The sequence below is a fragment of the Methylobacillus sp. MM3 genome, from assembly GCF_001645185.1.
Classification (GTDB): domain Bacteria; phylum Pseudomonadota; class Gammaproteobacteria; order Burkholderiales; family Methylophilaceae; genus MM2.
The window spans coordinates 226115-283785 of record NZ_LXTQ01000030.1; the positions used below are offsets into that span (position 1 = coordinate 226115).

The 57671-nt window shown below is 59.5% G+C and carries 52 protein-coding genes and 1 tRNA gene (2 of these 53 running past the window's edge); 20 read left to right on the forward strand and 33 right to left on the reverse strand.

Annotated features, from left to right (window positions below; translation table 11 throughout):
• Window positions 1–83: the 3' portion of a sodium-dependent transporter gene (locus tag A7976_RS09945; RefSeq protein ID WP_067110903.1), read on the forward strand. 1276 nt of this gene lie to the left of the window's left edge; the window shows 83 of its 1359 coding nt (coding positions 1277–1359); its start codon lies off the left edge, out of view; the stop codon is at window positions 81–83.
• 72 nt (window positions 84–155) lie between these two features.
• Here the strand turns inward: A7976_RS09945 and A7976_RS09950 are convergent, their stop codons facing one another.
• The 6 genes from A7976_RS09950 to ilvD form a co-directional block, all read right to left on the reverse strand.
• Complete coding sequence (locus tag A7976_RS09950; RefSeq protein ID WP_067110904.1) at window positions 156–479, reverse strand: c-type cytochrome; 324 nt, start codon at window positions 477–479, stop codon at window positions 156–158.
• 66 nt (window positions 480–545) lie between these two features.
• Window positions 546–2597 (reverse strand): thioredoxin domain-containing protein, encoded by a 2052-nt coding sequence (locus A7976_RS09955; RefSeq protein WP_067110905.1) that lies wholly within the window; start codon window positions 2595–2597, stop codon window positions 546–548.
• Between the two features lie 92 nt (window positions 2598–2689).
• Window positions 2690–3592: a D-hexose-6-phosphate mutarotase gene (locus A7976_RS09960; protein ID WP_067111179.1), complete on the reverse strand. Its 903-nt coding sequence runs from the start codon at window positions 3590–3592 to the stop codon at window positions 2690–2692.
• 11 nt (window positions 3593–3603) lie between these two features.
• A complete protein-coding gene (locus tag A7976_RS09965; RefSeq protein ID WP_067110909.1) occupies window positions 3604–4098 on the reverse strand; it encodes a DUF2269 domain-containing protein in 495 nt (164 codons plus the stop codon).
• A gap of 3 nt (window positions 4099–4101) precedes the next feature.
• On the reverse strand, window positions 4102–5202 hold the full coding sequence (locus A7976_RS09970) for a saccharopine dehydrogenase family protein (protein ID WP_067110912.1): 1101 nt from the start codon (window positions 5200–5202) through the stop codon (window positions 4102–4104).
• 2 nt (window positions 5203–5204) lie between these two features.
• Window positions 5205–7058: a dihydroxy-acid dehydratase gene (gene ilvD, locus A7976_RS09975; protein ID WP_067110915.1), complete on the reverse strand. Its 1854-nt coding sequence runs from the start codon at window positions 7056–7058 to the stop codon at window positions 5205–5207.
• Window positions 7059–7118: 60 nt separating this feature from the next.
• On the opposite strand from ilvD, the gene lgt reads away from it, so the two are divergent.
• From lgt to A7976_RS09995, 4 genes are all read left to right on the forward strand, one after another.
• Window positions 7119–7901 (forward strand): prolipoprotein diacylglyceryl transferase, encoded by a 783-nt coding sequence (gene lgt, locus A7976_RS09980; RefSeq protein ID WP_067110918.1) that lies wholly within the window; start codon window positions 7119–7121, stop codon window positions 7899–7901.
• Window positions 7902–7975: 74 nt separating this feature from the next.
• Window positions 7976–8662, forward strand: a complete 687-nt coding sequence (phoB, locus tag A7976_RS09985) for a phosphate regulon transcriptional regulator PhoB (protein ID WP_067110920.1) — start codon at window positions 7976–7978, stop codon at window positions 8660–8662.
• A 77-nt stretch (window positions 8663–8739) separates the two neighbouring features.
• Entirely contained in the window at window positions 8740–10053 is a 1314-nt protein-coding gene (gene phoR / locus A7976_RS09990; protein ID WP_067110923.1) for a phosphate regulon sensor histidine kinase PhoR, read from the forward strand.
• A gap of 17 nt (window positions 10054–10070) precedes the next feature.
• Window positions 10071–10547: a hypothetical protein gene (locus A7976_RS09995; protein ID WP_067110927.1), complete on the forward strand. Its 477-nt coding sequence runs from the start codon at window positions 10071–10073 to the stop codon at window positions 10545–10547.
• An 8-nt stretch (window positions 10548–10555) separates the two neighbouring features.
• On the opposite strand, the gene msrB is transcribed toward A7976_RS09995, so the two are convergent.
• Together msrB and A7976_RS10005 are read right to left on the reverse strand one after the other, a co-directional pair.
• Window positions 10556–10951, reverse strand: coding sequence for a peptide-methionine (R)-S-oxide reductase MsrB (gene msrB, locus A7976_RS10000; RefSeq protein WP_067110930.1), 396 nt, complete (start codon window positions 10949–10951; stop codon window positions 10556–10558).
• Window positions 10952–11061: 110 nt separating this feature from the next.
• A complete protein-coding gene (locus tag A7976_RS10005) occupies window positions 11062–14895 on the reverse strand; it encodes a DUF3683 domain-containing protein (protein ID WP_067110933.1) in 3834 nt (1277 codons plus the stop codon).
• Window positions 14896–15110: 215 nt separating this feature from the next.
• Here A7976_RS10005 and A7976_RS10010 point away from each other — a divergent pair, with 215 nt between their 5' ends.
• The 9 genes from A7976_RS10010 (at window position 15111) to A7976_RS10050 (ending at window position 21175) form a co-directional block, all read left to right on the forward strand.
• Window positions 15111–15620 (forward strand): peroxiredoxin, encoded by a 510-nt coding sequence (locus A7976_RS10010; RefSeq protein ID WP_067111183.1) that lies wholly within the window; start codon window positions 15111–15113, stop codon window positions 15618–15620.
• Window positions 15620–16174, forward strand: coding sequence for a DinB family protein (locus A7976_RS10015; protein ID WP_067110936.1), 555 nt, complete (start codon window positions 15620–15622; stop codon window positions 16172–16174). Before A7976_RS10010 ends, A7976_RS10015 begins: the two co-directional genes overlap by 1 nt.
• Window positions 16175–16176: 2 nt before the next feature.
• The gene (locus A7976_RS10020) at window positions 16177–16587 is read left to right on the forward strand and encodes a CopD family protein (protein WP_067110938.1); all 411 of its coding nucleotides are present in this window, start codon (window positions 16177–16179) and stop codon (window positions 16585–16587) included.
• Between the two features lie 13 nt (window positions 16588–16600).
• A complete protein-coding gene (locus A7976_RS10025) occupies window positions 16601–17326 on the forward strand; it encodes a hypothetical protein (protein WP_067110940.1) in 726 nt (241 codons plus the stop codon).
• Between the two features lie 103 nt (window positions 17327–17429).
• Complete coding sequence (locus A7976_RS10030; RefSeq protein WP_067110942.1) at window positions 17430–17993, forward strand: TetR/AcrR family transcriptional regulator; 564 nt, start codon at window positions 17430–17432, stop codon at window positions 17991–17993.
• 60 nt (window positions 17994–18053) lie between these two features.
• Window positions 18054–18995 (forward strand): carbohydrate kinase family protein, encoded by a 942-nt coding sequence (locus A7976_RS10035; RefSeq protein WP_067110944.1) that lies wholly within the window; start codon window positions 18054–18056, stop codon window positions 18993–18995.
• Between the two features lie 10 nt (window positions 18996–19005).
• The gene (locus A7976_RS10040) at window positions 19006–19461 is read left to right on the forward strand and encodes a glycine zipper 2TM domain-containing protein (RefSeq protein WP_067110946.1); all 456 of its coding nucleotides are present in this window, start codon (window positions 19006–19008) and stop codon (window positions 19459–19461) included.
• A 155-nt stretch (window positions 19462–19616) separates the two neighbouring features.
• A complete protein-coding gene (locus A7976_RS10045; RefSeq protein ID WP_067110948.1) occupies window positions 19617–20372 on the forward strand; it encodes a GNAT family N-acetyltransferase in 756 nt (251 codons plus the stop codon).
• Between the two features lie 41 nt (window positions 20373–20413).
• Window positions 20414–21175, forward strand: coding sequence for a 1-acyl-sn-glycerol-3-phosphate acyltransferase (locus A7976_RS10050; RefSeq protein WP_240483849.1), 762 nt, complete (start codon window positions 20414–20416; stop codon window positions 21173–21175).
• Here the strand turns inward: A7976_RS10050 and A7976_RS10055 are convergent.
• Both A7976_RS10055 and A7976_RS10060 read right to left on the reverse strand, forming a co-directional pair.
• Window positions 21090–21923, reverse strand: coding sequence for a symmetrical bis(5'-nucleosyl)-tetraphosphatase (locus A7976_RS10055; RefSeq protein WP_067110953.1), 834 nt, complete (start codon window positions 21921–21923; stop codon window positions 21090–21092). The genes A7976_RS10050 and A7976_RS10055 overlap by 86 nt on opposite strands.
• 47 nt (window positions 21924–21970) lie before the next feature.
• On the reverse strand, window positions 21971–22558 hold the full coding sequence (locus tag A7976_RS10060) for a cytochrome c5 family protein (protein WP_067110955.1): 588 nt from the start codon (window positions 22556–22558) through the stop codon (window positions 21971–21973).
• Window positions 22559–22659: 101 nt separating this feature from the next.
• Here A7976_RS10060 and A7976_RS10065 point away from each other — a divergent pair.
• A tRNA-Arg gene (locus tag A7976_RS10065) sits at window positions 22660–22736 on the forward strand.
• A gap of 116 nt (window positions 22737–22852) precedes the next feature.
• Complete coding sequence (locus tag A7976_RS10070) at window positions 22853–25426, forward strand: EAL domain-containing protein (RefSeq protein ID WP_067110958.1); 2574 nt, start codon at window positions 22853–22855, stop codon at window positions 25424–25426.
• 61 nt (window positions 25427–25487) lie between these two features.
• Here A7976_RS10070 and secA read toward each other — a convergent pair whose 3' ends face one another.
• The gene (gene secA / locus A7976_RS10075; RefSeq protein WP_067110960.1) at window positions 25488–28211 is read right to left on the reverse strand and encodes a preprotein translocase subunit SecA; all 2724 of its coding nucleotides are present in this window, start codon (window positions 28209–28211) and stop codon (window positions 25488–25490) included.
• Between the two features lie 65 nt (window positions 28212–28276).
• Window positions 28277–29158: a M23 family metallopeptidase gene (locus A7976_RS10080; RefSeq protein ID WP_067111185.1), complete on the reverse strand. Its 882-nt coding sequence runs from the start codon at window positions 29156–29158 to the stop codon at window positions 28277–28279.
• Between the two features lie 80 nt (window positions 29159–29238).
• On the opposite strand from A7976_RS10080, the gene A7976_RS10085 reads away from it, so the two are divergent.
• Window positions 29239–29655 (forward strand): DUF721 domain-containing protein, encoded by a 417-nt coding sequence (locus A7976_RS10085; RefSeq protein WP_067110962.1) that lies wholly within the window; start codon window positions 29239–29241, stop codon window positions 29653–29655.
• A gap of 5 nt (window positions 29656–29660) precedes the next feature.
• Entirely contained in the window at window positions 29661–30452 is a 792-nt protein-coding gene (locus tag A7976_RS10090) for a sulfite exporter TauE/SafE family protein (protein ID WP_067110965.1), read from the forward strand.
• Here A7976_RS10090 and A7976_RS10095 read toward each other — a convergent pair.
• From A7976_RS10095 to mraZ, 21 genes are all read right to left on the reverse strand, one after another.
• A complete protein-coding gene (locus tag A7976_RS10095) occupies window positions 30447–31664 on the reverse strand; it encodes a multifunctional CCA addition/repair protein (RefSeq protein ID WP_067110967.1) in 1218 nt (405 codons plus the stop codon). The two genes, A7976_RS10090 and A7976_RS10095, sit on opposite strands and share 6 nt — an antisense overlap.
• A gap of 5 nt (window positions 31665–31669) precedes the next feature.
• Window positions 31670–32626, reverse strand: a complete 957-nt coding sequence (locus A7976_RS10100) for a complex I NDUFA9 subunit family protein (RefSeq protein WP_067110970.1) — start codon at window positions 32624–32626, stop codon at window positions 31670–31672.
• Window positions 32627–32636: 10 nt separating this feature from the next.
• Window positions 32637–34589, reverse strand: a complete 1953-nt coding sequence (locus A7976_RS10105) for a transglycosylase SLT domain-containing protein (protein ID WP_067110973.1) — start codon at window positions 34587–34589, stop codon at window positions 32637–32639.
• Window positions 34590–34948: 359 nt separating this feature from the next.
• Window positions 34949–35131 (reverse strand): hypothetical protein, encoded by a 183-nt coding sequence (locus A7976_RS10110; RefSeq protein WP_067110975.1) that lies wholly within the window; start codon window positions 35129–35131, stop codon window positions 34949–34951.
• Window positions 35132–35148: 17 nt separating this feature from the next.
• Window positions 35149–36066, reverse strand: a complete 918-nt coding sequence (lpxC, locus tag A7976_RS10115; protein ID WP_067110977.1) for a UDP-3-O-acyl-N-acetylglucosamine deacetylase — start codon at window positions 36064–36066, stop codon at window positions 35149–35151.
• Between the two features lie 125 nt (window positions 36067–36191).
• Window positions 36192–37361 carry a cell division protein FtsZ gene (ftsZ, locus tag A7976_RS10120; protein ID WP_067110980.1) on the reverse strand — a complete coding sequence of 390 codons (1170 nt, stop codon included), beginning with the start codon at window positions 37359–37361 and terminating at the stop codon, window positions 36192–36194.
• Between the two features lie 64 nt (window positions 37362–37425).
• Window positions 37426–38664, reverse strand: coding sequence for a cell division protein FtsA (gene ftsA / locus A7976_RS10125; RefSeq protein ID WP_067110982.1), 1239 nt, complete (start codon window positions 38662–38664; stop codon window positions 37426–37428).
• Between the two features lie 22 nt (window positions 38665–38686).
• Entirely contained in the window at window positions 38687–39430 is a 744-nt protein-coding gene (locus tag A7976_RS10130; RefSeq protein ID WP_067110985.1) for a cell division protein FtsQ/DivIB, read from the reverse strand.
• On the reverse strand, window positions 39420–40328 hold the full coding sequence (locus tag A7976_RS10135) for a D-alanine--D-alanine ligase (protein WP_067110988.1): 909 nt from the start codon (window positions 40326–40328) through the stop codon (window positions 39420–39422). Before A7976_RS10135 ends, A7976_RS10130 begins: the two co-directional genes overlap by 11 nt.
• A 79-nt stretch (window positions 40329–40407) precedes the next feature.
• Window positions 40408–41283 carry a UDP-N-acetylmuramate dehydrogenase gene (gene murB / locus A7976_RS10140; protein ID WP_088178417.1) on the reverse strand — a complete coding sequence of 292 codons (876 nt, stop codon included), beginning with the start codon at window positions 41281–41283 and terminating at the stop codon, window positions 40408–40410.
• Window positions 41280–42674, reverse strand: coding sequence for a UDP-N-acetylmuramate--L-alanine ligase (gene murC, locus A7976_RS10145; RefSeq protein ID WP_067110991.1), 1395 nt, complete (start codon window positions 42672–42674; stop codon window positions 41280–41282). Before murC ends, murB begins: the two co-directional genes overlap by 4 nt.
• Window positions 42675–42774: 100 nt before the next feature.
• Window positions 42775–43845 carry an undecaprenyldiphospho-muramoylpentapeptide beta-N-acetylglucosaminyltransferase gene (murG, locus tag A7976_RS10150; protein ID WP_067110994.1) on the reverse strand — a complete coding sequence of 357 codons (1071 nt, stop codon included), beginning with the start codon at window positions 43843–43845 and terminating at the stop codon, window positions 42775–42777.
• Entirely contained in the window at window positions 43842–45002 is a 1161-nt protein-coding gene (ftsW, locus tag A7976_RS10155) for a putative lipid II flippase FtsW (RefSeq protein ID WP_240483850.1), read from the reverse strand. Before ftsW ends, murG begins: the two co-directional genes overlap by 4 nt.
• Window positions 45002–46357 carry a UDP-N-acetylmuramoyl-L-alanine--D-glutamate ligase gene (gene murD / locus A7976_RS10160; protein ID WP_067110998.1) on the reverse strand — a complete coding sequence of 452 codons (1356 nt, stop codon included), beginning with the start codon at window positions 46355–46357 and terminating at the stop codon, window positions 45002–45004. The genes ftsW and murD overlap by 1 nt, the downstream gene beginning before the upstream one ends.
• A complete protein-coding gene (gene mraY, locus A7976_RS10165) occupies window positions 46354–47457 on the reverse strand; it encodes a phospho-N-acetylmuramoyl-pentapeptide-transferase (protein ID WP_067111001.1) in 1104 nt (367 codons plus the stop codon). The genes murD and mraY overlap by 4 nt, the downstream gene beginning before the upstream one ends.
• Window positions 47447–48826, reverse strand: coding sequence for a UDP-N-acetylmuramoyl-tripeptide--D-alanyl-D-alanine ligase (murF, locus tag A7976_RS10170; RefSeq protein ID WP_371440612.1), 1380 nt, complete (start codon window positions 48824–48826; stop codon window positions 47447–47449). Before murF ends, mraY begins: the two co-directional genes overlap by 11 nt.
• Complete coding sequence (locus A7976_RS10175) at window positions 48823–50250, reverse strand: UDP-N-acetylmuramoyl-L-alanyl-D-glutamate--2,6-diaminopimelate ligase (RefSeq protein ID WP_067111004.1); 1428 nt, start codon at window positions 50248–50250, stop codon at window positions 48823–48825. The genes murF and A7976_RS10175 overlap by 4 nt, the downstream gene beginning before the upstream one ends.
• Window positions 50247–51968, reverse strand: coding sequence for a penicillin-binding protein 2 (locus tag A7976_RS10180; protein ID WP_067111007.1), 1722 nt, complete (start codon window positions 51966–51968; stop codon window positions 50247–50249). Before A7976_RS10180 ends, A7976_RS10175 begins: the two co-directional genes overlap by 4 nt.
• Before the next feature lies 1 nt (window position 51969).
• Complete coding sequence (ftsL, locus tag A7976_RS10185) at window positions 51970–52230, reverse strand: cell division protein FtsL (RefSeq protein WP_067111010.1); 261 nt, start codon at window positions 52228–52230, stop codon at window positions 51970–51972.
• On the reverse strand, window positions 52227–53192 hold the full coding sequence (gene rsmH, locus A7976_RS10190; RefSeq protein ID WP_067111013.1) for a 16S rRNA (cytosine(1402)-N(4))-methyltransferase RsmH: 966 nt from the start codon (window positions 53190–53192) through the stop codon (window positions 52227–52229). Before rsmH ends, ftsL begins: the two co-directional genes overlap by 4 nt.
• On the reverse strand, window positions 53189–53635 hold the full coding sequence (gene mraZ / locus A7976_RS10195; protein WP_067111016.1) for a division/cell wall cluster transcriptional repressor MraZ: 447 nt from the start codon (window positions 53633–53635) through the stop codon (window positions 53189–53191). The genes rsmH and mraZ overlap by 4 nt, the downstream gene beginning before the upstream one ends.
• Window positions 53636–54010: 375 nt before the next feature.
• Here mraZ and A7976_RS10200 point away from each other — a divergent pair, with 375 nt between their 5' ends.
• On the forward strand, window positions 54011–55027 hold the full coding sequence (locus A7976_RS10200) for a Gfo/Idh/MocA family protein (protein WP_067111020.1): 1017 nt from the start codon (window positions 54011–54013) through the stop codon (window positions 55025–55027).
• 38 nt (window positions 55028–55065) lie between these two features.
• Window positions 55066–57671: the 5' portion of an AsmA family protein gene (locus A7976_RS10205; RefSeq protein ID WP_067111023.1), read on the forward strand. It continues 334 nt past the right edge of the window; only the first 2606 of its 2940 coding nucleotides appear in the window; the start codon lies at window positions 55066–55068; its stop codon lies beyond the right edge, outside the window.

A 57671-nucleotide genomic window follows, 5' to 3' on the forward strand; every position in this document is an offset into this window, starting at 1 on the left:
CGCTATGGCGATTCACCATCCGTTTTATATCGCCGCTCGCCATCGTGGCGATATTTCTTTATCTGTTCGGCCTGATCAAATAACGGCAAAAAAAACCACAATAAAAAAGCCGGTCATGTGACCGGCTTTGCGATGTGTGATTCCGTGACCTGAATTTACAGGGTCAGGATCCACTTGACGATGGTCTTGATGTCCTCGTCCTTCACTTGCGGGCTGTTTGCGGGCATCGGGATCGGGCCCCAAGTACCGCTGCCACCCTTCTTGACCTTCTCGACCAGCTTGGCTTCAGCATCCTTCTGGCCCTTGTACTTCGCAGCAACATCCTTGTAGGACGGGCCGAGAACCTTCTTGTCAAGACTGTGACAAGCCAGGCAGCCACTCTTTTGTGCCAGAGCCTGAGCTGCTGCGGCATCGGCGCTGGCAGTGCCGGCGATCATCAGGGAACCAGCGGCAGCAACCGCCATCATCAATGCTTTCATGTTTACTCCTTCGATTTCGATCTTGTAATTGAACCAGTTAAGCGAACACCCATTGCAGGTAAGCAATCATAAACGTGTTTCACCCTTATTGCCAAGGGGCCGCAAGGTCTCCAGCAGGGCTTCCCAGTCAGCGATTGCAGGCAAGCACTCAACGCCTCGACATACCCATGCGTTGACATTATTTTGCATTGGCCGTTCAAGTATTGCGGGCAAGTCGCGTATCGCCTCCGGCAAGGCCATCACCAGCGCCGAAGGCAGCCATGATTTATCCAGCCTTTCCTTCCAGGACTGAACATCGGCCTGCGGACCGCGCAGTATCACAAGAGTCGGAGGCACCAGATATTCGTCGAGCGCCATCACCATGCTGGGACAGGCCGCGGGATTGCGCCCCATGATGGTGGCGAATGCCCGCAGGGTTTTTTCGGCGGCCTGTAGATAACGCACCTCGCCAGTCAGATGGCCGAGCCGCTGCAAAGACAATGCGGCGATACCGTTGCCGGAGGGCGTGGCATTGTCGAAAGCGGATTTGGGGCGTTGGATCAGCGGCTCATGATCGTGGCTGGTGAAAAAGAAGCCGCCCGTTTCCTGATCCTCGAACCGCGCCAGAAGCGCTTCGGCAAGATCAATGGCAAAGTCCAGGTCTGTCTTGCGAAAATCAGCCTGAAGCAGATCGAGCAATGCCGCGAGCAGGAAGGCATGATCGTCGAGATATGCGTTCAGGTGCGCCTTGCCATCCTTGCTCGTCGCCAGCAATTTACCTTCCCGCCATAAATGACTTCGGATGAAATCCACGGCTTCGTGAGCTGCAGCCGCCCATTCCATACGACCGCATACACGGGCCGCACGCGCCAGGCCCTGGATCATCAGCGCATTCCAGCTGGCCAGTATCTTGTCGTCGCGGCCCGGCGGAATACGCTGCGCCCGGTAATCGTAGAGCTTGCCGCGCGCGGATTTCCACACGCTTATTGCGTTCTCAGTCGTCAGCCCCAAAGCCTTGGCCGCTTCTGCAAAACTGCGTGTTGCATGCAAATGCCAGGCATGCTCGAAATTGGGCGTGGATCCCAGCCGGAAGCGCTGCTCGAGGAACTGCTCTTCCTGCTCATTGAGCAACTGCCGCAATTCCTCTTTCTGCCAGACGTAAAACTTGCCCTCTACGCCCTCGCTGTCCGCATCCAGCGAGGAGTAAAACGCGCCTTGCGGCGAACGCATCTCGCGCATCGCCCAATCCACGGTGCGTTTGATGACTTCCAGGTAATGTGCATCCTTCGTCATGCGCCAACCGTCGCTATAGAGGCATAGCAGTTGGCCATTGTCGTAGAGCATTTTTTCGAAGTGCGGGATTTCCCAATGATCGTCCACGCTGTAACGGCTGAAGCCGCCGCCGACGTGGTCGTAGATGCCGCCCTCGGCCATCCTGGTCAGCGTCAGCGCCAACATGTGACGGGCGTTCTCGTCGCCATGCCCGGCTTGCTGGAGCAATAGCGCCAGATCGGCCGGATTGGGAAACTTGGGCGCGCCGCCGAAGCCGCCGTTCACCTTGTCGAACATCTCGGCCAGATGCGCGGCCGCCGCCGTCACCGCCGCACCGTCAAGTTCGGCCGGGGTGTCCTGTCGCATGGTTTTTTCCAGCACGGCGAGAACCGATTCATTCTGCGATTCGATTTCGCCCCGGCGCTCGTGCCAGGTCGAGGCGATATGTTTCAGCAGATCGGCAAATCCGGGCAGGTTGTAGCGTGGCGTGGGCGGGAAATAAGTGCCGCCGAAAAACGGGACTTGGTCGGGCGACAGAAACATCGTCAGCGGCCAGCCGCCGCCAGCGCGGGAAAGTATGGAGTGTGCGCTCTGGTAAATCTGGTCGAGGTCGGGTCGCTCCTCGCGGTCCACCTTGATATTGACGAACAACTCGTTCATCACCGCCGCGGTGGCAGTATCCTCGAAGGATTCGTGCGCCATCACATGGCACCAGTGGCAGGCGGAATAGCCGATGGAAAGCAAGATCGGCTTGTTCTGCTCTCGCGCCAATGTGAGCGCTTCCTCACCCCAGGGATACCAATCCACGGGGTTATCGGCGTGCTGCAAAAGGTAGGGGCTGGTTTCGCCGGCAAGACGGTTGGACATGGAGTCACCTCGGTGAGGCTTGGTCAGTCGCGCAAAAAGACTGCAATAACGAATAGTTTAGTCAACAATTGGCCGTGCTTGTTTCAGCAGATTCACAAATGTTCGGTGCGATACTCCACCGTCAGCGCATGCGTGCTGCGCGGCGCGACCTTGACCATATTGTGCGCGGCATTTGCCGACTCCACGCACAGCATGCGCGGCCACTGATCTCCGACGTCGTCGATTCCGGCCGCCTTTTCCTGCCACGGGGTCCAGACTACCGTCGTCGCACTGCCGGACTTCGCGATGCGGATGCGGCGGCGCAAGCCCGGATCCTCAATCACGCACTCCGCTTCGGTATCGACATACACGCGATCCGTTTCGCCGGTGAAATCGATGACGCCTTCCTGCTGCCTGCGCACAAAGTTCTCGACCTTGTCCAGATAGGCGCAGCCTTCTAAACCGACCACTTTTACCTTGGCAATATCCGCTACCTGAAAATAGGTGTGGAAAGCCTCGCCGATCACAAATTCTTCGTCGCCCGTATTGGTCGTGGTCAGTGTCATGCGCAGCGTCTCGCCTAACAGCACATCCAGCGTCAACAGCGAAGAATGAGGCCATTGCGCATGGGTATCCGCACCTTGCAACAGGCGCAGGGTCAGCCGCGTTGCACCATCTTCCTCGGCAGAAGCGCCGATGACTTCCCAAGGATGATTGCGCGCAAATCCGTGCGCGGGCAGCCCGGGATCGTTCGGATGCACGCCGAACCACGGCCAGCACACCGGAGCACCGCTATGCGCCGGCCTGCCCTGTATAAGCCTGGCTTTCTCCGAATACCACACGACCGGAACCGAGGTCGATCTCGGCCGCCAGGCCAGCAGATGCGCACCTTGCAGCGTCAACCGGGCAGAAGCCAGCGGGTTTTCGATCTCGGCCACCACCAGGCCGCTGGGGTCTTCGACGAACTTGAGTTGCTTGCCGATACCGAAACGGGTGTTCAATTCTTCCATGTTCATGATGATGTCCTTCATTGTCGGAATGCCGCAGCAACCGCGGGCATGACTGGCTTGAATACCATCAAACCGTAAACCACGATCATGGCGGTAAATGCGACCATGCCCAGCCACATCCAGTAGCGGCACAATTGCCAATAGCGTTGAGTAAGGGCTTCCCCACGGCGTACAGCGATACGCGATAGCCGCCGCATTTCGATCTGCTGCCACACCACGGGAAGCCAGCAGGCACCGGCCAAAAGGTACAGGCCGATGGCCCACGCCACCCAGCCCTGCGTCAGCGGCCATCCGGCGAGATATACCATCCACAAGCCGGTGATCGGCTGAATGATCGCCGTAGGTGTGGTGAACAGCCAGTCGGCCAGCACCACACGCTCCATCACCACGGCAATGCTGCGCACGTCGCCGGAGCGGTCGGTCGTCCATTTGTAGAATGCCGTCCCCAAGCCGGTACCGAACATCAGCGTGGCACTGAGGATGTGCATCCACTTCAGCAGCAGATACTCCATGTGTCAGCCGTGTATCTGCCGGATATCCAGCCCGACCAACGCACCCATGTATTCATCGAGCGTCAGTAATCCGACACATGGCATGGCGCCGCGTTCCGTCACACTGCCGCTCGCCAGCTTGCGAACCAATGCAATCGCGGCACCGCAGGGAATGTGCGGGCCGTGATGCTGCCCCGCCAGGATATGCCAAACACGTGTCAGCGGCCGGCCTTGATGATCGATGCCGGAAAGCTCGACATGCATCGCGGAAGCCTGTGGGCCGAGAATCTCCAGCCTCCGACTGATCCAGTGCAGGGATTGGGCCCATTCGGCCATATTGTTCACGATGCCCCAGCGCACCAGCCAGGAAAAAAACCAGGTCGCCAGATGCGCCACGGGGACACCGAGCCCGGCATGGAAGGTCACGGTTGTTACGTCCGGATAGCGTTGCGCGAAGACTGCCAGATCGGGCACATCGCAATTGCCCAACCAGCGCTTGCCTATGGGGGCGGGATAGCGCCGGCGATGCAAATCCTGCCAGCCGAAAACGCCTTTCCACAAGCCTTTTTCCAGCCGCATGAAAGGCTTGCCGCAATAACCCAGCACCGCCCGCAAGGTCGCCAGTCCGGGCGTTTTCGCACCGGAAACAATCGCATGGCGGATCGAGTCGAGGCGCGAAAATTCAGGAAGGAAATAATCCACCGCAGCCGAGGACAATGCCGGAACCGAACTTGCCCCGCTCGCCACCAGCACTTCTGCCAGATGCGCGGCAGCGTCCAGCTTGCCGATGCCTGCCACAAAATCCCGGCCATCGGCCAGGTCGAGGTAATGGCAACCCGCATCGATGCATGCCTGCGCAACGCGGTAGTCCTGCTGTTGAAATGGCCCGGCGGTATGGATGACGGTATTCACCGCCATCGCCTCCAGTTGGCGAGCCAGCGAAGTAACATCGGCGTCGAGCGCTATCCCTTGCCGTTCCGGCAAACCGATCTCGGCGGCGAAACGACGCGCCTTCTTTTCGTCGCGACCGGCGATCAGCAACCGAAGATTGTCATCCTGAGCCAGCGCGCGGCTGATGTAAGCGCCGAAATTGCCGTAGCCCCCGAGGACAAGAACAGTATGCAAGCCTAACGTTTCTCCACTTGAGAAACGTCCCGCACCGCCCCCTTGGCTGCCGATGTCGTCATTGCCGCATAAGCCCGCAACGCCGGCGATACCGTACGCTCGCGATTGACGGGCTTCCAGGCCTGCGCGCCCTTGGCTTCCATCGCCTTGCGGCGGCTTTCCAGCTCTTCCACCGAAACATCCAGATGAATGCGGCGGTTGGGGATATCGATTTCGATGGTGTCGCCCTCTTCCACCAGGCCAATCGCGCCGCCTTCGGCCGCTTCAGGAGAAGCATGGCCGATGGACAGACCCGAGGTGCCGCCGGAAAAACGACCGTCGGTGAGCAGGGCGCACTCCTTGCCCAGCCCCTTGGACTTCAGATAGCTGGTCGGATACAGCATTTCCTGCATGCCGGGGCCACCGCGCGGGCCTTCGTAGCGGATTACCACCACGTCGCCGGCGACGATCTGGTCATTGAGGATGCCTTCCACGGCGGCGTCCTGGCTTTCGAAAATACGGGCGCGGCCGGTGAATTTGAGAATGCTGTCATCCACGCCTGCGGTTTTGACGATGCAGCCGTCGAGCGCGATATTGCCGTGCAGCACAGCGAGGCCACCATCCTGCGAGTAAGCGTTCGCTTTGTCGCGGATACAGCCTTCGGCGCGGTCTTCATCCAGTTCGGGATAACGCATCGACTGGCTGAACGCGATGGTGGTCGAGACACCGCCGGGCGCTGCGCGGAAAAAATCACGCACGGCGCTGTCCTGCGTGCGGCGGATATCCCACTGGTCCAGAGCTGCGGCCATGCTGGGCGCATGCACCGTTGGCACGTCGCGACGGATCAGACCGGCGCGATCGAGCTCGCCCAGGATCGCCATCACGCCGCCGGCACGGTGCACGTCTTCCATATGGTATTTCTGCGTAGCGGGCGCCACCTTGGACAGGCAGGGAACGCGACGGGATATCTGGTCGATGTCGGCCATCGTAAAATCCACGCCGGCTTCGTGCGCCGCTGCCAGCAAATGCAGCACGGTGTTGGTCGAGCCGCCCATGGACACGTCTAGGCTCATCGCATTCTCGAAGGCCTCGAAAGTAGCGATGGAACGCGGCAGCACGCTGGCGTCATCCTGCTCGTAGTAACGTTTTGCCAGGTCGACGATCAGACGGCCGGCGCGCAGGAAAAGCTGCTTGCGGTCGGCATGGGTCGCCAGCGTGGAACCGTTGCCGGGCAGCGAGAGGCCGAGCGCTTCAGTCAGGCAGTTCATCGAGTTGGCAGTAAACATGCCGGAGCAGGAACCGCAGGTCGGGCAAGCGGAACGCTCGACCTCGGCCACATCGGCGTCGCTGACATGGCTGTCAGCCGCCTCGACCATCGCGTCCACCAGATCCAGCTTGCGCACTACGCCGTTCCAGTTGACCTTCCCTGCTTCCATCGGGCCGCCTGAAACGAACACAACGGGGATATTGAGACGCAGCGCCGCCATCAGCATGCCGGGGGTGATCTTGTCGCAGTTGGAGATGCACACCAGCGCGTCGGCGCAGTGCGCATTGACCATGTATTCCACGCTGTCGGCGATCAGGTCGCGGCTGGGCAAGCTGTACAGCATGCCGCCGTGGCCCATCGCGATGCCGTCATCGACCGCAATGGTATTGAATTCCTTGGCGACGCCACCGGCCTTTTCGATCTCGCGCGCGACCAGCTGGCCCATGTCCTTCAGATGTACGTGACCCGGAACGAACTGGGTGAACGAGTTGGCAATGGCGATGATGGGCTTGGTGAAGTCCTCGTCCTTCATCCCGGTTGCGCGCCACAACGCGCGGGCGCCGGCCATGTTACGACCGTGGGTAGTGGTCCTGGAACGATACTGGGGCATGATGAACCTCGGGAAAACGTATAATCTTGCAATTTTACCCCATTAAGACGCCGAGACTCTATGCTTGTTCACCCGCAATTCGACCCCATCGCCATCCATCTCGGCTCCTTCGGCATCCATTGGTACGGCTTGATGTATCTGATCGGTTTCCTGGGCGTATTGTTTCTCGGCAAATGGCGCATCCGGCGCAATCCCGACAGCATCGTCAGCGAGCGCGATCTCGACGACATGCTGTTTTACGGCGCGCTGGGAGTGATTCTTGGCGGGCGCCTGGGCTACGTGCTGTTCTATCAGCCGGGCTATTACCTCAGTCATCCTTTGGAAATCCTAGCCGTATGGCAAGGAGGCATGTCTTTCCACGGTGGGTTCCTCGGCGTGCTGGTAGCCATGTGGCTCTTCGTGCGCAAAACCGGCAAGAACTGGCTGGCGGTGATGGACTTCGTTGCGCCGCTGGTGCCGCTGGGCCTCGGCGCCGGGCGGCTCGGTAACTTCATCAACGGCGAGCTGTGGGGCCGCGCCACCGATGTGCCATGGGCGATAGTCTTCCCGCAGGTGGATAATCTACCGCGCCACCCGTCGCAACTCTATGAATTCGGATTGGAGGGCATCGCGCTGTTTCTGTTGCTGTGGATATACTCCAGCAAGCCGCGCCCGGTGGGTGCAGTTTCCGGACTGTTTCTGATCGGCTACGGCGCGTCGCGCTTCATTGTGGAGTTCGCACGCGAGCCCGATAGTTTTCTCGGCCCGCTGGCGCTGGGCATGAGCATGGGGCAATGGCTGAGCCTGCCGATGATACTGATCGGCATCTGGATGCTGCGCCGCGCGCTGACGAGAAACAATTAGCCGATTTTTTGTCACACAAATGTCACATTGACGTCATATAGTGAGCAGCATCTTAGTTCGGTAAAGGAATTCCGATGCCCGCCAACATATTGATTATTGAAGACGAACCGGCCATCCAGGAGCTGCTGACGCTCAACATCACCCAGGCCGGCCATAATCCGATCCGCGCCTTGAGCGTGGAACAGGCGCAACAACTGATGCGCGAGACCATGCCCGATCTCATCCTGCTCGACTGGATGCTGCCGGGCATGAGCGGCATCGAGTTTGCCCGTCGTTTGAAGTCGGACGAGTACAGCAAAAGTATCCCCATCATCATGTTGACCGCGCGCAGCGAGGAAATCGACAAGATCCGCGGTCTCGACGTCGGCGCGGACGATTACGTCACCAAGCCGTTCTCGCCGCGCGAACTGAACGCGCGCATCAAGGCCGTACTGCGCCGTCGCGCGCCGCAGATGACAGACGACCCCATCGAATCCGGCACGTTGCGTCTCGACCCGGTCACCCATCGCGTCACCGGCAACGGCATCCAGCTCGATCTCGGCCCGACCGAATTCCGTCTGCTGCACTACCTCATGTCCAACCCTGAGCGCGTACATTCGCGCTCGCAGGTGCTGGATCGCGTATGGGGCGACCGCGTATTCGTTGAGGACCGAACCGTGGACGTTCATATCCGCCGCCTGCGCCAGGCGCTCGCCGCTTCCGGGCATGAAGAAATGATCCAGACCGTACGCGGCGTCGGCTACCGTTTCTCGGCGAAGTAACCGATAATGTGCGTCCGATTGAAGCTGTAGCGCCGCACGTAATTTTTCTACAGCTTCCGAAAACTGGATGCAACTACATGCATGAATTCCGCTGGCGCCTGCTATGGCTGTCAATTCCCACTCTGCTGCTTTGCCTGCTCCTCTGGCCCTTGCTCGGCCTGGAATATGCTTTTGGAACCCTGGCCTTTGCAGCGATTGCTTATTTGATCGCGCATTTCTACTGGCTTGAAAAATTTGCCTTGTGGCTGAAGCAGCCCGAACTGGCCGCCATGCCGATCGGATCCGGAATCTGGGAAGACGTGTTTGCCGCGCTGTATCAGGAAATCCGCCGCCAGACCAGCAGCCACACGGAATTGACCTCAGCGCTGGAGCGCTTCCAGCATGCCGCCAGCGCCTTGCCCGACGGCGTCGTGCTGCTCAACAACAACGACCAGATCGAGTGGTGCAATCCGCCGGCGGAAATCCAGCTTGGTCTGAACCCCGCACAGGATACCGGCCAGCCCATCGGTTACCTGGTCCGCCAGACTGAATTCACCAGCTATCTGCAGGCGCAGGATTACGCCGAGCCGATCAAGCTCAACACCCTGCGCAACCCGGATATCACGCTTGAAATCCAGCTGATTCCCTTCGGCGACAAGCAAAAGCTGCTGCTGTGCCGCGACATCACTCCGATGGAAAAAATCGAAACCATGCGGCGCGACTTCATTGCCAATGTTTCGCACGAACTGCGCACGCCGCTCACCGTCGTCGGCGGCTTCCTCGAAACGATGGAGGACATGGGCAGTGGCATCCCGGAAAACATGCGCCAGTATTACAAGCTGATGCAGGAACAAACCCTGCGCATGCGCCGCCTGGTGGAAGACCTGCTGACGCTGTCGCAGCTCGAAAGCAACCGGACCACGCCGCAAGAAATCGAAATCGATGTGCCATCGCTGCTCGGCATGTTGATGACCGAAGGCGAAAGCCTGAGCAGCGGCCGTCATAGCTTGAAGCTGGAAATGGATAAAAACCTCAACCTCAATGGCGCCGCCGAGGAATTGCATAGCGCCTTCGGCAATCTGGTCAGCAATGCTATCCGCTACACCCCGGAGGGCGGCGATATCACGCTAAAATGGAGCATGCGCGGCGATAATGCAGTCTTCAGCGTCACCGATACCGGCCTCGGTATCGAGCCCGAACACATCAGCCGCCTGACCGAGCGTTTCTACCGCGTCGACCGTAGCCGTTCCCGCTCCACCGGCGGCACCGGCCTCGGCCTGTCCATCGTCAAGCATATCCTGACGCGGCACCAGGCCAAGCTGGAAATCCAGAGCGAAATCGGCAAGGGCAGCACATTCGGGGCCGTATTTCCTGCCGCGCGGGTGATACGAAAGAATTTGATCGGGACCTGAATACCGAGGAGCGGTTCATGTCGCTGGAAACCTGGGAATTGATGAGCTACGTGGTCACCGTGATCGGCCTGCCGCTGGCAATCGCGGTATTCCTGTACGAGCAGCGCAAGGAACGGGAAAACGAGGAGGAGGAGGTCTACCAGCTACTCTCGGACAACTACCAGGACTTCCTCAAGGTGGCGCTGGAAAATCCTGACCTGCGACTATTCTCGACCGAAGGCACCACCTCGCTCAATGAAGATCAACGAGAGCGGCAGCTCATCGTTTTCGTCATGCTGATGTCGCTCTTCGAACGCGCATACCTGCTGCTGCATGAGGATGACATGTCGCCCAAACAGGCGCGACGCTGGCACTCATGGGAAGATTACATTCTGGAATGGTGCAGCCGCCCGGATTTCCGCGCGAATTTTCCGCGCCTGCTGCACGGCGAAGACCCGAGTTTCGTCCGTTATGTGGAACACCTCGTTTCCACGCAGGAAGCAGGCACCCTGTAGCGCAGGCCTCAGACCTTAGGCTCGAAACTCAGCGAGGCAGAGTTGATGCAATAGCGCAATCCCGTCGGTGGGGGGCCATCCGGGAACACGTGACCGAGATGGGCATCGCATACATTGCAAATCACCTCGGTGCGTATCATGCCGTGTGAAATATCACGTTTCTCGCGTACATTTTCCGGGTTGAGCGCCTTGAAATAGCTGGGCCAGCCGCAGCCGGAATCAAACTTGGTATCCGACTCGAACAGCGGCGTGCCGCAGCACACACAGGTGTAAATGCCGTGCTCGCGATGATGAAGGTAAGCGCCGGTCCCGGGCCGCTCGGTTGCGGCATGGCGTGTGACTTCGTACTGGGTTGGCGTAAGCTGTGACTTCCACTCCGCGTCAGGTTTCACTACCTTGGCCATGGTAGTTCTCCTCATCGTACTTTTTTGAATCGCCAGGATGCCAAGAGCGCCAAGTAAAAATTTCATTGCGGAATCCTCACTTGGCGTTCTGGCGGAAAACAGTTTAAAACTTACAACAAAACCTTCTCGATGCCGCCCTGGTTGGCCTTCGCCACATAATCTTCCATCCAGTTCGGCCCCAGCAGGTTTTTGGCAAGCTCGACCACAATGTAATCGGAACCGATGCCGGTGTCATCTTCGTAGCGTTGCAGGCCTTGCAGGCAGGACGGGCAGGAGGTCAGGATCTTCACTTCCTGCTCCGGTGCGCCCGGCGTGAGGCCGAGCTGCTTCATGCCTTTTTCCAGCTCTTCCTGCTTGCGCATCTTGACCTGGGTTGCGATGTCAGGACGCGCCACCGCGAAGCTGCCGGACTCGCCGCAGCAACGATCGTTGAGCGGCACATCCACACCCATCAGCGCATTCGTTACCTTGGCCGAGGCGTAAGTCTTCATCGGCGTGTGGCACGGCTCGTGGTACATGTAGCGCACCCCTTGCACGCCTTCCATTTTGACACCTTTTTCCATCAGGTATTCATGGATGTCGAGCAGGCGGCAGCCGGGGAATATCTTTTCGAACTCGTATTTCAGCAGCTGATCCATGCAGGTGCCGCAGGAGACGATCACGGTCTTGATGTCGAGATAGTTCAGCGTGTTGGCGACCCGGTGGAACAGCACACGGTTTTCGGCGGTGATTTCCTGGCCCTTGTCGTGGTTGCCGGCCGAAGTCTGCGGATAGCCGCAGCACAGGTAGCCTGGCGGCAGCACGGTAATCGCGCCGGTCTCGTACAGCATCGCTTGCGTCGCCAAACCGACCTGCGAGAACAGGCGCTCCGAACCGCAGCCGGGGAAGTAGAACACTGCATCGGAATCCTCGTTCGCCTTCTGCGGATTGCGAATGACAGGCACCATGGTGTCGTCTTCCAGCCCAAGCAGCGCACGCGAGGTCTTGGTCGGCAGCGCCTTTGGCATCGGTCGAGTGAGGAAATGAATCACCTGTGCCTGGATCGGCGGCTTGCCGACCGTTGCCGGCGGATGCTTCTTGAATGGGCGGATCATGCCGACCTTCTTCGCCAGCTGATAGCCGAAGCGCTGCGCCTTGTAGCCCCACTGGATCATGCCGGTGCGGAGCAGCTTGATCGTCGCCGGATCCTTTGCGTTGAGGAACGTCATCGTCGCCAAGGTGCCGGGGTTGAACGCCTTCTTGCCCTGCTTGCGCAGGAAGTTGCGCATTGCGACCGACACGTCGCCGAAGTCGATGTCCACCGGGCACGGATTCTTGCATCGGTGGCACACCGTGCAATGGTCGGCGACATCGTTGAATTCGTCGAAATGCATCAGCGAGATGCCGCGACGGGTCTGCTCTTCATAAAGGAACGCCTCAATCAGCAGCGAAGTCGCGAGAATCTTGTTGCGCGGGCTGTACAGCAGATTGGCGCGCGGTACGTGCGTGGTGCACACCGGCTTGCACTTGCCGCAGCGCAGGCAATCCTTGATGGAGTCGGCGATGCCGCCGATTTCAGACTGCTCCATGATGATGGATTCCTGCTCCAGCAGGCCAAAGCTGGGCGTGTAGGCATTGCGCAAATCGGCGCCCGCCATCAGCTTGCCCTTGTTGAAACGGCCTTCCGGGTCGACCTTGCGCTTGTACTCGGCAAAGGTGTCGATGACCGTCTGATCAAGGAACTCCATCTTGGTGATGCCGATGCCGTGCTCGCCGGAAATCACGCCGCCGAGATCGGTTGCCAGCTGCATGATGCGCGCGACCGCGGCGTTGGCTTCCTGCAGCATGCCGTAATCGTCAGAGTTGACCGGGATATTGGTATGCACGTTGCCGTCGCCTGCATGCATGTGCAGAGCGACGAACACGCGGCTCTTCAGCACCGCCTTGTGGATGTCGTCGAGCTTATCCAGGATGGGCAGGTATTCGCGGCCGGTGAAAATCTGGTGCAGCGGCTTGCGCACTTCGCGCTTCCACGACACGCGCAAATGATGCTCCTGCACCGCACGAAAGACCGGCAGCAGCTCGCCGAGGCCAGCCTTGGAAATCAGCTCCTGCGCCAGCGTGCCGAACTCGTGCAGCGGCGAATCGAGGCCGCCCAGGATATGCTGCCAATGCGCGCGGGTATCCTGGATCAATTGCAGCGCCTGCGCGCGCTTGGCGACGACCATTTCCGGGTCGGCCTGGGTATCCTCATCCTCCAGCAGCGGCAGATCGCCTTGCAGGAAGGTTTCCAGCGCATCCAGCAGCTTGAGCTTGTTCTTGATCGACAACTCGATATTGATGCGCTCGACGCCGTCCGAATAGTCGCCCAGGCGTGGCAGCGGAATCACCACGTCCTCGTTGATCTTGAACGCGTTGGTATGCGCAGCGATCGCGGCAGTACGTGCGCGATCCAGCCAGAATTTCTTGCGCGCCTCGGCGGACACGGCGATAAAGCCTTCGCCGCCGCGCGCATTGGCGAGACGCACGATATGCGAGGCGGCTTCGCCGACCGCGTTTTCGTCATCGGAAGCGATGTCGGCGATCAACACCATCTTGGGGCGCTGCGCGCGGTTGGCCTTGGTCGCATAGCCGACGGCCTTGAGATAGCGCTCGTCCAAATGCTCCAGGCCGGCAAGAATCGCCGACGGATGCGCGTCGAGGTAATCCTTCACTTCGACGATGGCCGGCACTGCCAGCGCCACCGAGCCAAAGAATTCCAGGCAGATCGTGCGCACATGCTTGGGCATGCGGTGCAGGATAAAGGTGGCCGAAGTGATCAGGCCGTCACAGCCCTCTTTCTGCACGCCCGGAAGGCCGGCGAGGAACTTGTCGGTCACGTCCTTCCCCAGACCGGTCTTGCGGAAATGGGGCCCCGGAATTTCCAGGATTTCGGGCTCGCCCTGCAGCGTTTTGCCGTCCTCGCGATAGCGGCTGATGCGGAAACGCGCGGTTTCGATATCGTGTATCTTGCCGAGATTGTGATCCAGGCGCTCGACTTCCAGCCAGGTCGCGTCCGGCGTCACCATGCGCCACGAGGCCAGGTTATCCAGCGCGGTACCCCACAGCACGGCTTTCTTGCCGCCGGCATTCATCGCCACGTTACCGCCGATGCAGGAGGCATCGGCCGAAGTCGGATCCACCGCAAATTCAAGACCGGCATCCGTAGCCGCTTCCATCACGCGACGCGTCACCACACCCGCGCCACAGCGGATGGTCGGTACCGCATTCGCCACGCCGGGCAAGGCGCGATAATCGACCGGGCTCAGGCTTTCCAGCTTTTCGGTATTGATCACCGCCGACATCTTGGTCAGCGGCACGGCGCCGCCGGTATAGCCAGTGCCGCCGCCGCGCGGAATCAGCGTCAAGCCGAGTTCGATACACGCCTTGACGATAGGGGCGATCTCTTCTTCGGTGTCGGGGTTGACCACGACAAACGGGTATTCGACGCGCCAGTCGGTGGCGTCGGTCACGTGCGATACGCGCGCAAGTCCGTCGAACTGGATGTTGTCCTTGCGGGTGATCTTGCCCAGCTTCGCCAGAGTCTGCTTGCGCAGCCTGGCGGTCTGGCGGAACTCCTCCTCGAAACCGGCCACGGCCTTGCGCGCGGTTTCGATCAGCGTCACGACTTTGGGATTGTTCTGGCTGCGCTCGTCGATGGCTTTGAGGCGATGGTGCAGCGCGTCCGTCAGCGCCTTGAGACGCTTGGGGTTCGCCAGCAGGTCATCCTGCAGATATGGGTTGCGCGTGACCACCCACAGATCGCCCAGCACCTCGAACAGCATGCGCGCGGAACGGCCGGTCTTGCGCTCACCGCGCAACTCGTTCAGCACATCCCAAGATTCCGTGCCGAGAAACCGCATGACGATTTCGCGGTCGGAGAACGAGGTGTAGTTGTAGGGAATTTCGCGCAGGCGAGTGGTCATGGACAGAGAGCTAAAGGTTGCCGAAAGGGTTGGATTATAGCATAGTGAAATGGGAAATAACCCTTTGAAATATATATCCATTATTGTAATGAGAGCATTGTTTTTCAAGGACATTTGAGACAGGCATTGCCGCCCCCGGAATCGACGTTTTATGCAGGAATGACAAACCCCCGGGAATGGAACAAAATACGTCCTATGCACATCAAAGGCTGGCCATGTCTTCATTCAATGCACGCAAGTTACTGATCCCGCTCGTTTTGCTCGCCCTGCTCGGCGCGCTGGTCTTTTTCGTCACCGACAAGAACCAGGCGCCGGACGTCAAGTTCACCACCATCACCGGACAAGAAATCGGCATGCAGGATTTGCGCGGCAAAATCGTGCTGGTCAATTTCTGGGCCACCACCTGCTCCGGCTGCATCGCGGAAATGCCCAAGCTGATCGAGACCTATAACCGCTATCACAAGCAAGGCTTCGAACTGGTGGCGGTGGCCATGTCTTACGACCCGCCCAGCCATGTAGCGAATTACTCCAAAAAGAACGGATTGCCGTTTCCCGTAGCCCTGGATTTGCAGGGCGAGCTGGCCACGGCATTCAACGATGTAAAACTGACGCCGACCGCCTTCGTCATCGACAAGAACGGTCGCATCGTGCGCAACGTGGTGGGCGAGCTGGACTTCAAGGCCCTGCACGCCATGCTCGACGAACAGCTGGGGAGAAAAATCTGATGGACTTCAAACAACAGTTTATATACCAGATCGATTACCAGCACTGGGCCAACGATGCGCTATTCAACGCACTGGACCGCCTGGATCCCGCCGCCCGCACCAGCCCGCAAAAACTCTATTTCGGCAGCTTGCACAACAACATCGACCACCTGCTGTTTTTCTACGGCAAATGGTTCGCCCGGCTCAAGGGCGAACCGCAGGCGACCGGCTACACCGGTACCGTCCATCACGACTGGCGCGACCTCAAGAACGGCATGCGCCGCGAAGTCCGGGAAATACAACGCTGGCTGGAGCGCCAGCCGCAAGACTTCTTCGACGAGCGCCTTTTTTTCACCCGCACGCGCAGCGGTGAGGAAAACAGCATCTGGGTACGCGATGCGCTGACTCACATCTTCACCTATGCGGCGACGGAGCGCGGCAATCTCGCGGCGATAGCCGGCACGCTGGGCGCCCCTTTCCCGGCGCTGTCCTATTACAATTATCGCCACGAAATGGGCGAGCATCTGCACAACATGCGCCAGGCCGCATCGAGCGTCACCGCCAGCGGTATTTAGAAGTGCTGTGGGTCAAGTCGCTGCACCTCATTTTCGTGACCAGCTGGTTTGCCGGGCTGTTCTATCTGCCCCGCCTGTTCGTCAACCATGCCATGGTGGATGACGCAGCCACAGTTGGCCGCCTGCTGCTGATGGAAAAGAAACTCTACCGATTCATGACCCCATTGGCCGTATTGGCCTTAGGCTTCGGCCTGTGGCTTTGGCTGGGCTACGGCATCACGGGCGGCTGGCTGCATGCCAAACTGGCTTTGGTTGCGGTACTGATCGGCTATCATTACTATTGCGGCAGGCTATTGAAAGATTTCGAGCAGGGCCGCAACCGACACAGCCACGTCTGGTATCGCTGGTTCAACGAACTGCCGGTACTGATTTTATTTGCGGTCGTACCACTCGCCATTGTCAAACCCTTCTGATTACGGATTCCTCATGCTGCACTCCGATTGGCTTTTGAAAATGCTCGACAAGGCCGGGAACACGCCGGGCCGGCGCGTATTATCGCTATTCGACATTCTGCAGGACTGGGCCACCGCCCCCGGACTGAAAGCCGACGCGGAAATGACCGGTTCGGAGGATGCGCTCATTGCATACCTGACCGGGCAATTATCAGCCCTTCGCCTGCCGGAGCCCGACATCCTGGCCACCCAGATTTATTTCATCGCCCTGGGCGCATTGCAAACCGCTGGCACAGGCGAGCACGACGATGCATTCCTTCAGGGAAAACAGGCTGCCGCAGTACTTCTGGATGCGTATCGCTCGCCTCGACGGGTAAAAACAGAGGCTGCCGTGGCTGCGTCCTTTTTCATACTGGTTTCAGCCATTTTCATTTCGGCAGGGGAAACGCCTGTCGCACCGTCGCAACCGATGGCAACGTTTCCGGCGCCGACAGACGTTGGAGCAATGCAGCCCGTCCAAGCACTCTCCGGCAACAGTCCGGACCAGGTCGCATCACTGCATGATTCGCTGGAGCGCATGCGACGCGGCGTTTGCCAATACCCCCAGGCGCTGATGCTGGCCCCCGAGGCACGCGCCGTTTTCATTGAAAACGTCGTCAACGGCTCCGTTCCGACCGACGCCGGCCAGATGCGCGAAGCAAGCCGGCTGGCGCAAAAAGTCGAATGCTATTACGCGCCGGTGGCAATGACCGCGCTGTAGCGACCATACCGAACGGTTATCTCCAGCCCCTGTCCGACCGCTTGCTCCGGCCTGCGGATCGGCTGTAATATACAGACCTGTAAACCTCACGGACATCCTCACCTTGTCTGCATTGCGCGAAAAAATCCTGAATGTTGCCTCCGACCTGTTCCAGACCCGGGGAATCAATTCAACCGGCGTCGATACCATCGTCGCCGTCGCCGGCACGACCAAAATGACGCTGTACAAGCACTTTCAAACCAAGGAAAACCTGATCCTTGAAGTGCTGAAGCGCCACAATCAGGAGTTTCGCGACTGGCTGACGGAGAAGCTCGGGCAATCCTCGCGTACGCCGGACAAGAAATTACAGGCGCTGTTCGATTACATCGAGGAATGGATGGCCGCGCCGGAGTTTCGCGGGATGCCTTTTCTCAAGGCATCGGCAGAGTTCCCCAACGAAGAAAACCCGGTGCATCGCCTTTCCACGGAGCAGGCCCGACAATTCCGGCAATACCTTGGATCGCTTGCGCAGGAAGCCGGCGCGAGCGATCCGGAAACCCTGGCGCTGCAACTTTCCATGCTGATCGAGGGCGCGATGCTGGCCGAGCAGATGCGCCGCGGTTCCGGCGCCGCCAAGCATGCCAAGAAAGCCGCACGCGTGCTGATCGAGGCCGCGCTCAAACGATAAGTTGCTGTATTTCCTGTGGGTGGCGGATAATGCCGCATTTTCCACACATCCAGTAACGCTATGCAAACCCTGATCTGCGGCTCACTCGCTTTCGACACCATCATGGTGTTTCCGGACCATTTCAAGCATCACATCCTTCCGGAAAAGATCCATATCCTCAACGTCGCATTCTTGGTGCCGGAAATGCGCCGCGAATTCGGCGGGACAGCCGGCAACATCGCCTACAACCTGAACCTGCTGGGCGGAAATCCGCTGATCATGGCGACCGTCGGGGACGATTTCGGCCCGTACGCCGAACGACTCAAAACCATGGGCATCAAAGCGAATCATGTGCGCCATATTTCCGGCAGCTATACCGCACAAGCCTTCATTACCACCGATCTCGCCGACAATCAGATCACCGCTTTTCATCCGGGCGCGATGAACAACTCTCATGAAAATAGCGTGAAGGATACGCAAGATGTCAGCCTCGCCATCATCGCTCCGGACGGCCGCGAGGGCATGTTCCAGCACGCGCGTGAATTACATGAGGCGGGCATTCCCTTCATGTTCGACCCCGGCCAGGGCTTACCGATGTTCAATGGTCAGGAACTGATGCATTTCCTCGGCATGGCGGATTACCTGGCCGTGAACGATTACGAAGCGCAGATGATGCAGGAAAAGACCGGCCAATCCATGACGTCGCTGGCGCAACAGGTCAAGGCGCTGATCGTCACGCGCGGGGCCGAAGGCTCGATCATTTATGCCGAAGGTCAACGGTTCGATATCCCCTGCGTTGAAGCAGATGCGGTGCTTGATCCCACAGGCTGCGGCGATGCCTATCGCGCCGGGCTTGTTTACGGCATTCAGCAAGGGTGGGACTGGCAACGCACAGGGCAATTGGCTGCGGTCATGGGCTCGATCAAGATTGCAAGCCGCGGCGGGCAGAACCACGTGCCATCCAAAGACGATATCGCCGCGCGCTACCGCAAAGCCTTTGGAACGGAGCCGGTTTTAGTTTAGGAGAACGATCATGGCCAAGTATTTACGCATTTTCATCGTCCTGTGCCTCGGCGCATTGCTCGCGGCCTGTGCCAGCAGCAATTCCGGCGACACCTACTCGCGCAGCCAGACGCGACAGGTACAAACCGTCAAGATGGGTGTCGTCGAAAGCGTTCGCCTGGTGAAGATCGAAGGTACCGGCAGCCCGGTCGGTACGGGCGCTGGCGCTGTCGTCGGCGGAATTGCAGGCAACTCCATGGGGGGCGGGCGCGGCCGAGCCATCACGACCGTGATCGGTGCCGTCGCTGGCGGGCTTGCCGGCGCGGCTGCGGAAGAAGGCATCACCCGCAAGGAGGGCGTGGAAGTCACGGTCCAACTGGACAAGGGCCCGATGATCGCCATCGTACAGGAGGCTGATGAAGAGTTTTATCCGGGCGACCGCGTGCGCGTACTCGAAGGCGGCGGCGTAACACGCGTCAGCCATTAGAACATCCCGCGCCTTGCACTGCATCCCGCAGGCAAGCGGCGCGATGCATGAAATCTGCCGAGAGGCGCCAAGCTTCATCCAAGCTTAAAGTAGCCGTCACCATTCTGTAACACCCTCCCCATAAAGTTGCGCCGATTATTTATCGGAGCAACTTTATGCTTGAGCAGCAAAAAGCGCTTGCAGCGCAAAACGAACCGTCTTCCCTTTATTTCAGCCTCGCACGCAGCCCTTCCGAAGTTCGTGAGGCACAAGCCTTGCGTTACCAGGTTTTTGCAGAAGAAATGGGCGCGCAGCTGCCGGGCAGCGAACGTCTGGACCGCGACGGGTTCGACCCCTTTTGCGACCATCTGCTGGTGCGCGACCGCGAAAACGGCAAGGTCGTCGGCACTTACCGCATCCTCAGCCCGGAAATGGCCAACGAAGCGGGCGGCTATTATTCCGCCGGCGAATTCGATCTGACACGCCTGGAACCCCTCTTCGACCGCACCGTGGAGGTCGGCCGCGCCTGCGTGCATCCGGATTACCGCAACGGCAGCACCATTGCCCTGCTCTGGGCCGGACTTGCACGCTACATGCTGCTGAATCGCTACGATTACCTGATCGGCTGCGCCAGCATCAGCATGGCCGACGGTGGACACCTCGCCGCCAGCCTCTATAATAGGCTCAAGAATGATTACCTCGCCCCGGCTGAATACCGTGTCTTCCCTCGCTGCCCATTACCCCTCGACGCGTTGCAGAACGATATCGACGCGCCTTGCCCGGCGCTGGTCAAAGGCTATCTGCGCCTGGGTGCCTATATGTGCGGCGATCCGGCATGGGATCCCAGCTTCAACACGGCGGACCTGCTGGTAATGCTGCCGATCTCGCGCATGAACCGGCGCTACGCCGAACATTTCCTCAAGCGGCCTTGAGCGGGGAACATACTTCACTGCCTACGCGACTGTGGCGGCTGATGCTTCTCACATTGCATCTGCTGCACGGGGTTGCCACCGCGACATTCCTGCTGCCCCGCTTGACGCCGGAACAGCGCGAGCGACGCATTCAGCAGTGGTGCAGAAGAATCCTCGTCATCCTGAATATTCGCGTTGCCACGAGTGGGCATCTTCCGGATGCCCAAACGGTCCGGACCCTGTTCGTTTCGAACCATATTTCCTGGATCGACATCTGGGCCCTGAAACAGCTGCATCCCATGCGCTTCGTCGCCAAATCGGAGATACGCGGATGGCCGATTATCGGCTGGCTGGCAGAAAAGTCGGGCACCCTGTTCATCGCCCGACACAAGCGTCATGAAGTCGGGCGCACGATGAATAGCGTCGAACAGGCGCTCTCGCAAGATGACTGCCTGTGTTTTTTCCCTGAAGGCACAACCACTGACGGCACGGAACTGAAACCCTTCAAATCCAGCCTGTTCCAGGCCGCGATAAACGCCAACGCCCTTATCTGGCCGCTGGCAATTCATTATCCCGGCGCATCGGGCGGTACGAATACCGAAGTGGCGTATTGCGGAGATATTACGATGCAGCAATCGTTATGGGCGGTTCTGCGCCAGAAGGAGATCGTCGTTGAACTCCGCTTCGCCGCCCCACTCCCGGCCGCCGGGCAAGAGCGGCGCAATCTGTCGCATCACGCTAGGCAGGCCATAGCTTCCCGATTGCCTCTTGCTCGGCACACGGCACCTGAAACAAGCGCCGGTCTTCCAGACGCACAGCGCTGAGCTGGCCACCCCAGAGACAGCCCGTATCCAGCGCGATCAGGTTGTCGCGCATCATCAACCCCAACGCCGACCAGTGACCGAACAACAGCGTCTTGTCGGTCGCCTTGCGACCAGGCACCTCGAACCATGGCATCAGCCCGTCGGGAATCTTGTCCAGTTCGCCCTTGAACCGGAAATCCATCACTCCGTCAGCGCTGCAAACGCGCAGACGCGTCAGCACATTGGTCACGACGCGCAATCGATCCATCCCGCGCACCCCTTCCTCCCAGCGGTCCGGCAGATTGCCGTACATGTGGGCAAGAAAGTTGCGGTAATCGCTGCCGCGCAACGCAGCCTCGACTTCCTGCGCCAGATCAAGCACCTGCTCGCTCTCCCATTGCGGCAGCAGACCTGCGTGTATCATCAGATATTCGCCTTCACCATAGGCCATGGAGCGATGACGCAACCAGGTCAACAGCTCGTCGCGATCCGGCGCTTCCAGCAAAGCCTGCAAGGTATCGCTCCGATGCGGCGGGACAAATCCCTCCGCCACAGCCAGCGCATGCAAATCGTGATTGCCGAGCACCACGCGCAGCGATGCCTCATGCTGTTTAGCCCAACGTAAAATTGCCACCGAATCCGGGCCGCGATTGATGATATCGCCGACCAGCCAGAGTTGGTCGCGGGCAGGATTGAAGCCTATCTCTTCCAGCAAATGGCTGAAGGAAGAAAAACAACCCTGGATATCGCCTATTGCGTATGTCGCCATGATTCGAAACTCTGATAAAAAAGCCCGCTGTGAGCGGGCTGTAGTGGTTACTTTGCTGGTGCCGGAGCAGCGGCTTCAGCTGGCGCTGCGGCTTCGGGTGCAGCTGCTGCCGAAGCGGCCGCTTCAGGCGCGGCGGGCGGCTCCGGAGCCTTGAAACTGGCACCAGACTTGTTGGCCATGTACACCACGGCGCTCTCCACTTCATAATCGCTCAGGTCGGGGCTGCCGCCGCGCGCGGGCATCATGCGGATGCCTTCGATCGCATGCTTGACCAGAGTCTCGTAGCCTTGGCCGATACGCGGGCCCCACGCACCGTTATCACCGATTTTCGGGGAACCGAGCGCGCCCGCGGCATGACAGGCGGCACAAATTGCCTGAACCACTTCTTCACCGCTTTTTTGCTGGGTGGCACCGCCGCCGTTGGCAGAAAGATTCACTTCCGCAACCGGTTTGATCCGCTCAACGACAGAAGCCTCGGCAGCCGTCGAGTTGCTTTCTTCGACCTGATTTGCCTGAATACCGACCATCATTTTATAAATCAGAAAAAACACCAAGGCCGGAGCAAACAGTCCTCCGAGTAAAGCAAGAACAAACTGCTTGACTGTAGTCTTGGGAAATTCGTGGTGCGTGCTCATGGCCTAAATTCCTAAATATGGGGTAAAAAATATTGAATTATACTGATATCCCTGCACCCGGACAAAGCACAGGGACGAGGCATTTGCTATAATTTGGGCATGCGCCCGTAGCTCAGTTGGATAGAGTATTGGTTTCCGAAGCCAAGGGTCACTGGTTCGAATCCAGTCGGGCGCGCCACTCCCTTCCCGCATTTCTTCATCCCTTCTTGTAGCACACCCTTGTAAGTGCTAGTCTTCTCAGCGTTTTACTACATAATAACAATAGCTTTCCAGCCGCTTCTAATGCAGGGGGATATGTTGGATAACATCAAGGATTGGTTTGCATTAATCGACCCGGCACCCATCGGTGCCTCATTCGATTGGTCACCCGGCATTCTATATTTATACGCACTCTCCGATGTACTGATCATTCTTTCCTGTTATTTGATCCCGTTGGCATTCGCTTACTTCGTCTGGCACCGCAAGGATTTGCAACATCGCTGGATATTCCTGATTTTCGGCATTTTCATCCTTGCCTATGGGATGACGCATCTGGTTTCGCTGGCTTTGCTTTGGCATCCAGTTTATTGGTTCGATCTTTCCATGAAGCTCCTGACTGCCGCCATTTCCGTCGGCACCGCTTACATGGTCCTCAAGATTCTTCCCCATGCGCTGAAAATTCCCAACCCGACCCAGCTGGCGGCAGAAGTGGAAGCGGAAATACAGGAGCGGCGCGAAGCTTATGTGGCCTTGAAAACCACCGAAATCTCGCTACGCGAATCGCGCGAGGAATTGCGCAAGGCCAATCTGGAACTGGAAGGCCGTGTCGAATCCCGCACACAGGAACTTGCGCGGCAAACCGCTGTTCTGCGTCGCATCATCGACTCCATCCCCGACCTGATCATCCTAAAGGACACCAATAGCGCCTATCTCGGCAGCAACAAGGCATTCGAGGAATTCACGGGCAAACCCGAGCAGGAGCAGATAGGCAAAACGGATTACGATCTTTTTGACTCCAACCTGGCCGTCACCTTTCGCAGCCTCGACAGGCAAATCCTGGAGTCGGGACAAACCCACAGCCAGGAAGAATGGGTCACCTATCCGGATGGCCGGCAGGCTCTCCTGAGTACGGTTAAAACACCTTTTTACGGCCCGGACGGGGAGATACTCGGCCTGGTCGGCATCAGCCGCGACATCACGGACCGGGTAGAGGCGGAGAATTCCCTACGTCAGGCAGCTACAGTATTCGAAAGCACGCGCGAGGGTGTGATCATCACCAATGCCGACAAATACATCCTGATGGTAAATCGCGCCTTTACCGAAATGCTGGGATACACCGAAGCGGAGGTCTTGGGAAAATCGACCGATATGCTGCAATCGTCGCGCCACGACAGGGAGTTTTTCCGTCGCATGTGGACGGAAATCAAGACGATAGGACACTGGCAAGGTGAGGTATGGAATCGCCGCAAGAGCGGCGACGAATTTCCTCAACTGCTGAGCATCAGCACGGTAAAAGACAACGAGGGCAAGGTCTCGCAGTATGTCAGCGTGTTCACCGACATTTCCAAGATCAAGGAAACCGAGGCCGAGCTTGAGTTTCTGGCGCACCACGACCCGCTGACCCGCCTTCCGAATCGCCGACTGCTACTCTCGCGCCTCCAGCACGGGATCGACGTCATCAAACGCGAAGGTGGCATGTTTGCATTGCTGATGCTGGATCTTGACCGCTTCAAGGATGTCAACGACAGCTTTGGGCACGCCACGGGCGATGAGTTGTTGCAACAGGTCGCCGACCGCTTGACGAAACGGTTGCGCACCGTCGATACGCTTACCCGCCTGGGCGGCGATGAGTTCACCGTATTGCTGCAAGGCATCACCAATCGGGAAGACGCCGGCCGTGTCGCCAGCGAAATCGTCACGATGCTGGGTGAACCATGGTTTCTTTCCAACGGCTTCGAAGTGCGCATTGGCTCCAGCGTCGGCATCACCCTGTATCCCGATCATTGCTCAACAGCCGAAGAAATGCTGCAACAGGCCGACACGGCGCTTTATCAAGCCAAGGAGGAAGGCCGCGGCCGCTTCAAATACTTCTCCGAGGATTTGACTATCGCCGCTCGCGAACGCATCGCCCTTGAGGCAGCATTGCGGCGCGCACTCACCGAAAAGGAGCTGCGCGTTTACTATCAGCCGCAAATCGATATCGCTACGGGCGAGCTGGTCGGCGCGGAAGCCCTGCTGCGCTGGCAGCATCCCGAAGATGGCATGATGCTGCCCAGCCGCTATATCTCCGTCGCTGAAGAAACCGGGCTGATAGGCGCCATCGGCGATTGGGTGCTCATGGAAACCTGCATCCAGGGCAAGAAATGGCTGGACAGCGGGCTTAAGCCGATAACGCTGGCGGTCAATCTTTCGCCCCAGCAATTCCACCACAAGGATATTACCGCCACGGTCTCGCGCACCTTGGAAGAAACCGGATTTCCGGCCCGGCTGCTCGAGCTGGAACTGACCGAAACCATCCTGATCAAGCGCGAGCAGGATGCCGTCGAGAAAATGCATCTGCTGCGCGAACAAGGCATACGCCTGGCCATCGACGACTTCGGTACCGGCTACTCCTCGCTCTCCTACCTCAAACGCTTCCCGCTTGATGTACTCAAGATCGACAAGAGTTTCGTCGACGACATTCCAGAGCATCGCGACGACATGGAAATCGCCAACACCGTGATCGCCATTGGTCATACTCTCGGCTTCAAGGTACTGGCGGAAGGCGTTGAAACGAAGGAACAGCTGGAGTTTCTCAAGAAGCAAGGCTGCGATTTATACCAGGGCTATCTGATGAGCCCGCCCTTGCCTGCGGATGAATTCGAAAAGTTGCTGCAAGCCAAACACTAAAGCCCGGCGTAATAAAAAAACAGCCCCGACTGGGGCTGTTTTTAATGTTGGCTCACTTGCCTCAACTCAACTTGCCGTGGCATTGCTTGTATTTCTTGCCTGAGCCGCATGGGCAAGGATCGTTGCGACCGATCTTTGCTCCGGCACGCTCGAAGGGCTCCTGCTTGGCTTCTTCTTCCTCGGCAACATTCTCGCCAGCCAGCGCGTTTTCATAATCGGCATGCTGGTAACGTACGTTCTCAAGCTCCGCCGGCTTTTCGACCACTTCTTCCATGTCGGCCTGGCTCTTGATCTGCACCATCATCGTGACCTGCGTGACTTCGCGCTTCACGACAGTAAGCAGATTGGAGAACAATTCGAATGCTTCGCGCTTGTATTCCTGCTTGGGGTTTTTCTGCGCATAGGAACGCAAATGAATCCCCTGACGCAAGTGATCCAGCGCAGCCAGATGCTCGCGCCAGTGATTGTCCAGGCTTTGCAGCATCACGGCGCGCTCGAACTGATGCATTACGTCCGCGCCAGCCTGAGCGATTTTTGCCTGGTAGGTTTCTTCCGCAGCCGCCATGACGCGCTCGGTCAGCGTTTCTTCATGCAGATCCGGCTCTTTTTCCAGCCATTCCTGGATTGGCAGCATCAAGCCAACCTCGACTTCCAGTGATTTCTCCAGCGCGGGCACATCCCACTGCTCTTCCATGCTGCCCGGCGGGATGTGTTCCGCAATCAACTCAAGAATGACGTCATTGCGCATCGCAACAATGGTTTCCTCGATATTCGCGGCTTCCAGAAGTTCGTTGCGTTGCTGGTAGATCACCTTGCGCTGATCGTTGGCGACATCATCGTATTCCAGCAATTGCTTGCGGATATCGAAGTTGCGGCCTTCCACCTTGCGTTGCGCGTTTTCGATGGCGCGGGTAACCCATGGATGCTCAATCGCCTCACCTGCCGGCATGTTCAGCTTTTCCATGATCGCAGCAACACGGTCGCCAGCGAAAATGCGCAGCAGTTGATCCTCCAGCGACAGATAGAAACGGCTGGAGCCCGGGTCACCCTGACGACCGGCACGGCCGCGCAACTGGTTGTCGACGCGGCGGGATTCGTGACGCTCGGTGCCAATGATGTGCAAGCCGCCGGAAGCCAGTATCTGATTATGTACCTTTTGCCATTCGGCCCTGACCTCGGCGGTACGTGCAGCCTTCTGCTCGGCGGTCAATGCTTCGTCCGCCTCGATGGCAAGCAGGTCCGCTTCCGGGTTACCGCCCAGCACAATGTCGGTGCCGCGGCCCGCCATGTTGGTGGCGATGGTGATCATGTTGGGGCGACCTGCCTGCGCGATGATGTGCGCCTCGCGCTCGTGCTGCTTGGCGTTCAGCACCTGGTGGGACAGGTTTTCCTTGTCCAGCAGCGCGGAAATCAGTTCCGAATTCTCGATGGAAGTCGTACCCACCAGCACCGGCTGCTGGCGTGTCTGGCATTCCTTGATGTCTTCGATGACCGCATGATATTTCTCAAGCGAGGTGCGATAGACCTTGTCCATCATGTCTTTGCGCACCATCGGATTGTTGGTGGGGATGACCACCGTTTCCAGGCCATAAATGGAATTGAATTCGAATGCCTCGGTATCCGCGGTACCGGTCATGCCGGCGAGCTTGCCGTACATGCGGAAGTAATTCTGGAAAGTAATCGACGCCAGTGTCTGGTTTTCCTTCTGGATCGCCACGCCTTCCTTGGCTTCCACGGCCTGGTGCAAGCCGTCAGACCAGCGGCGGCCAGTCATCATGCGGCCGGTGAATTCGTCGACGATGACAACTTCGCCGTCGCGGACGACATAGTGCTGGTCGCGATGGAATAGCGACTGCGCGCGCAAGCTGGCATAAAGGTGATGCACCAGCGTGATATTGGCGGCGTCGTACAGGCTGCCGGCAGTCAGCAGGCCGGCTTCCATCAGCAGGTTCTCGGCATGCTCATGTCCCTGCTCGGACATGATGACCTGCTGCGATTTTTCGTCGACCCAGTAATCGCCCTCGCCTTCCTCGGTCTGCTGGCGGACGAGCTTGAGCGCGACGGCATTGATCGCGGTATAAAGCTGCACGCTGTCTTCGGCCTGACCGGAGATGATCAGCGGCGTACGCGCTTCGTCGATCAGGATGGAGTCCACTTCATCGACCACGGCGAAATTCAGATTGCGTTGCACGCGCTCTTCCTGGGTATAAACCATGTTATCGCGCAGGTAGTCGAAACCGAATTCGTTGTTGGTGCCGTAGGTAATGTCGGCAGCGTATGCCTGCTGTTTCTCGTCGTGCGGCATCTGCGACAGGTTGACGCCGTAGCTGAGGCCGAGAAAGTTGTACAGCTTGCCCATCCAGGCAGCATCGCGGCTCGCGAGATAATCGTTCACCGTCACCACATGCACGCCCTTGCCGGCCAGCGCATTCAGGTATACCGGCAGCGTACCTACCAGCGTCTTGCCTTCGCCGGTACGCATTTCGGCGATCTTGCCGTAATGCAGCACCATGCCGCCGATCAGCTGCACGTCGAAATGACGCATGCCCAGCGCGCGACGCCCCCCCTCGCGCACCACGGCAAACGCTTCCGGCAACAGCTTGTCGAGCGATTCGCCGTTCTGATACCGCTGCTTGAACTCTTCGGTCTTGGCGCGCAACTGTTCGTCGGTAAGCGCCTGCATCGCCGGCTCGAGCGCGTTAATGTCGCGCACCGTCTGGCTGTATTGCTTGACCAGCCGCTCGTTGCGGCTACCGAAAATCTGCTTGAATAGGGTGGATAGCATAGAAGGATGTCGATTTCCCGCAGTAGCGGAACATTTGGGTTAGAAGTGGATGGTTAGGACAGAAATTAGCCGTTATTGTTCTTCAGGTATTTGCGCGGGTCCAGCGGAACACCGTTGAGGCGCACTTCATAATGCAGGTGCGGCCCTGTTGAGCGCCCCGTGCTGCCGACCGTGCCGATGGGTTGCCCTTTGCTTACGCGATCGCCGACTTTGACCAGAAAACCGGATAAATGCGCATAGCGCGTATCGAGGCCAAAACCGTGATCCAAGCGGACGATATTACCATAATCCGGTGCTCTTTCCGCTTGGGTCACGATGCCGTCGGCAGCCGCATGAATCGGCGTACCGGAGTCCGCCATGAAATCGAGTCCCTTGTGGAACGCTTTCTGGCCGGTAAAAGGATCGGGGCGCCAACCGTAGCTGGATGAGTTGTAACCGGCACTGACCGGCGCGCCGGACGGGAATGTGGTCTTTTTCAGGTTCTGTTGCAGTAGATGCATGCTGATCGCGTCCAGCCGCTCGGTGCGCTCCTGTACGTCCGCCAGCAATTGGGCTACCTGGCTATCGATTTCCGCGGAAGAAAGGGGCGCCGCCTGTTCGAGAGGGCCGCCCTGGGCGGGACGCTCGCTCACATTGATGTCCTTGACGCCCGCCATCTCGGCCAACCGCGCGCTCAAGGCGTCCAGCCGCATGATGCGCGCCTGGATTTCCCCTAGTTGCTGGGCCAGCGCATTCATATGCTGTTGCTGATTATGGCGGACGGCATTCAACAAGCGCACGGGCAGCAATTCGTTGACGCCTTGGTCCTCGCTGCCGGGCTGTGGCAGAATAAGGGCAGCGGTGATCAATGACGGCACGCTGATCAGGATCGCCAGCAGCAGCAGAAACTGCGGCAACGACAAGGTCCTGGCTTTCGCCATATTGTTTGATACGAAAATGATATTCACACTTTCCCCTTTACCAGGATTCGCCGCTTGCAAACGCGCGCTGGGCGCCTTGCTGCCGAACAAATCCCCGGACTCCCGTCATGCGGCGCATTAACGCGCTCTTCCGGGATAATGCCGAGCTTCATGCCCTGGCGAACGAGGCCGGCAAATTCACCGGCCTGCAAAAAATCTGGGATGGGATCGTGCCTGAGGCACTGCAACCATACACCCGGGCGGGAGGCGTCAAGCACCGTCGATTAACGGTTTTTGCCGACAACGGCGCTATCGCCGCCAAGCTCAAACTGCTCACGCCCAACCTGCTAAAAAACTTGCAAAACAAGGGGGTAGAAGTTACTTCAATTCGCATTGAAGTGCAAGTCCAATCTCAGCGCCGCGCCGCGCCGCTCGTGGCTCGCGAGATCAGCAGCAAGGCCTCCGCCACCCTCTCGCAACTCGCGGACAACCTACCGGATTCCCCCTTGCGGCAAGCATTGCAGCGCCTCGCCGGAAGACGCTGATTCGCATGGAATGGCTGCTTTACCTCGCGACCGGTTTTATCGGCGGCCTGCTCTCCGGCATATTCGGCGTCGGTGGGGGAATCATCGTCGTCCCCATCCTCGCGATGCTGTTCACCGGCCTGCATTTTGCGCCGGATCACATCATGCATCTGGCAGTAGGCACCTCGCTCGCCACCATCATCGCGAACTCGATTTCCTCAACCCGGGCACATCACCGACATAAAAACGTCAACTGGACCATTTTCCGCCACATGGCCCCGGCCGGCGTTGTGGGAGCAATCTTCGCCACATGGCTGGCATCGCACATACACAGTGACGGGCTGAAACTGCTGTTTGCGATTTTCGAATGCGCGATTGCGCTGCATTTGTTCCTGGATCGGCGACCGCTTAAACACGGGGACTTCTCATGGAAACCCGGCCTATACGCATTCGGCGGGGCGGTAGGAATGTTTTCAAGCCTGCTCGGTATCGGCGGCGGTACCGTCTCCGTGCCCTTTCTTATCTACGGCACGCGCGATGTGCGCACTGCCATTGGCACCGCTGCCGCCCTGGGACTCCCGCTCTCGGTAGTTGGCACGCTGGGTTATGCGATCTCGGGAATAGGGGTTCAAGGCTTGCCTTCGCCCAGCCTGGGCTACGTCTATTTGCCGGCCATGCTCTGCATTGCTCTCGCTGGTTTCTTCGGTGCGCCCCTTGGTGTAAAACTGGCGCAACGGCTACCGGTTCATGCGCTGAAGAAATGCCTTGCCGTCCTGCTCTTTCTGCTGGGACTCAAGATGGGCTGGAGCCTGCTATGAATTGGCAGGCATTTGTGCGACGGCGTCCACGCGCGCCCTGAAAACGGCATCGCGGATTTTTTCCGCTTGATCGAACTGCCCCGCAATCGCTCCGGCATCGATCGCCTGAGCAGCCGCCAGAGCACGTCGCAAATAGTCGGCTTCGGGAAAGGCCCGGGTCTCGAAACCGGGGCGACCGCGCACATCGCTTTCGCAGGCCTGCAGAAATGCTTCGAAACGCTGCGGCTGGCGCAGGGCATCGGTATCGTGCAGAAGTTGCACCACGGTATCCGGCCGCATCTCCAGCGCACGATAAGCCTTGCCGTGGAAATTGGCGGTAATGACGGCGACATCGCGGCAATCGTTGGGCACGCGCAGCCGCTTGCAGACATCCTTCACCAGCCCGACCCCACGCTGCTCATGGCCGATATGCCGCGGCAGCATCTCGGCAGGCGTCGTACCTTTTCCCAAGTCATGCATCAGTGCGGCAAAGCGTACCGGCAAGTCAAAATTCTGCGCAGCGGCGTAGTCCACCACCAGCATCACATGCACGCCGGTATCCACTTCGGGATGATATAGCGGCGGCTGCGGCACACCAAAAAGCCTGTCCACTTCCGGCAGGATTTTTTTCAGCGCGCCGCATTGACGCAACACTTCGAACATGCGCGAAGGCCTGGCCTCCATCAGCCCTTTGGCCAGCTCTTGCCAAACGCGCTCGGGGATCAGCGCATCGACCTCACCGTTTTCGACCATTTCGCGCATCAATGCCTGGGTTTCCGCGGCAACGGTGAAATCCGCAAAACGCGCGGCAAAGCGCGCGAGCCGCAGGATGCGCACGGGATCCTCGACAAAGGCCGGCCCCACATGCCGCAATATGCGGGCCCTGAGGTCATCGACCCCACGATACGGGTCGATCAGTGCGCCTTCGGAATCGCGGGCAATCGCGTTGATGGTGAGATCGCGCCGGGCGAGATCCTGCTCCAGTGTCACCTCCGGCGCGGCGTACACCTGGAATCCCTTGTAGCCTTTGGCTGTCTTGCGCTCCGTGCGAGCAAGCGCATACTCTTCCTGGGTTTTTGGATGCAGAAAAACGGGAAAGTCCTTGCCGACGGGCCGATAGCCCAAGGCCGTCATTTGCTCCGGCGTGGCGCCGACAACGACGTAATCGTGATCCTTCACGGCACGGCCGAGCAGTTCATCCCGCACTGCACCGCCGACGCAATAAACCTGCATCGCGACTACTGCTCTCTTCCCGCTTTGCTGCGAAAGCGCAAATAGACCTGGCGCGGCGTATCGTCCGCGAGATATTCGGGCACTACCGCCTCCAGCGCCATCGGCTGGATGCCGAACACTTCAGGAAACGGACAATCGCAGACACTATCGACTTTCATCGAGTAATAATTGTCGCGGGTCATCAGCTTGACCGGCAGCAACTCCATCGCCCACGCCTGTAAATATGAAAGGCGGTCATTGAGACCAATAATGACGCGCTTCAACCTGAGGGTATCGACCACGTATTGCACCAGTTGGCGCAACGTATAGACCTTGGGCCCGCACAGCTTATACGTCTGGCCGAAGGTCGCGGGATTTTCCAGGCTGGCAACGAATGCCTGCGCGACATCCTCGACAAATACCGGCTGGAATCGGGCCTCCGGGCGGGCCAGTGCCAACACCGGCATCACGCGCGCCAGCTTTGCGAAGAGATTGAGAAAACTGTCGCCGCGACCGAAAATCACGGACGGACGGAACAGCGTGACCTGCAGTGTTTCACTTGCCACTTGCATGGCCGCCGTTTCGCCTTTGGCACGGGAGCGCAAGTAAGCACTTGGTGCGTTATCCGCAGCATTCAGGGCGCTCATCTGCAACAAGCGCTTGACGCCCGCCGCCTGGCAAGCCACCGCGACGCGACGCGGCAATTCCATGTGCACCTTATCGAAGCTGGCTCGGCGCGATTCATGCAGAATACCGACCAGATTAATGACGGCATCGCAGCCGCTGACCGCCCGCTGCAAGGCCGCCTCGAAAAATACATCGCATTCCTCGACCTGCACGTCGGGCAGGAGGATCAGATGCTTCGCACGCTCGCGACGGCGCGTCAGCACCTTGACCTGATAACCGGCCGCGCTCAAGCGGTGCACGATATGACTACCCACAAACCCCGAACCGCCCAGCACACAGACTTTTTTTATTTTCATGAACACTTCATCACTCCTCCGCTTGACTCGCTTCAGGCACCACCACAGCCGTCGCGGTTGTTTGACCGGCAATCAGCCCCAGTCGCTGCTTCACAGTCTGTACCTGGCCACCTAGCCTATGCGCGTAAAAATACGCATTGCTCATCACTTTTTGTACGTAATTGCGCGTCTCGCTGAACGGGATGGTTTCTGCGTAGATCGCACCCTCCATCGGTTCCTCCGGCGCCCAGCGCAATGCCCGCGAAGGCCCCGCGTTGTAGGCGGCCGTTGCCATCAGCGTCTGCCCACCCATCTTGTCCAGCGCATAGCGCAGGTAATGCGTACCGAATTGTATATTGGTATCGAGCTCATTGATCATGCCGTGGTTGTAGCCATCCATGCCCATGCGCTTGGCGATCCATTTTGCGGTGGCCGGCATCACCTGCATCAGCCCGGTAGCGCCCACGCCTGAACGCGCATAGCTGATGAAGCGGCTTTCCTGACGGATCAACCCATAGACCCAGGCCTCGTCCAGCCCGTTTTCGCGCACATAATTCTGCATGATCTCGCGGTAAGGCGTCGGGTATCGCATCGCAAAATCGTGCGTCAGCCGTGTTTTCTCGGCGGTGTTGATCGCAATGTCGTACCACTCTTCGCGGAAGGCCACTTCGGCCGCCGCGATCAGTTGCTTGTCGTCCAGGGTTTTGACCACGCGCGCCCATTCGCTGCGCGATTCCCAGCGCATATCCAGGCGTTGTAGCTCAAGTGCGCGCTGAATGCCCGGAATACTTTGCGCAGTGAAGATATCTTCTTTGGTCGCCTTGTAGGATGCAGGCGGCGCGCCGATGATCTCGCCCAACTCTTCTTCCGCCAGCAAGCCGTAATAGGTCCGCTCGCGCGATAGCGGCAACCAGATTTTATTCGCCGCGACAATCTGGCCCTTTTCCTTGAGCGCGCGCCCGTACCAGTATTGCCAGGCTTGATCATCGCGCATATCCCTGGGCATCGCATCGATGGCCTCCTGCACCGTTTCCCATTGCTTTACGCGTAGCGCAGCGCGCGCCTTCCAGGCAATCTGGTCGCGGTTTAGTGGCGTGCCTTCGGCATAACCGAACCAGTCGAGCGCCAGCGCATCGTGCCGTCGCGCCGCATGCAGCGCCATGCGCGCCCACAAGTATTGCTGATCTGGCTGGCTGTAGGCGGGCTTGAGGTCTTGCCATACCTTGAGTGCAAACTCCGGCTGGCTGCGCGAAATGCGTTCCAGAGCATAAAGATTCAACTCTCGCCCCAGCCGCGACTTGGTGGTGTAGGTCTTTTTCTCCAGCACTCGCTGAGGATTCTCATAAACCCTGTCGAAATACTTCAGGCTGGCGGTATCGATTTGCGGCAGATGCTGCGCGACCGCCTTGGCGACCGAAATCTTGCCTTCGCCAAGCGCAAGGCGAACGCGCGCCCATATGTCGTCCGTCGTCAGCGTGCCGAACTTGATCATGTTATCGAAGAGCTGATTGCAGCTATCCGGCTGAAAATCGGCCGAAAACCACAGCGGACGCGCATCCTTCAAGGCACGTTCATCACCTTGCGCGGCCTTGCCGAGATAAGCATAGCAACTGACGGCGGTATCTTCTGCCGCCATGCGCGGATACTCTTCGAAGAACGTCTGCCAATCCTGACGCTTGCCCAGCTTTTTCATCCATTCGGTACGTACGCGCACCGCAAATGGAAGCTCCTGATAACGCTCAAGAAAATCACGTACCTCCGGAGTCGATACATCGTCGAGACGCAGCAGGATTCGCCAGTAATCGACGTACGGGGCGAGTAGGTAATTCTGGGAATGGAGACGAGCGGAATATTCTTCGAGCGCCTGCTCGTCACGCTCGTTGTAGGCTTCGCGCGCGGCGACAAAATCGTCCTGCGGACTGTCGGCCCAAGCCGGGCTGCTGATCAGTAAAACGACCCCGATATACCACCATGCGCGTTGCATTTATTGAACCTGCCACTGCTATCAAGAGGCAAGAATAGCACAGGGCCATGGGTCGGTGAACGGGTGTTTTGGTTGTGGGGAGCGCTGGAAATGGTTGTCGGTACGAGGGTCCGGCTTAACCCAGGCATCAATCTGGTTATCTATCCCCCAGCCATTTTCTCCACACGCTCCTTGTCGCAACGACAGGCAAAATCAGTACAGCCAGCCACCCTGCGATCAGAGTTCCAGCTTCTGCCCATTGCGGCAAGATTCCGGCATGCGGCCCGGCCAATAGCACCACAATGATGAAAGCCACCGCCGCGACGAGGTAGATCAGCAGTGCCAGCAGGAATCAAGTTGCCCGTGTCGTGCCGATTGCGCTAATAGAGAAGGATGCGCCCCACAGCAAGCACGGCGGCCACGGCCAGCAGGAGTAATCCCACCAGTTTGGCGATTTGCCAGGTAAAGCGCAGATAGCGCTTGTCGCGCGTGAAGAGAAAGACGCCGAAGGAAACAACGACGGCGATGAGACCGAAGAAAAGAAGGAAGCGGAGCACAAGCATGGCTTGACTCCGCTAACTCATGCGGCCAATTGTGGTTGCAGCGGGAGAAAGACCTGGGGGGCTTCTTCCGCTTGTTCGAAAGTGGCGTACTCCCACGCTTCGGCATCCGCCAGCAAGGCACGCAGCAGCTTGTTGTTGAGCGCATGGCCGGATTTGTAGGCGTAGAAGGCACCGATCAGCGGATGGCCGAGAATGTAGAGATCGCCGATGGCATCCAGCACTTTGTGCTTCACGAATTCATCTTCATAACGCAGGCCTTCGCTATTGAGGATGCGGTATTCGTCCAGCACTACCGCGTTGTCCAGGCTACCGCCGCGGGCCAGGCCCATGTTGCGCAGCGCCTCAACCTCGTGCATGAACCCGAAAGTTCGCGCACGGCTGATTTCGCGGATGTAGGAATTATCGGCAAAATCGATGGTGACGGACTTGCCGGTATGCTCGATGACCGGATGGTCGAAATCGATGGAAAAATCGATCTTGAAGCCGTGATAGGGTTCGAAACGCACCCATTTGTCGCCATCATGGACTTCGATGGTCTTCTTGATGCGGATGAATTTCTTGGGCACCGGCTGTTCGACGATCCCGGCGGACTGGATCAGGTACACGAACGGGCCGGCGCTACCGTCGAGGATAGGCACTTCAGAAGCGGTGAGGTCGACGTATGCGTTATCGATGCCGAGGCCGGCAAGGGCAGACATCAGATGCTCGACCGTGGCGACGCGTACGCCCTCGACATCCAGCGTGGAGGAGAGCCGGGTGTCTTTGACGTGGTGCGGCAGGGCCTTGATTTCTACAGGGCTATCGAGATCGACCCGGCGGAATACGATGCCGGTATCGGGCGCAGCGGGTCGCAAGGTGATCGCCACCTTGTCCCCGGTATGCAGTCCCACGCCGGTGGCGTGGATCACATGTTTTAACGTGCGCTGCTTTAACACCCGATAATCCTTAATAAAACCAACAACCTGCAATCATAGCACGAATCGCGCCTCTTTCGCTTCGCAAGCGCCCAGGCGAAGACAGCTTCGCCTTGTTACAGCGTTATGACAGTTGCCGCGACGAATCAATCCGCTTGCTTGCGCAAAAATGCCGGAATATCGAATTCGTCCATACCGGTCTGCTTCATCGCTTCCACCTGTGCGCGGCGTGCATTCGGACGGAATGCGGCCGGTGCTTCTTCTTCGATGGAACCACCCACGAACATCGGCTGGTTGTTGGTACCGTTCATCAGCGGCGCCACCATGCGGATTTCCGGCTTTTGCTGACGGCGTGCCGCACCGCCTGCCAGACCCGTTGCCACCAGCGTGATGCGCAGGTCGCCGCCCAGCGATTCGTCGAACACGTTGCCGAAGAACACCGAAGCGTCTTCTGCGGTGAACGACTTGATCGTGTTCATCACTTCGTAGAATTCGTCCATCGTGAAGCTGTCGGCGCTGGAGGTGATGTTTACCAGAACGCCGCGTGCGCCTTCCAGGTTGACGTTTTCCAGGAACGGGCTGTTGACGGCCTGTTCTGCGGCGATGCGTGCACGGTTTTCGCCGGAAGCAATCGCGGACCCCATCATGGCCATGCCGTTTTCGGACATCACGGTACGCACGTCGGCGAAGTCCACGTTCACCATGCCTTCACCGTTGATGACTTCGGCGATGCCGCTCACTGCGTTATGTAGCACGCCGTTGGCAGCGCGGTAGGCTTCCTTGACGGTGATCTTGCCGCCCAGCACCTGGATCAGCTTTTCGTTGGGCACCACCAGCAGGGAATCGACGTACTTGGTCAACTCAGCCACGCCTTCGTCGGCCAGTTTCATGCGCTTGTTTTCGAAACCGAACGGCTTGGTGACGACCGCCACCGTCAGAATGCCCAGTTCGCGCGCCACTTCGGCCACGACCGGAGCAGCACCCGTGCCGGTGCCGCCGCCCATGCCCGCGGTAATGAACAGCATGTCAGCGCCGTCGATGATCTCGGCGATGCGTTCACGATCTTCCAGCGCCGCTTCGCGCCCCATTTCGGGACGGCCGCCGGCTCCGAGTCCGCGCGTCAGTTCCGCACCCAGCTGCAGCTGGATCTTGGCGCGACTCTTCTTCAATACCTGCATATCGGTGTTGGCGACGATGAACTCGACGCCATTCACGTTGTTGTCGATCATGTGCTCGATTGCGTTGCCGCCGCAACCGCCCACACCGATCACCTTGATGACTGCTTCCTGTGAATCCCTATCCATGATTTCAAACATCTTGGCTTCCTCCTTTGTCTGCCGTAACTGATTTAATCTACTGCCGTAACACTGCTTTTCCAGGCTAGAAATTGCCCTGGAACCAACTCTTCATCTTTTCCCAGATCCGCTCGAACGAATTCGATTCCAATTGGCCCTGGATATGCCTTTCGATCTGCTGCTTGCCCATCAACACCAGTCCCACGCCGGTGGCGTAGCGCGGATTTCCGACCACCTCCGACAAGCCGCCGACATAGCGCGGCAAACCGAGGCGCACCGGCATGTGGAAGATTTCCTCGCCCAGCTCCACCATGCCCTTCATCATGCTGCTGCCGCCGGTAATGACGATGCCGGAGGCGATCATTTCTTCCATGCCGCTGCGGCGCAATTCGCCCAGCACGAATTCATATAGCTCGACCACGCGCGGCTCGATCACTTCGGCCAGCGTCTGCACTGACAGTTGGCGCGGATCGCGCCCATCCACACCCGGCACTTCGACGATTTCCTTGGGGTCGGCCAGTTGGCGCAGCGCGCAACCGTGCTTGACCTTGATATCTTCTGCCGACTGCGTCGGAGTACGGAACGCGACCGCAACGTCGTTCGTCATCTGGTCGCCGGCAATCGGCACCACCGCGGTATGGCGAATCGCCCCTTGCTTGAATACCGCGATATCCGTCGTGCCGCCGCCGATATCGACCAGGCACACCCCCAGTTCCTTTTCGTCCTCGGTCAGCGCGGAAACGCTGGATGCCAGCGGCTGCAGCACCAGATCGGTCACTTCCAGACCGCAGCGCTTCACGCACTTGACAATGTTCTGCGCGGCAGAAACGGCACCGGTAACGATGTGTACTTTCACTTCCAGCTTCATGCCGCTCATGCCGATGGGCTCGCGCACGTCTTCCTGGCCGTCGATGATGAATTCCTGCGTCAGGATGTGCAGGATCTGCTGGTCCGACGGCAATGCAATCGCACGCGCGGTTTCGATCACGCGGTCCACGTCGGCCTGCGCCACTTCGGCGTCCTTGATCTTCACCATGCCGTGCGAGTTGAGGCTCTTGATATGGCTGCCGGCGATGCCGGTAAACACGCTGGTAATCTTGCAATCGGCCATCAGCTCGGCCTCTTCCAGTGCGCGCTGGATCGCCTGCACCGTCGAGTCGATATTGATCACGACGCCTTTTTTCAGGCCGCGCGAGGGGTGCTGCCCGAGGCCGATAACCTTGAGGTTTCCTTCCGGCTGCAACTCGGCGACGATCGCGACGATCTTCGAAGTGCCGATATCGAGGCCGACAATCAGATTTTTCTGTTCCTTGATCCTGCTCATGCTTTCTCCGTCCTGGCGGCGATTACGCCGCTCCCGTTTTATTCGTTGCCGGCACTGCCGGTTTGGCGCTCCTGGCCGGCTTGCGCACTGCGAATCCGTTGGGATACCGCAGATCGGCGTAGGCCACTTTCACATTCAGACTGCCCAGCGTCTTGGCGTAAACGCCGGCAAATTTCTTCAGGCGCGCTTCCATCTGCTCGCGCCCCACTTCGATCACCATGCCGCTATCGGTGCCGATTTCCCATGCGCGGCGCGGCGACAATGCCAGCTGCATGATCTTCATCCCGGTCGGCGCGAGCAGCGTGCTGAAGCTGCCGTAGTGCTCTGCCACTTCACGCACGCCGTTGCCTGGCCCGAAAAATACCGGCAACTCGCTGTCCGATGCGGCGTGAAACAATTCTCCATGGCTGTTGACGAGAGCGATGTTGCCCCAGCGCGCCAACTCGCGATGCTCTTCTACCGTCACCTCCAGCTTGTCCGGCCAGCGCCGGCGCACGCTGACATTGCGCACCCATGGCAGCTTCTGGAAGGCGTCGCGCGCCTGAATCAGATCCAGCGTAAAAAAGTTGCCGCGTAGGTGCCGGTCCACGATCAGCTTGATCTGGTCGCGCGTGACATGCGTCAGCTCACCTTCCACCTTGACCTCCTTCAAAGGAAAGATCGGCAGATGTATCACCACGAACAACACCGAATACAGCAGCAGCACCGCCGCCAGCGCATACAGGAAGTTGGCAAACCAAAGCATCGCTTTGGGCCTATCCCACATGGGCCATCTCCAATACCTTCAACACCAGCTCGTCAAACGAAATCCCCGCCGCTCGCGCACCCATTGGCACCAGGCTGTGATCGGTCATGCCGGGCGACATGTTGGCTTCCAGGAAATAGTGGTTGCCCGCTTCGTCCATCAGGAAGTCCACGCGGCCCCATGCCTGGCCGCCCAACACGCGGAATGCTTGAAGGGCCTGTGCCCGAATGATGCTTTCCTGCGCTTCGGTCAGGCCGCACGGGCACAGGTAACGCGTGTCGTCGCGGATGTATTTCGCTTCGTAGTCGTAAAACTCGTTTGCCGGCACGATGCGGATCACCGGCAGCGCCTGATCGCCGAGAATGCCCACCGTGTACTCGCCGCCGCCGACGAATTTTTCCGCGATCACCAGCGGGTCGTATTTGGCCGCTTCTTCATACGCGGCACGCAGACCGCCATGGGTCTTTACCTTGCTGATGCCGATGCTGGAACCCTCGTTGGCGGGCTTCACGAAAATCGGCAAACCGAGATGCGCTTCCACCGCAGCGAAATCGCTATCGGCGTTCAGCATTTCGAATTCCGGCGTCGGAATCCCCGCCGCCTGCCACAGCAATTTGGTACGCCACTTGTCCATGCCCACCGCTGCCGCCATCACGCCGCTGCCGGTATAAGGAATGCCGAACAGCTCCAGCGCGCCTTGAATGGTGCCGTCTTCGCCATAGCGGCCGTGCAGCGCGATGAACACGCGGTCATACCCCTCCAGGTCGTGCAGCGGTTTTTCCGCCGGATCGAACGCGTGCGCATCCACGCCGCCGCGCTGCAGGGCCGCCAGTATCGCATTGCCGCTATTGAGCGATACCTCGCGTTCAGCGGAACGTCCGCCCAATAACACTGCTACTTTTCCGTATTTATTCGTCATTCCTTAAAACCTTTAACCACAGAGCCCCCGGAGAACGATGCCCAAGGATTTTCTCCGTGACCTTCGAGTGCTCCGTGGTTCATAGCCTTTCCCCAATAATTTTCACTTCGCGTTGCAGCTCGACCCCATGTTCGCGCAACACTGTGTCGTGCATATGCGCAATCAGTCGTTCAATATCGTCCGCCGTGGCTTCGCCCAGGTTGACGATGAAATTCGCGTGCTTCTCCGACACTTGTGCGCCTCCGATGCTGAAACCTTTCAAACCACAGGCCTCGATCAGCCGCGCGGCATAGTCGCCTTCCGGATTACGGAAAGTCGAGCCGGCATTGGGCAGGTTAAGCGGCTGCGTCGCGAGGCGCTTCGCCAGCAGCGCCTTGATCTTTTCTTCGGCCACGCTCGCCTCGCCGGCGTGCAGCTGAAACCATGCGGCGACAAACCATTCTTCGCCGGGCAAACCTACGTGGCGGTAGCCCACTTCCACGTCCACCTGGCTGCGTTCGTGCACATGGCCGTGGCGGTCAATGGTGATCGCGCGGCTGACGATGTCCCATGTCTCCCCGCCGTGGCAGCCGGCGTTCATCGCCAGCGCACCGCCCACTGTACCCGGCACCCCGGCCAGGAATTCCGCGCCGTGCAGATGCTCGCGCGCGGCGAACTTGGCCAGTTTGGCGCAGGTCACGCCGGCCTCGGCATAGACCGATGTCCCTTCGAAGCGCATTTCGGTCAGCGCGTCGTGCATCAGCACGACGGTACCGCGCACGCCGCCGTCGCGTACCAGCAGGTTGCTGCCGAGGCCGATGAAATGCACCGGCTCGCCGTGCGGCAACCCTTTCAGGAACCCTTGCAAATCCTCCAGCCCGTGCGGCACATACAGCCGGTCGGCATTGCCGCCCACGCGCCAGCTGGTATAGCGGCGCATCGATTCGTCCAGCAGCAATTTGCCGCTTGTCGTCACAGCGCGGCCTCCTTCGTTCTGGCCGCCACCTGGCCGATCGAGCCTGCCCCCATGACGATCACCACGTCGCCCTCGTGCGCCACATCAAGGATGGCCTGTGGCAGCTCCGCCGGCGTTTCCACGAATATGGGTTCCACCTTGCCCGCGACACGCACCGCGCGCACCAGACTGCGACCGTCCGCGGCGACGATGGGTGTTTCGCCCGCCGGGTAAACCTCCGTCAGCAATACCGCGTCGGCGGTAGACAGCACGCGCACAAAATCCTCGAAGCAATCCCGGGTGCGGGTATAGCGGTGCGGCTGGAAAGCCAGCACCAGCCGGCGGCCGGGGAAAGCGCCACGTGCGGCGTTGATCACCGCCTGCATTTCCACCGGGTGATGGCCGTAGTCGTCGATCAGCGTGAACTTGCCGCCTTCCTTGGCTGGTACTTCGCCGTAACGTTCGAAGCGGCGCCCGACACCCTTGAAATCGGCCAGCGCCTTGACGATGGCTTCATCGGGGATGTTCAACTCGCTCGCTACGGCAATCGCCGCCAGCGCGTTCTGCACGTAATGCATGCCGGGCAGATTGAGCGTCACGTCGAATTCGGTCACCTTGCCGTTAATCCGCCGTACGGTGAAATGCATCTGCCCGGCATCGGCGCGCACGTTGATGGCGCGTACCAGTGCCTCCTCGCCGAAACCGTATGGCATCACCGGCTTGCTGATGCGCGGCAGGATCGCACGCACGTTCGGGTCATCGACGCACACCACGGCCATGCCCCAGAACGGCAGGCATTGCAGGAATTCGACGAACGCGCCCTTGAGCTTCTCGAAGTCGTGTTCATAGGTATCCATGTGGTCGTGGTCGATATTGGTCACGACCGAGAGCACCGGCGAGAGATGCAGGAAGGAGGCGTCGGATTCGTCTGCCTCGGCAACGATATATTCGCCCTGTCCCAGGCGCGCATTGGTGCCTGCCGCCTCCAGCCGTCCGCCGATCACGAAGGTCGGGTCCATGCCGGCTTCGGCCAGGATGCTGGCGATCAGGCTGGTCGTCGTCGTCTTGCCGTGCGTACCCGCAACCGCGATGCCTTGGCGGAAGCGCATCAACTCCGCCAGCATCATCGCGCGCGGAATGATGGGTATCTTGCGTTCGCGCGCCGCGACGACCTCGGGATTTTTCTCGTCCACGGCGGTGGACACCACCACCACATCGGCCGCGGCCAGGTTTTCGGTCGCGTGCCCTTTGCGCACGGCGGCGCCCAGTCCGGCAAGACGGCGCGTCACGATATTGTCCGCGAGATCCGAGCCGCTCACGCTGAAGCCGAGATTGATCAGCACCTCGGCAATGCCGCTCATGCCCGAGCCGCCGATGCCGACGAAATGGATATTCTTGACCTTGTGTTTCATTTGAGCACCCGCTGCAAAATCTCTAACCATGGAGCACACGGAGAGCACCGAGGAAACCGATAAACTCCGTGCTCCCTGTGCTCTCCTTGGTGCATGCTTTTCATGACTGGCATCGCGCCATCTCCTTGCAGATCGCCGCCACTGTGGCTGTCGCCTGCGGCTTGCCCAGCGCCCGCGCCCGCTGCGCCATCGCGAACAGCGATTCGCGGTCGAACCCTGCGATCAATTGCGCCAGTTTTTCCGGCGTCATGTCCTTCTGCGGCAACAGCACAGCCGCGCCGTCATCCGAAAGGTAATGCGCATTCCAGGTCTGATGATCGTCCACCGCATGCGGGAACGGCACCAGCACACTGGCAACACCCGCGGCGGAGAGCTCGGCGATGGTCAGTGCTCCCGCTCGGCAGATCACCAGGTCGGCCCATGCGTATGTAGCCGCCATATCGGCGATGAATGCGCGCGCTTCCGATTCCACGCCCGCCTTGCGGTAGTTTTCGCGCAGGACATCGATCTGCTTTTCGCCCGCCTGATGGATCACTTCGGGACGTGCGTCCTCGGGCAGCATCGCCAATGCCTGCGGTACCATTTCATTCAGCGCCTGCGCACCCAAACTGCCGCCGACAATCAGCAAGCGGATGGGGCCGATTCGTCCGGCGAGGCGTTGTTCCGGCGTTGGCAAGGCGGCGATATCGGCGCGCACCGGATTGCCCGTCAGCTCGGCCTCGTCGCCGAACGCGGATGGGAAGGCTGCCAGAACCTTGCGCGCGAAATGCGACAGCACGCGGTTGGTGAGCCCGGCAATCGAATTCTGCTCATGAATCACCAGCGGCCGGCGCAGCAGCCAGGCGGTAAGTCCTCCCGGGAACGCAGCAAAGCCGCCCATGCCGAGTACGACGTCGGGGCGATACTGGCGCAACACCTTGAAACTTTGCACGCAGGCCAGGAGCACTTGCAGCGGAGCGGCCAGCTTGCGCAGCACGCCCTTGCCTCGCACCCCGCGCATGCGGATGACGGCGACATCGTAATTCTTGCCGGCAATCAACCGGTTTTCCATGCCGCCCTCGGTCGCCAGCCATACGATGTTCCAGCCCTCGGCCTTGAGGTGATCCGCCACCGCCATTGCCGGATACACGTGGCCGCCCGTGCCGCCTGCCATGACCATCAAGGTGCTCATGCCGGCACCCCCTTGGCGAGGCGTCTGTTCTCCCAATCGATCCTGAGCAGCACCGCCAACGCAATACAATTCGCGACGATCGCGCTGCCGCCGAACGACAGCAGCGGCAATGTCAGGCCTTTGGTCGGCAACAATCCCATGTTGACGCCCATGTTGATGATGGCCTGCACGCCAATCCAGATGCCGATGCCCTGCGCCAGCAGCGCGGAGAAGTGGCGCTCGTAAGCGACCGCTTCCTTGCCGATGGCGAAAGCGCGCATGACGATCCATGCGAACAGCAGGCCGACGGCAGCCACCCCGACGAAGCCCAGCTCCTCGGCGATCACCGCGAGCAGGAAGTCGGTATGCGCTTCCGGCAGATAAAGCAGTTTTTCCACGCTGGCGCCCAGGCCGACGCCCAGCCACTCGCCGCGCCCGAACGCAATCAATGCATGCGACAACTGATAGCCTTTGCCGAACGGATCGGCCCATGGGTCCATGAAACCGACAATCCGCTGTAAACGATAAGGCGAGCTCATGATCAGCATCACGACGCCGATTACCAGCAACACGACCAAGCCGGCGAAGATGCGGCCGTTGATGCCGCCCAGCCACAGCACGGAAATCGTGATCGCGGCGATCACCGCGAACGCGCCGAAATCCGGCTCACGCAGCAGCAGGAAGCCAACCACCAGCATCACCGCCAGCATCGGCAGGAAACTCTTGGTGAAGCTATCCATGAAGGCCGCCTTGCGCACGGTGTAGTCGGCCACATAAATCGTTGCAAACAGTTTCATCAGTTCTGATGGCTGCAACGTGGCGAACCCCAGAGGAATCCAGCGCTGACTGCCGTTCACCTGGCGTCCGACGCCGGGAATCAGCACCATGATCAGCAGTACCAGGCCGGCCAGAAACAGATAAGGCGCAACTTTCTGCCAGAAGCGCGTCGGAATCTGGAAAGTGACGAAACCCGCGAGTAACGCAATCACCAGATAAATCGCATGACGCACTGCGTAATAGGTGGACTGGTGCCCGGTCGCCTTGTCGGCCTCGGCCAGCGTGATCGAAGCGGAGTAAACCATCACCAACCCGAAGCCGAGCAGCATCAGCGTGACCCACAACAACCCCTGGTCGTAGGTGGGCGCTGTGATCTTGTCGCGGTTGCTGAGCATGTACATCAGTTCAGCTCCTTGACGGCGGCGATGAATACTTCGGCGCGGTGCGCGTAATTGCGGAACATGTCCCAGCTGGCGCAGGCGGGCGACAGCAGCACAACATCGCCCGGCTCCGACAGCGCATAAGCCTGCTGTACCGCCTCTTCCATGCTTTCGGCGCGCTGTACGTGACAGGCACCTGCCACAGCTGCCTCTATCTGCGGACCGTCGCGACCGATCTGTACCACGGCGCGGGTTTTTGCGATGGCGTCGCGCAACGGGGTGAAATCCTGGCCCTTGCCGTCGCCGCCGGCGATCAGCACGACCGGCGCGGCAAAACCCTGGAGCGCGGCGGCCGTGGCGCCGACGTTGGTACCCTTGGAGTCGTCATAGAACTTGCGGCCGCCGATTTCGGCGACGAATTCGACGCGATGCGCCAGGCCCTTGAATGTCTTCAGCGCGGCCAGCATGGGTTCGTACTGGAGATTTATCGCCCGGCACAGCGCCAGCGCAGCCAGTGCATTGGCTGCATTGTGCATGCCGGCGATCGGCAATTCGTCGACCGGAAACAGACGCTCGTGACCTTTCGCCAGCCAGCGACGTCCTTCGTGCTCGACGATGCCCCAATCTGATGGACGGCTGCCGGCATTGAGGCCGAAAGTCTGGGTATCGGCATCCTCTTGCGCCATGACCATCACCAGGGCGTCATCCCTGTTCAGCACCTGCACCTTGCTGCCGGCCAATACTCTTTGCTTGGCTGCCGCGTAATCGTGCAGGTCGGCATAGCGGTCCATATGGTCCGCGGAGATATTCAATACCGTTGCGGCATCCGCCTTCAGGCTGCGGGTGGTTTCCAGCTGAAAACTCGACAGTTCCAGCACCCAAACCTGTGGCGCCTTTCCTTCGCGCTCTGTCAGCGCATCCAGTACCGGCAGCCCGATATTGCCAGCGACCACCGTATCCAGTCCGGCGCTGGCGCACAGATGCCCGGCAAGGCTGGTCACCGTGCTTTTACCGTTGGAGCCGGTGATGGCGATGACTTTGGCCCCGCTGCCGGCTATGGCTTGCGCGAAAAGCTCGACGTCGCCGACGACCGGAACGCCGCGCGCGATAGCGGCCTGCACTTCCGGCTCGGCCAGCGGAACGCCGGGGCTGGCGACGACGATTTCGGCAGCCGCGAACGCTGTCGGCGTAAATGCGCCGAGATGCACCGGAATGCCGGGAAATTCCGCACGCACCGCATCCAGTCCGGGCGGCGTTTCTCGTGTATCGGCGACGGACAGGCGTGCACCCTGGCGCTTCAGCCAGCGCAATGCCGAAAGGCCAGTGTCACCCAGCCCCAGCACAAGCACCTGTTTGTCGTTTAAATTCAATTTCATCTCAGTTTCAGCGTCGATAGCCCGAGCAAGACCAGCATCATCGTGATAATCCAGAAGCGCACGACCACCTGCGTCTCTTTCCAGCCTTTTTGTTCATAGTGGTGATGCAATGGCGCCATCAGAAAAATGCGCCGGCCCACGCCGTACTTCTGTTTGGTGTATTTGAAATAGGTCACCTGCGCCGCGACCGACAGCGTTTCCACCACGAATACGCCACCCATGATGAACAGCACGATTTCCTGCCGCACGATCACCGCCACCACTCCCAGCGCCGCGCCCAATGCCAGCGCGCCGACATCGCCCATGAAGACTTCCGCCGGGTAGGCGTTGAACCACAGAAAACCGAGCCCGGCACCTGCCATCGCGGTGCAGAACACGGCCAGCTCGCCGGCGCCGGCCACGTAGGGGATACCCAGATATTTGGAGAAATAAAGGTGGCCCGCGACGTATGCAAACAAGGCGAGCGCGCTCGCCACCATCACCGTCGGCAGGATCGCAAGCCCATCCAGACCATCGGTCAGGTTGACGGCATTGCTGCTGCCCACGATCACGAAATAAGTCAGCACGATGAAGCTCACTGCTCCCAGCGGCAGCGCCAAGTGCTTAAAAAACGGAAAGATCAGCGTGGTCTGGGCCGGCACCTCGGCGGTATAGAACAGATATACGGCTGCGCCGATGCCCAGCAATGATTGCCAGAAATATTTTTCCTTTGCCGACAGTCCCTTGGGGTTGCGATGCACCACCTTGCGCCAGTCATCCACCCAGCCGACGATACCGAAGCCCATGGTCACGATCAGTACCACCCATACGTAACGGTTGGTGAGATCGGCCCACAACAGCGTGGAGATTGCGATGGCCACGAGGATCAGCGCGCCGCCCATGGTCGGTGTGCCTGCCTTGATCAGGTGGGTTTGCGGGCCGTCGTCGCGCACTGCCTGGCCTACCTTGTACTGCGTGAGCTTGCGTATCATCGTCGGCCCGACCAGGAAGGAAATCCCCAGCGCCGTGAGCGTCGCCAGCATCGCGCGCAGCGTGATGTAGTTGAAGACATTGAATCCGCGAATGTCATGCGCCAGCCAGCGCGCCAGTTCAAGCAGCATGCTTGCTCCCCTTATCAGTATCTGCCAGCAGCAGGGCCACGACGCGCTCCATACGCATGAAGCGCGACCCTTTCACCAGCACGGTCGTGTCTGCGGTCAGTTGTTTGCTCAGTTCTTCGTCCAGCGCTTCAGGCGATTCGAAATGCTGCGCCCCAGCACCAAATCCGGCGGCCATTTCCTTGCTGAGTTCGCCCAGCACCAGCAGGCGATCAAGCTGCGCTTGCTTGGCGTATGCCCCAATCTCGCGATGCATTTCCGCGGCCGTTTCGCCCAGCTCGCCCATATCGCCGAGCACCAGCACGCGCTTGCCGGGGCATGCCGCCAGCACGTCGATGGCCGCGCGCATCGAGGCCGGATTGGCGTTGTAGGTGTCGTCGATCACCGTGCTGCCGTGGATCCCGGCTTTCCGCTGCAAGCGACCTTTTACACCGGCGTATTGTTGCAAGCCGCCGGCGATAGCGCTCAAGGACACGCCCATCGCCGTGGCTGCTGCCGCAGCCGCCAGCGCGTTGCGCACGTTATGCACGCCGGGGGCAGGCAAGCGCACGACTGCCTCGCCTTGCGGAGTTTTCAAAGTGAGTTCGCAGCTATCGGAATGGAGGCGGTAGTCGGCGCTCACATCGGCCACATGATCCAGCCCGAAAGTCAGCACCCTGCGCGGGGCCGCCAGTTGCTTCCACAAGGGCGCGAACTGGTCGTCGATGTTGATGATGGCCGTGCCGTCAACCGCCAGCCCTTCGAAAATCTCGCCCTTGGCATGCGCCACGGCCTCTACGCTGCCCAAGCCTTCCAGATGGGCCGGCAAGGCGTTGTTGATCAGCGCCACGCCGGGTTTCGCCAGGCGCGTCAGGTACGAAATTTCGCCCGGATGATTCATACCCATTTCAATGACGGCATAGCGATGCGCGGCGCGCAGTTTGAGCAGCGTGAGCGGAAGCCCGATGTCGTTGTTGAGATTGCCTTGTGTCGCCAGCACCGCATCGTCCGCGCTGTTGACACGCAGGATGGAAGCCAGCATTTCCTTGACGGTAGTCTTGCCGTTGCTACCGGTTACGGCTGCCATCGGCAGGGTAAATTTGCCGCGCCAGTACGCAGCCAGGATGCCCAGCGCCAGACGGGTATCCTCAACCACCAGCAACGGCCCAGTCTGACCAGTTTGCCAGCGTTCATCGACCATCGCCGCCGCTGCACCGCGCTGCAGGCAGTCGTCAACAAAATCGTGGCCATCGAATCGCTCGCCGCGCAGCGCGACAAACAAATTACCCGCCTGAATCGCGCGGCTATCGGTCGAGACGGCATCGAAAGCCGTATCCTCGCCCACGATCCGCCCCCCGGTCGCCAACGCCGCTTCGGAAAGTCGCAGCATCATGGCCGGCACTCCAACATGCGACGCGCGACTTCGCGGTCGTCGAACGGAAGCTTGATGCCGCCGATGTCCTGATAATCCTCGTGCCCCTTGCCGGCGATCAATACGACATCGCCCGGACGTGCATCGCCGATGGCGCGGTCGATAGCGGCGGCGCGGTCGGCCTCGACGTGATAATCGCCGCTCATGCCGGCGATGACTTCATTGATGATTGAAGCCGGATCTTCGTGGCGCGGATTGTCGGAAGTGACTATCACCTTGTCCGCCAGCCTGGATGCCGCTTCGCCCATGAGTGGGCGCTTGCCCTTGTCGCGATTTCCACCGCAACCGAATACGCAGATCAGGCGACCGGCCGTCTGCTCGCGTAGAGCAACCAGAACTTTTTCCAGCGCATCTGGCGTATGCGCATAATCGATCACCACCAATGGCTTTTCGCCGCCGCCCAGCGTCTGCATGCGGCCGGCAACCGGCTTTACATCCTTCAATGCGGCGACGGCTTCATGCAATGGCACATCGCTCGCCAGCAGCACAGCCAGCACGGCCAGCAGGTTATAGGCATTGAAACGACCCATCAGTCGGACTTCCAGACGAGCATTGCCGGATGGCGTAACCACATCCATCGCCAAACCGTCGCCATGCAACTCCAGATTCTGTCCGCGCACATCCCCGGTTTGCAGGCCGTAGGTCAGCACGCGCAAATCGCGCCCTTCGGCATCGTCCGCGAATTCCGCGCCAAAATCGTCATCGGTGTTGAGCACCATGCAGCCGAGATCGGGCCAATAGAACAGTTTTTTCTTGGCTTCTGCGTAAGCAGCCATGTCGCCGTGATAGTCCAGATGGTCGCGCGACAGATTGGTCAGCACAGCCACATCGAAGTGCACGCCGTTGACGCGGCCTTGCGCCAGCCCATGCGAGGAAACTTCCATTGCCGCGCCAGCAGCGCCCTTAGTCACATACTCGGCCAGCATGCCATGCAGCAGAACAGGATCGGGCGTGGTATTGATCGCCTCGGACAACTCTCCAGGGAATCCATTACCCAAGGTACCGATGGCAGCAGTTTTACGGCCCAGGCGGGTCAGCGCTTCGGCCAGCCAGTGGCTGCATGATGTTTTGCCGTTGGTGCCGGTAATGCCGATCATGCGCAGTTTGCGCGAAGGATGTCCGTGAAATTCGTCGGCGATCACGCCGGCCTGGGCTCGCAAATTTGCCACCGGCAGGTTGGGAATCGACCACTCCGACTCCCATTCAAAACCCTCATGCTCCCATAAAATACCGGCAGCGCCCCGGGCAACCGCCTGCGGGATGTATTTACGACCGTCCGCGCTTTCTCCCGGATAAGCCAGGAATATGCTGCCCGGCCCGGCTTTTCGGCTATCAGTGGTGAGTTGCGTGGCCTTTACACCCAATTGTGAAAGCAGGCTCGTCATACGACCTCCTTCACTTCCGGCGCATCTTCCGGCGGAATCACGATATTGTCGCTCGGCGCATCCTGAGGCACTGCCAGCTGGCGCAAGGCCCCGGCCATCACCGCGCTGAACACCGGCCCCGCGACCGTGCCGCCGTAGTACTTGCCGTCGCTCGGTTCATCGATCATCACGGCAATAATGAGACGCGGATTGGAGGCCGGCGCCATGCCGACAAATGACGACACATAGCGATCCGCGGCATAACCGCCCACATCTAGCTTGTGTGCTGTTCCCGTCTTGCCCGCCACGCGGTAACCCATGACCTGCGCATGCGGAGCCGTGCCGCCGGGCTGCACCACGGTTTCCAGCATGTCGCGCACGCTGCGTGCCGTTGCTGCGGAAAACACCTGCTGGCCAACGGGCGGTTCTTTCATCCTGACCAGCGATACCGGCTTGATCTCGCCATCGTTGGCGAACACTGTATAAGCTCTTGCCAGTTGCACCAGGCTTAGGCTGATGCCGTGCCCGTATGACATCGTCGCCTGCTCGATCGGGCGCCAGCTCTTGTAGGGACGCAATTTGCCGGTCGCCTCGCCGGGGAAGCCGATATTGACCGGGCTACCGAAACCCATCTGGTTGAACGTGCTCCACAGATATTGGGGTTGCAGGCTGAGCGCCATCTTGGCTGCACCAACATTCGAGGACTTCTGGATGATTTGCGACACGGTGAGCAAGCCTTGCGGGTGCGCGTCGTGGATGGTGGCGCTGCCGATCCGCATGTAGCCAGGCGCTGTTTCAATGCGCGATTCCGCCTCGAACGTTCCCGCCTCCAGCGCGGCGGCGGCAGTGAACGGCTTCAGCGTAGAACCAGGCTCGAAGATATCGACGATGGCGCGATTGCGCGATTTCCCGGCAATCTTGACCGGGTTGTTCGGGTTGTAAACCGGCTGATTGGCTATCGCCAGCACTTCGCCGGATTTCGCGTCCAATACCACGATGGCCCCGGCCTTGGCCTTGTGTTCTTCAACCGCTCTCGCCAACTCGCGATGCGCCAGATATTGAATATTGCGGTCGATGGAAAGCGCCAGATCATGGCCGTCCTGCGGCACCTTGACTGCCTCCAGATCTTCAACGATATGGCCGCGCCTGTCTTTCAGCACATGCCGGCTGCCCGACTTGCCGGAAAGCCATTTCTGGAATACCAACTCCATGCCTTCCTGGCCTTTGTCGTCGATGCCGGTAAAGCCGACGAGGTGCGCGGTCACTTCGGCGGCCGGATAGTAGCGGCGATATTCGCGCTGCATGAAAACACCGGGGATGCCGAGTTGCATCACTCGCGCAGCATCCGGCGGGGGCATGCGGCGTTTGAGATAAACGAAGCTACGACTCTTCGACAATTTTTTATGCAGATCGGCCTGCTTGATGCCCAGCAATTCGGCCAATTTCTTGAGCTGCGCCGGCTCGGCCTCGATATCGGGCGGGCTGGCCCAGATCGACTCGACCGGGGTACTGATTGCCAGGGGCTCGCCGTGGCGGTCGGTGATCATGCCGCGATGCGCGGAAAGGGTCATGACGCGGCTGTAGCGCGCATCGCCTTTTTGCTGCAGGAAATCGGTATGCATCGCCTGGAGAAAAACCGAGCGCCCGAGTAGCACCGCAAAGCCGCTCAGCACCGCCAGCAGCAATACCCGGCGGCGCCAGGAGGGAAACTTGATCGGAAGATGGTTTGCGCGGTTCATGTTACGGCGCCACGATCTGGATGCGAGTGGGGTCGGGCACCTGCATGCGCAAGTGGTTGACCGCGATCTGCTCGATACGCGAATGCATGGCCCAGGTGCTTTGCTCCAGCTGCAACTGGCCCCATTCGATGTCGTACTGCTTCGCCAGATCCTGTTGCTGCTGCAGCTCGACGTAAAGCTTGCGCGCCTTGTGCTGGGACGTGACCGTACCCAGCGCACTCGCCAGCAACACCGCAAACAGGATCAGATTGAGCTTGGTCATGGCGCAGATGTACGCTCTGCCACGCGCAGCACCGCGCTGCGCGATCTTGGGTTAGCTTTCACTTCCGCTTCAGACGGACGAATCGCCTTGCCGACCGCGACCATGCGCGAAGGCGGCAGCTCGCTGGCACGTACCGGGAAACGGGAAGGAAGATTGTCCCTATCCTGCTGCGCGCGAATGAAGCGCTTGACGATACGGTCTTCCAGCGAATGGAAGGCGATCACCGCCAGGCGTCCGCCCGGGGCGAGCACATCGGCGCATTGCGGAAGCGTCAACGACAACTCCTCAAGCTCCTGATTGACAAAAATCCGTAAAGCTTGAAAGGTGCGCGTCGCCGGATCCTGACCTGGCTCGGTTTTATACACCGCGCCTGCCACGATCTGGGCAAGCTGCCGGGTAGTGGCGATGGCATCCCCCCCAGTGCGTGCCGCAACAATCGCCCTTGCAATCTGTTTAGCAAACCGTTCTTCACCATATTCTTTTATGACCTCCCTGATTTGTTGCTCGGACGCGGTAGCCAGGAACTCCGCCGCGGTCTGCCCTTTACTCTGATCCATGCGCATATCCAGCGGCCCTTCGAAACGGAAACTGAAACCGCGTTCCGCCTCGTCGATCTGCGGCGACGAAATGCCGATATCCAGCAGCACGCCATCCACTTTCGCGATCCCCAAATCCGCCAGCACCTCCTGCATGCGCGAAAACCCGCTATGCACCAGCGTGAACCGCTTGTCATCGACCGCCTTGGCGGCCTCGACCGCCGCGAGATCGCGGTCCAGCGCGATCAGCCGGCCTTGTTCTCCCAGCTTTGCCAGGATGGCGCGGCTATGCCCGCCACGCCCGAAAGTGCCGTCCACGTATATGCCGTCGGGCCGCACATTCAGTGCCTCGACAGCCTCTTGCAGCAGTACGGGGAGATGCTTGAATTCGGCGTTTGCGGGCGCATGGCTGAGGCCATCGCTCACAACGAAAAACCTTCCAGTTCGGACGGTAGCGCCATTTCCTCGTCCGCCATCACCTGCTCCAGTTGCTTGCGCCAGTTTTCCATACTCCACAGCTCGAAATGACTACCCTGCCCGACCAGCATGACCTGCTTTTCCAAAGCTGCGAACTCGCGCAGCACGGAAGACACCAGCATGCGGCCCGCACCGTCGAGCTCCACGTCTTCCGCATAACCCACCAGCAGACGTTGCATCTTGCTGGATTGCGGATCGAAGCTGGATAGCGACATGATCTTGGACTGGATAGGCTCCCATGCGGGCTGGGGATAAAGCAGGAGGCAGCGGTGCGGATGCGCGGTGAGCACCAGGTGCCCGGCGCACTGGGACAAAAGGGCGTCGCGATGCTTGCTTGGCACGCCAAGCCTGCCCTTTGCATCCAGATTCAAAGACGTCGCACCGCGAAACATGAAGTCCTCTTTATAAAAAACAAGGAGGGGGAATTGCCGATCGCCCTTAGTTTCAACCGGCAATCCCCACAAAAACCCACATTCCTCCACTGCCGCCCACTATAGATAAAAAAAATGACCCATGCAAGGCCTTTTTTGTGATTTTTCCTTTTCGCTTCAAAGAGTTACGTCATTTTGATTGAGAAATTTTTATCCTTTAAAACCAATAAGATAGAAAATCATCTGAAAGTAAGTTGTAAGAACTGAAGCGCATCCCATTCAATTAGCACAACCCCATCCAAATGAGCTATTTCCACATTTCAAAATTGCGTCTTGTCACATCGAGACTTCGAGGGTTTAATCGTCACCTTCTGTCGCGCTTCAGGATTTGCAAAAATGACGAACAATTCTCGCCTCCGCTGGGGCATACTCGGCGCCGCCCGGGTCAACGAAAGACTACTTCCCGCCATTGTCGAAGCCAACAATTCCGAGCTCGTCGCCATCGCCAGCCGACGTCCCGGTGCCGCGGCCGAAACGCTGGCGAAATACGCACCGCAACTCACGGGCGTTACCACTCATGAAACTCTGGAAGACTTGCTGACCGATACTCGCGTTGAAGCCGTGTATCTGCCGATGGCAAATAACGAGCACGCCGAATGGGCGCTGCGCGCCATCCGTCACGGCAAGCACGTTCTGATCGAAAAGCCGATGGCACTTACCGTGGCAGACATCGACGCCATCGAGGCCGCCGCCAGAGAGCATGGCGTGATCGCCATGGAAGGCTTCATGTATCGCTTCCATCCGCAACACGCACGCATCCAGGAAATCATCGCCTCCGGCCTGATCGGTGAAGTGCGCACCGTGCACGCCCACTATTCCTTCATGATGCGCCCGGCGCGCATGTACCGCCTGGCACAGGATGTTTCACTGGGCGGCGGCGCGATGTGGGATATCGGCCCTTACGCCATCCACTCGGCCCGGCTCTGGTTCGACACCCCGCCGCGCGCCGTGACCGCCATCGCCAAATATGCCGAAAGCGGCGCGGATATCACCACCAGCGGCATCATCGACTTCGGCGACGGCAAGCATGCCCGCTTCGACGTCAGCTTCGAATGCTCGCGCCAGTCCGAATACACCATCATCGGCACCAAGGGCGGCGTCAAATGTCACGCCGCCTGGCAACTGCCGGGCGATGTGCCTTTTGTTTCGTGGTGGACGGACGATGGCCAGGCCTGCACCGAAAAGCTGCCCGTCGCCAATCACTTCAACCTGGAGATCGAGCACTTCAGCGATTGCGTGCTCAACGGGAAACCGCCGCTATTGACCTTGGCCGACGCACGCGAGAACTGCCGAACCATCAATGCAGCCCTGGAGTCGGCAGCAGCAGGACAAACCGTACTTTTGCGTCAATAATTCTTTGAATTAGCAAATAAGCATAAACTGCCTACGGTATGGACCTGACCTCAAAACTTGATAGCAAAACCGGCAAGGGTACGCGCGCGCTTTCCACCAAGCCCAAGGGATTACCGACCGGGGCGCTGAAAGTGCTTCCGCTGATCGACGACAAAACCACTGCCGCCGCCATTCTTGCAAAGCTGGATAAATTCTCCGAAACGGATTTGCTGCTTATTCTTGCGCGTCTCGAAAGAGACGGATACATCCGCGCAATCCAGGAGGAAAACTGGGATCTGGACGAACAGAACACCGGTTACCAGACGGCGATGGTCGTAGAAGAGGTCAGCGCCGCAGATTTTTTCCAAACAGACGAACAACATATCGCCGACATTGACGCAACAGCAGACCTGGCGCGCGAGGAAGCAGAGCGGAAAGCCCAAGAGGAGGAACAGGCGCACCGCAAGGCCGAAGCCGACAGGACGGCAAGACTCGAAGCCGAAAGAATAACCCGCGATAACGCCGAGCGCGAAGCTCGGGCAAAGGCAGAGGCACATCGCAAAGCGGAAGAATCCGCCAGACTGGAGGCCGAGCGACTGGCTCGTGCAGAGTTGGAACGTCAGGCAGAGGAGGCACGCCGCCGGGCAGAAGCCGAAATGGCTGCCCGCCTGAAAGCGGAGCGCATGGCTCGCGAGGCAGCAGAAAAACAGGCGCGAGAAGCCGAACAAGCCAGGCTCAAGACCGAAGCGGAAGCTCGCGCGCTTGCGGAAAAAACCGCCTTGATGGAAGCGGAACGGCTGATTAGCAAAGCAGCAGAGCGCAAGGCACACGAGGAAGCCGAGGCCCTGCGCAAGGCTGAAGCGGAAAAAACCGCGCGCCTGGAGGCCGAGCGCATCGCCCGCGAGGCCGCCGAACGCGAGGCGCGCGCAGCAGAAGAACTCCGGCTCAAGGCCGAAGCAGAAGCGCGCGCAGCGGCAGAACAAGCGGCCCACCTTGAAGCTGAACGGCAGGCGCGCGAGGAAGCCGAACGGCAGGCGCGGGTCGCGGAACAGGCAAGGCTGAAAGCCGAAGCGGATGCCCGGGCAGAAGCGGAAAAAACCGCACAGCTGGAGGCCGAGCGCATCGCCCGTGAAACTGCCGAGCGCCAGGCACGCGAGGCGGAAGAAGCGCGACATAAAGCCGAAGCGGAGACGCGGGCACTGGCAGAGAAGGCGGCCCGTCTGGAAGCGGAACAACTGGCCCGGGAGAAAGAAGAGGCTCGCCGCGAGGCCGAAGCCGAACGCGCGGCACGCGAAGAAGCCGAACGGCAAGCGCAGGCTGCGGAAGAGGCAAGGCTGAAAGCCGAAGCGGACATCCGGGCCGAAGCGGAAAAAACCGCACAGCTGGAGGCCGAGCGCACTGCCCGGGAAGCGGCCGAACGTCAGGCGCGCGAAGCGGAAGAGGCACGGATCAAAGCCGAGGCTCGCGCCCATGAGGAAAGAGCCGCACGACTCGAAGCGGAACGTATTTCGCGCGAGGCCGCAGAACGCGAAACCAGGGAAGAAAAAGAAGCGAGACGCAAGGCCGAAGTCGAACGCAAGGAGCGAGAGGAAGCAGAGCGTCAGGCGAGAAAGGCAGAAGAAGCTCGTCGCAAGGCCGAGGTTGATGCATTACGCCGCCAGGAAAAGGAGCAGGCACGCGCCCTGTCCGCAGAAAAGGCAAGGCAGAAAACGGAGCGCAAGGCGCAAGAGCTGGCCGATATTCGTGCCCGCAAGCGGGCTGCGGCAATCGCCAAAAAACGCAACGCTCCGGATTCCGGCAAACGGTTCGCAACCGTTGTCAAAACGGTCAGCGTCTACCTGCCACTGGCACTTGTCCTGATTGTAGTCGCCCTGCACTTCGTCAACCTCGCCCCGTTTGGAAGTTCCATCCAGAACATTGCCTCGGAAAGTCTGGGCGAACCCGTCAAATTCAACGATATGCGCGCATCGCTTTTCCCGAAACCGCAGCTGGTTCTATCCGGCGTAACCATTGGGACGGATGCGGAAATGAAAATCGCTTCCGTCCGAGTAGTGCTGGCGCTCGCGACCCTGTTCGACGATCGAAAATCGGTGGATAGCCTGGAAATCGCCGATACCTCACTCGCCATGCCAGAACTCATCCGCGCGCAACAGTGGTTCCGGACTTCCGCACAAACGGACAGATTGCGCATTGCTCGGGTGTCGCTCAAGAATATCGGTTATACGGCCCCGGGACTTGCGCCAGTCTCCTTCGACGGACGTGTCGATCTGTTGCCTACAGGCGAATTCGGTGCTGCCGACCTCACCACCAGCGACCGCAGCCTGACCTTGCAGCTCCAGCCGGAAAATGACGCATGGAAAATCACACTGGACGGTAGCAACTGGCAGCCTCCGCTGCACACCATCCTCAAATTCGACGACGTCCATGCCGAAGGCAGTATTGAAGGAAGCAAGGCGCGCTTCGACACAATCGAAGGTCGAATCTATGGCGGAACGTTCACGGCAAAAGGCATGATCGACTGGGCCGGGCGCCCAACAGCTTCGGGTAGTTTCAAAACGGAAAATATCGGACTGCCGCAGGCGCTGACTGCCGCAGCCAGCGCCGCCAACCTCGAGGGCACACTCGATGCCGCCGCATCGTTCGCGAGCGTTTCGGGCGATCCGGG

What these genes read in the sequence shown, in the direction of transcription:
- A7976_RS09950 (WP_067110904.1), bottom strand. Translation starts at nt 479, where the DNA reads ATGAAAGCATTGATGATGGCGGTTGCTGCCGCTGGTTCCCTGATGATC.
- A7976_RS09955 (WP_067110905.1), bottom strand. Translation starts at nt 2,597, where the DNA reads ATGTCCAACCGTCTTGCCGGCGAAACCAGCCCCTACCTTTTGCAGCAC.
- A7976_RS09960 (WP_067111179.1), bottom strand. Translation starts at nt 3,592, where the DNA reads ATGAACATGGAAGAATTGAACACCCGTTTCGGTATCGGCAAGCAACTC.
- A7976_RS09965 (WP_067110909.1), bottom strand. Translation starts at nt 4,098, where the DNA reads ATGGAGTATCTGCTGCTGAAGTGGATGCACATCCTCAGTGCCACGCTG.
- ilvD (WP_067110915.1), bottom strand. Translation starts at nt 7,058, where the DNA reads ATGCCCCAGTATCGTTCCAGGACCACTACCCACGGTCGTAACATGGCC.
- lgt (WP_067110918.1), top strand. Translation starts at nt 7,119, where the DNA reads ATGCTTGTTCACCCGCAATTCGACCCCATCGCCATCCATCTCGGCTCC.
- phoB (WP_067110920.1), top strand. Translation starts at nt 7,976, where the DNA reads ATGCCCGCCAACATATTGATTATTGAAGACGAACCGGCCATCCAGGAG.
- phoR (WP_067110923.1), top strand. Translation starts at nt 8,740, where the DNA reads ATGCATGAATTCCGCTGGCGCCTGCTATGGCTGTCAATTCCCACTCTG.
- A7976_RS09995 (WP_067110927.1), top strand. Translation starts at nt 10,071, where the DNA reads ATGTCGCTGGAAACCTGGGAATTGATGAGCTACGTGGTCACCGTGATC.
- msrB (WP_067110930.1), bottom strand. Translation starts at nt 10,951, where the DNA reads ATGGCCAAGGTAGTGAAACCTGACGCGGAGTGGAAGTCACAGCTTACG.
- A7976_RS10005 (WP_067110933.1), bottom strand. Translation starts at nt 14,895, where the DNA reads ATGACCACTCGCCTGCGCGAAATTCCCTACAACTACACCTCGTTCTCC.
- A7976_RS10010 (WP_067111183.1), top strand. Translation starts at nt 15,111, where the DNA reads ATGTCTTCATTCAATGCACGCAAGTTACTGATCCCGCTCGTTTTGCTC.
- A7976_RS10015 (WP_067110936.1), top strand. Translation starts at nt 15,620, where the DNA reads ATGGACTTCAAACAACAGTTTATATACCAGATCGATTACCAGCACTGG.
- A7976_RS10025 (WP_067110940.1), top strand. Translation starts at nt 16,601, where the DNA reads ATGCTGCACTCCGATTGGCTTTTGAAAATGCTCGACAAGGCCGGGAAC.
- A7976_RS10035 (WP_067110944.1), top strand. Translation starts at nt 18,054, where the DNA reads ATGCAAACCCTGATCTGCGGCTCACTCGCTTTCGACACCATCATGGTG.
- A7976_RS10040 (WP_067110946.1), top strand. Translation starts at nt 19,006, where the DNA reads ATGGCCAAGTATTTACGCATTTTCATCGTCCTGTGCCTCGGCGCATTG.
- A7976_RS10045 (WP_067110948.1), top strand. Translation starts at nt 19,617, where the DNA reads ATGCTTGAGCAGCAAAAAGCGCTTGCAGCGCAAAACGAACCGTCTTCC.
- A7976_RS10050 (WP_240483849.1), top strand. Translation starts at nt 20,414, where the DNA reads ATGCTTCTCACATTGCATCTGCTGCACGGGGTTGCCACCGCGACATTC.
- A7976_RS10055 (WP_067110953.1), bottom strand. Translation starts at nt 21,923, where the DNA reads ATGGCGACATACGCAATAGGCGATATCCAGGGTTGTTTTTCTTCCTTC.
- A7976_RS10060 (WP_067110955.1), bottom strand. Translation starts at nt 22,558, where the DNA reads ATGAGCACGCACCACGAATTTCCCAAGACTACAGTCAAGCAGTTTGTT.
- A7976_RS10070 (WP_067110958.1), top strand. Translation starts at nt 22,853, where the DNA reads ATGTTGGATAACATCAAGGATTGGTTTGCATTAATCGACCCGGCACCC.
- secA (WP_067110960.1), bottom strand. Translation starts at nt 28,211, where the DNA reads ATGCTATCCACCCTATTCAAGCAGATTTTCGGTAGCCGCAACGAGCGG.
- A7976_RS10085 (WP_067110962.1), top strand. Translation starts at nt 29,239, where the DNA reads ATGCGGCGCATTAACGCGCTCTTCCGGGATAATGCCGAGCTTCATGCC.
- A7976_RS10090 (WP_067110965.1), top strand. Translation starts at nt 29,661, where the DNA reads ATGGAATGGCTGCTTTACCTCGCGACCGGTTTTATCGGCGGCCTGCTC.
- A7976_RS10095 (WP_067110967.1), bottom strand. Translation starts at nt 31,664, where the DNA reads ATGCAGGTTTATTGCGTCGGCGGTGCAGTGCGGGATGAACTGCTCGGC.
- A7976_RS10100 (WP_067110970.1), bottom strand. Translation starts at nt 32,626, where the DNA reads ATGAAAATAAAAAAAGTCTGTGTGCTGGGCGGTTCGGGGTTTGTGGGT.
- A7976_RS10105 (WP_067110973.1), bottom strand. Translation starts at nt 34,589, where the DNA reads ATGCAACGCGCATGGTGGTATATCGGGGTCGTTTTACTGATCAGCAGC.
- A7976_RS10110 (WP_067110975.1), bottom strand. Translation starts at nt 35,131, where the DNA reads ATGCTTGTGCTCCGCTTCCTTCTTTTCTTCGGTCTCATCGCCGTCGTT.
- ftsZ (WP_067110980.1), bottom strand. Translation starts at nt 37,361, where the DNA reads ATGTTTGAAATCATGGATAGGGATTCACAGGAAGCAGTCATCAAGGTG.
- ftsA (WP_067110982.1), bottom strand. Translation starts at nt 38,664, where the DNA reads ATGAGCAGGATCAAGGAACAGAAAAATCTGATTGTCGGCCTCGATATC.
- A7976_RS10130 (WP_067110985.1), bottom strand. Translation starts at nt 39,430, where the DNA reads ATGTGGGATAGGCCCAAAGCGATGCTTTGGTTTGCCAACTTCCTGTAT.
- A7976_RS10135 (WP_067110988.1), bottom strand. Translation starts at nt 40,328, where the DNA reads ATGACGAATAAATACGGAAAAGTAGCAGTGTTATTGGGCGGACGTTCC.
- murC (WP_067110991.1), bottom strand. Translation starts at nt 42,674, where the DNA reads ATGAAACACAAGGTCAAGAATATCCATTTCGTCGGCATCGGCGGCTCG.
- murG (WP_067110994.1), bottom strand. Translation starts at nt 43,845, where the DNA reads ATGAGCACCTTGATGGTCATGGCAGGCGGCACGGGCGGCCACGTGTAT.
- ftsW (WP_240483850.1), bottom strand. Translation starts at nt 45,002, where the DNA reads ATGTACATGCTCAGCAACCGCGACAAGATCACAGCGCCCACCTACGAC.
- murD (WP_067110998.1), bottom strand. Translation starts at nt 46,357, where the DNA reads ATGAAATTGAATTTAAACGACAAACAGGTGCTTGTGCTGGGGCTGGGT.
- mraY (WP_067111001.1), bottom strand. Translation starts at nt 47,457, where the DNA reads ATGCTGCTTGAACTGGCGCGCTGGCTGGCGCATGACATTCGCGGATTC.
- murF (WP_371440612.1), bottom strand. Translation starts at nt 48,826, where the DNA reads ATGATGCTGCGACTTTCCGAAGCGGCGTTGGCGACCGGGGGGCGGATC.
- A7976_RS10175 (WP_067111004.1), bottom strand. Translation starts at nt 50,250, where the DNA reads ATGACGAGCCTGCTTTCACAATTGGGTGTAAAGGCCACGCAACTCACC.
- A7976_RS10180 (WP_067111007.1), bottom strand. Translation starts at nt 51,968, where the DNA reads ATGAACCGCGCAAACCATCTTCCGATCAAGTTTCCCTCCTGGCGCCGC.
- ftsL (WP_067111010.1), bottom strand. Translation starts at nt 52,230, where the DNA reads ATGACCAAGCTCAATCTGATCCTGTTTGCGGTGTTGCTGGCGAGTGCG.
- mraZ (WP_067111016.1), bottom strand. Translation starts at nt 53,635, where the DNA reads ATGTTTCGCGGTGCGACGTCTTTGAATCTGGATGCAAAGGGCAGGCTT.
- A7976_RS10200 (WP_067111020.1), top strand. Translation starts at nt 54,011, where the DNA reads ATGACGAACAATTCTCGCCTCCGCTGGGGCATACTCGGCGCCGCCCGG.